The 57,413-nt window shown below is 42.7% G+C and carries 61 protein-coding genes, 1 riboswitch and 1 other annotated feature (2 of these 63 only partly in view); of the genes, 47 read left to right on the forward strand and 14 right to left on the reverse strand.

What is annotated here, in order from left to right; genetic code table 11:
- From alr to hag (MHB69_RS05865), 5 genes are all read left to right on the forward strand, one after another.
- A protein-coding gene (gene alr, locus MHB69_RS05845) for an alanine racemase (protein ID WP_342496073.1) crosses the window boundary here: on the forward strand, positions 1-639 show its 3' portion. The gene continues 543 nt to the left of window position 1, outside the view; only the last 639 of its 1,182 coding nucleotides appear in the window; its start codon lies off the left edge, out of view; it ends in the stop codon at positions 637-639.
- Between the two features lie 102 nt (positions 640-741).
- The gene (locus tag MHB69_RS05850) at positions 742-2,313 is read left to right on the forward strand and encodes a kelch repeat-containing protein (protein WP_342496074.1); all 1,572 of its coding nucleotides are present in this window, start codon (positions 742-744) and stop codon (positions 2,311-2,313) included.
- Between the two features lie 230 nt (positions 2,314-2,543).
- A complete protein-coding gene (hag, locus tag MHB69_RS05855; RefSeq protein WP_185854351.1) occupies positions 2,544-3,440 on the forward strand; it encodes a flagellin Hag in 897 nt (298 codons plus the stop codon).
- Positions 3,441-3,678: 238 nt separating this feature from the next.
- Positions 3,679-4,599, forward strand: coding sequence for a flagellin Hag (gene hag, locus MHB69_RS05860; RefSeq protein ID WP_342496075.1), 921 nt, complete (start codon positions 3,679-3,681; stop codon positions 4,597-4,599).
- Positions 4,600-4,887: 288 nt separating this feature from the next.
- Positions 4,888-5,787: a flagellin Hag gene (gene hag / locus MHB69_RS05865; protein ID WP_214755247.1), complete on the forward strand. Its 900-nt coding sequence runs from the start codon at positions 4,888-4,890 to the stop codon at positions 5,785-5,787.
- A 34-nt stretch (positions 5,788-5,821) separates the two neighbouring features.
- Here the strand turns inward: hag (MHB69_RS05865) and MHB69_RS05870 are convergent, their stop codons facing one another.
- On the reverse strand, positions 5,822-7,294 hold the full coding sequence (locus MHB69_RS05870; protein ID WP_144496587.1) for an FAD-dependent monooxygenase: 1,473 nt from the start codon (positions 7,292-7,294) through the stop codon (positions 5,822-5,824).
- 217 nt (positions 7,295-7,511) lie between these two features.
- Here MHB69_RS05870 and MHB69_RS05875 point away from each other — a divergent pair, with 217 nt between their 5' ends.
- Positions 7,512-8,336 carry a methyl-accepting chemotaxis protein gene (locus MHB69_RS05875; RefSeq protein WP_342496076.1) on the forward strand — a complete coding sequence of 275 codons (825 nt, stop codon included), beginning with the start codon at positions 7,512-7,514 and terminating at the stop codon, positions 8,334-8,336.
- Between the two features lie 36 nt (positions 8,337-8,372).
- Here the strand turns inward: MHB69_RS05875 and MHB69_RS05880 are convergent, their stop codons facing one another.
- The gene (locus tag MHB69_RS05880) at positions 8,373-8,744 is read right to left on the reverse strand and encodes a DUF5412 domain-containing protein (protein WP_024426772.1); all 372 of its coding nucleotides are present in this window, start codon (positions 8,742-8,744) and stop codon (positions 8,373-8,375) included.
- Positions 8,745-8,986: 242 nt separating this feature from the next.
- On the opposite strand from MHB69_RS05880, the gene MHB69_RS05885 reads away from it, so the two are divergent.
- Entirely contained in the window at positions 8,987-9,610 is a 624-nt protein-coding gene (locus MHB69_RS05885) for a poly-gamma-glutamate hydrolase family protein (RefSeq protein ID WP_024424964.1), read from the forward strand.
- A gap of 26 nt (positions 9,611-9,636) precedes the next feature.
- Here the strand turns inward: MHB69_RS05885 and MHB69_RS05890 are convergent, their stop codons facing one another.
- Positions 9,637-10,185 (reverse strand): ImmA/IrrE family metallo-endopeptidase, encoded by a 549-nt coding sequence (locus MHB69_RS05890; protein WP_070325736.1) that lies wholly within the window; start codon positions 10,183-10,185, stop codon positions 9,637-9,639.
- Between the two features lie 310 nt (positions 10,186-10,495).
- Here MHB69_RS05890 and MHB69_RS05895 point away from each other — a divergent pair, with 310 nt between their 5' ends.
- Positions 10,496-11,395 (forward strand): N-acetylmuramoyl-L-alanine amidase, encoded by a 900-nt coding sequence (locus tag MHB69_RS05895; protein WP_214755245.1) that lies wholly within the window; start codon positions 10,496-10,498, stop codon positions 11,393-11,395.
- Positions 11,396-11,613: 218 nt separating this feature from the next.
- Here the strand turns inward: MHB69_RS05895 and MHB69_RS05900 are convergent, their stop codons facing one another.
- From MHB69_RS05900 to MHB69_RS05920, 5 genes are all read right to left on the reverse strand, one after another.
- Positions 11,614-11,790, reverse strand: coding sequence for a type II toxin-antitoxin system SpoIISB family antitoxin (locus MHB69_RS05900; protein ID WP_080652934.1), 177 nt, complete (start codon positions 11,788-11,790; stop codon positions 11,614-11,616).
- Positions 11,759-12,529, reverse strand: coding sequence for a type II toxin-antitoxin system SpoIISA family toxin (locus tag MHB69_RS05905; protein WP_024424960.1), 771 nt, complete (start codon positions 12,527-12,529; stop codon positions 11,759-11,761). The genes MHB69_RS05900 and MHB69_RS05905 overlap by 32 nt, the downstream gene beginning before the upstream one ends.
- A 145-nt stretch (positions 12,530-12,674) precedes the next feature.
- Positions 12,675-13,673, reverse strand: coding sequence for an inorganic phosphate transporter (locus MHB69_RS05910; RefSeq protein ID WP_017359158.1), 999 nt, complete (start codon positions 13,671-13,673; stop codon positions 12,675-12,677).
- A gap of 15 nt (positions 13,674-13,688) precedes the next feature.
- Positions 13,689-14,306, reverse strand: a complete 618-nt coding sequence (locus MHB69_RS05915) for a DUF47 domain-containing protein (RefSeq protein ID WP_024426775.1) — start codon at positions 14,304-14,306, stop codon at positions 13,689-13,691.
- A gap of 206 nt (positions 14,307-14,512) precedes the next feature.
- Positions 14,513-14,971: an ASCH domain-containing protein gene (locus MHB69_RS05920; protein WP_024424958.1), complete on the reverse strand. Its 459-nt coding sequence runs from the start codon at positions 14,969-14,971 to the stop codon at positions 14,513-14,515.
- 227 nt (positions 14,972-15,198) lie between these two features.
- Here MHB69_RS05920 and ggt point away from each other — a divergent pair, with 227 nt between their 5' ends.
- The 18 genes from ggt to MHB69_RS06010 all read left to right on the forward strand — a co-directional run bounded on the left by ggt (position 15,199) and on the right by MHB69_RS06010 (position 32,537).
- On the forward strand, positions 15,199-16,947 hold the full coding sequence (gene ggt / locus MHB69_RS05925; protein WP_176967507.1) for a gamma-glutamyltransferase: 1,749 nt from the start codon (positions 15,199-15,201) through the stop codon (positions 16,945-16,947).
- Between the two features lie 260 nt (positions 16,948-17,207).
- Positions 17,208-18,242: a sulfate ABC transporter substrate-binding protein gene (locus MHB69_RS05930; protein WP_254001654.1), complete on the forward strand. Its 1,035-nt coding sequence runs from the start codon at positions 17,208-17,210 to the stop codon at positions 18,240-18,242.
- A gap of 11 nt (positions 18,243-18,253) precedes the next feature.
- Complete coding sequence (cysT, locus tag MHB69_RS05935; RefSeq protein ID WP_041116359.1) at positions 18,254-19,099, forward strand: sulfate ABC transporter permease subunit CysT; 846 nt, start codon at positions 18,254-18,256, stop codon at positions 19,097-19,099.
- 5 nt (positions 19,100-19,104) lie between these two features.
- Complete coding sequence (gene cysW / locus MHB69_RS05940; protein WP_120207218.1) at positions 19,105-19,974, forward strand: sulfate ABC transporter permease subunit CysW; 870 nt, start codon at positions 19,105-19,107, stop codon at positions 19,972-19,974.
- Between the two features lie 15 nt (positions 19,975-19,989).
- On the forward strand, positions 19,990-20,721 hold the full coding sequence (gene cysA / locus MHB69_RS05945; protein WP_342496077.1) for a sulfate ABC transporter ATP-binding protein: 732 nt from the start codon (positions 19,990-19,992) through the stop codon (positions 20,719-20,721).
- Positions 20,722-20,961: 240 nt separating this feature from the next.
- Positions 20,962-21,429, forward strand: coding sequence for a PTS sugar transporter subunit IIA (locus MHB69_RS05950; protein WP_041105930.1), 468 nt, complete (start codon positions 20,962-20,964; stop codon positions 21,427-21,429).
- 53 nt (positions 21,430-21,482) lie between these two features.
- On the forward strand, positions 21,483-22,856 hold the full coding sequence (locus MHB69_RS05955) for a PTS transporter subunit IIC (protein ID WP_034281477.1): 1,374 nt from the start codon (positions 21,483-21,485) through the stop codon (positions 22,854-22,856).
- Between the two features lie 19 nt (positions 22,857-22,875).
- Positions 22,876-23,154, forward strand: a complete 279-nt coding sequence (locus tag MHB69_RS05960) for a PTS sugar transporter subunit IIB (protein ID WP_003212259.1) — start codon at positions 22,876-22,878, stop codon at positions 23,152-23,154.
- 61 nt (positions 23,155-23,215) lie between these two features.
- Positions 23,216-23,662: a hypothetical protein gene (locus MHB69_RS05965; RefSeq protein WP_034281478.1), complete on the forward strand. Its 447-nt coding sequence runs from the start codon at positions 23,216-23,218 to the stop codon at positions 23,660-23,662.
- A complete protein-coding gene (locus tag MHB69_RS05970; protein WP_034281479.1) occupies positions 23,659-24,690 on the forward strand; it encodes an alcohol dehydrogenase catalytic domain-containing protein in 1,032 nt (343 codons plus the stop codon). Before MHB69_RS05965 ends, MHB69_RS05970 begins: the two co-directional genes overlap by 4 nt.
- A 180-nt stretch (positions 24,691-24,870) precedes the next feature.
- Positions 24,871-25,854 (forward strand): pyruvate dehydrogenase (acetyl-transferring) E1 component subunit alpha, encoded by a 984-nt coding sequence (gene pdhA, locus MHB69_RS05975; protein WP_024424949.1) that lies wholly within the window; start codon positions 24,871-24,873, stop codon positions 25,852-25,854.
- Positions 25,855-25,885: 31 nt separating this feature from the next.
- Entirely contained in the window at positions 25,886-26,866 is a 981-nt protein-coding gene (locus tag MHB69_RS05980) for an alpha-ketoacid dehydrogenase subunit beta (protein WP_034281944.1), read from the forward strand.
- Positions 26,867-26,883: 17 nt separating this feature from the next.
- Entirely contained in the window at positions 26,884-28,209 is a 1,326-nt protein-coding gene (locus MHB69_RS05985; protein WP_144496593.1) for a dihydrolipoamide acetyltransferase family protein, read from the forward strand.
- Positions 28,210-28,221: 12 nt separating this feature from the next.
- Positions 28,222-29,604 carry a dihydrolipoyl dehydrogenase gene (gene lpdA, locus MHB69_RS05990; RefSeq protein ID WP_070325743.1) on the forward strand — a complete coding sequence of 461 codons (1,383 nt, stop codon included), beginning with the start codon at positions 28,222-28,224 and terminating at the stop codon, positions 29,602-29,604.
- 25 nt (positions 29,605-29,629) lie between these two features.
- A complete protein-coding gene (locus tag MHB69_RS05995) occupies positions 29,630-30,331 on the forward strand; it encodes an SDR family NAD(P)-dependent oxidoreductase (RefSeq protein WP_254114490.1) in 702 nt (233 codons plus the stop codon).
- Positions 30,309-31,094, forward strand: coding sequence for an SDR family oxidoreductase (locus tag MHB69_RS06000; RefSeq protein WP_217008618.1), 786 nt, complete (start codon positions 30,309-30,311; stop codon positions 31,092-31,094). The genes MHB69_RS05995 and MHB69_RS06000 overlap by 23 nt, the downstream gene beginning before the upstream one ends.
- A 93-nt stretch (positions 31,095-31,187) precedes the next feature.
- On the forward strand, positions 31,188-32,144 hold the full coding sequence (locus MHB69_RS06005; RefSeq protein ID WP_176967503.1) for a sugar-binding transcriptional regulator: 957 nt from the start codon (positions 31,188-31,190) through the stop codon (positions 32,142-32,144).
- A gap of 63 nt (positions 32,145-32,207) precedes the next feature.
- Entirely contained in the window at positions 32,208-32,537 is a 330-nt protein-coding gene (locus MHB69_RS06010) for a bh protein (RefSeq protein ID WP_034281483.1), read from the forward strand.
- 129 nt (positions 32,538-32,666) lie between these two features.
- Here MHB69_RS06010 and MHB69_RS06015 read toward each other — a convergent pair whose 3' ends face one another.
- Positions 32,667-33,992, reverse strand: a complete 1,326-nt coding sequence (locus tag MHB69_RS06015; protein WP_041116373.1) for an amino acid permease — start codon at positions 33,990-33,992, stop codon at positions 32,667-32,669.
- Between the two features lie 329 nt (positions 33,993-34,321).
- Here MHB69_RS06015 and MHB69_RS06020 point away from each other — a divergent pair, with 329 nt between their 5' ends.
- Positions 34,322-35,278, forward strand: coding sequence for a ring-cleaving dioxygenase (locus MHB69_RS06020; protein ID WP_342496078.1), 957 nt, complete (start codon positions 34,322-34,324; stop codon positions 35,276-35,278).
- 32 nt (positions 35,279-35,310) lie between these two features.
- On the opposite strand, the gene MHB69_RS06025 is transcribed toward MHB69_RS06020, so the two are convergent.
- The gene (locus MHB69_RS06025; RefSeq protein WP_061109728.1) at positions 35,311-36,594 is read right to left on the reverse strand and encodes a trypsin-like peptidase domain-containing protein; all 1,284 of its coding nucleotides are present in this window, start codon (positions 36,592-36,594) and stop codon (positions 35,311-35,313) included.
- 168 nt (positions 36,595-36,762) lie between these two features.
- Here MHB69_RS06025 and proG point away from each other — a divergent pair, with 168 nt between their 5' ends.
- The 10 genes from proG (at position 36,763) to MHB69_RS06075 (ending at position 47,162) form a co-directional block, all read left to right on the forward strand.
- Complete coding sequence (proG, locus tag MHB69_RS06030) at positions 36,763-37,587, forward strand: pyrroline-5-carboxylate reductase ProG (protein WP_061109729.1); 825 nt, start codon at positions 36,763-36,765, stop codon at positions 37,585-37,587.
- 189 nt (positions 37,588-37,776) lie between these two features.
- Positions 37,777-38,601, forward strand: coding sequence for a M55 family metallopeptidase (locus tag MHB69_RS06035; protein WP_342496079.1), 825 nt, complete (start codon positions 37,777-37,779; stop codon positions 38,599-38,601).
- A gap of 18 nt (positions 38,602-38,619) precedes the next feature.
- Positions 38,620-39,555 carry an ABC transporter permease gene (locus MHB69_RS06040; RefSeq protein WP_034281489.1) on the forward strand — a complete coding sequence of 312 codons (936 nt, stop codon included), beginning with the start codon at positions 38,620-38,622 and terminating at the stop codon, positions 39,553-39,555.
- Entirely contained in the window at positions 39,552-40,514 is a 963-nt protein-coding gene (locus tag MHB69_RS06045; RefSeq protein ID WP_034281490.1) for an ABC transporter permease, read from the forward strand. The genes MHB69_RS06040 and MHB69_RS06045 overlap by 4 nt, the downstream gene beginning before the upstream one ends.
- 6 nt (positions 40,515-40,520) lie before the next feature.
- Positions 40,521-41,531, forward strand: coding sequence for an ABC transporter ATP-binding protein (locus tag MHB69_RS06050; protein ID WP_044331813.1), 1,011 nt, complete (start codon positions 40,521-40,523; stop codon positions 41,529-41,531).
- Entirely contained in the window at positions 41,531-43,153 is a 1,623-nt protein-coding gene (locus MHB69_RS06055; RefSeq protein WP_268480560.1) for a peptide ABC transporter substrate-binding protein, read from the forward strand. The genes MHB69_RS06050 and MHB69_RS06055 overlap by 1 nt, the downstream gene beginning before the upstream one ends.
- 116 nt (positions 43,154-43,269) lie before the next feature.
- On the forward strand, positions 43,270-44,211 hold the full coding sequence (locus tag MHB69_RS06060) for an LD-carboxypeptidase (RefSeq protein WP_034281493.1): 942 nt from the start codon (positions 43,270-43,272) through the stop codon (positions 44,209-44,211).
- Complete coding sequence (locus MHB69_RS06065; protein ID WP_081124296.1) at positions 44,208-45,287, forward strand: dipeptide epimerase; 1,080 nt, start codon at positions 44,208-44,210, stop codon at positions 45,285-45,287. Before MHB69_RS06060 ends, MHB69_RS06065 begins: the two co-directional genes overlap by 4 nt.
- Positions 45,287-46,204 (forward strand): NlpC/P60 family protein, encoded by a 918-nt coding sequence (locus MHB69_RS06070; protein WP_268480563.1) that lies wholly within the window; start codon positions 45,287-45,289, stop codon positions 46,202-46,204. The genes MHB69_RS06065 and MHB69_RS06070 overlap by 1 nt, the downstream gene beginning before the upstream one ends.
- On the forward strand, positions 46,194-47,162 hold the full coding sequence (locus tag MHB69_RS06075) for an oligopeptide/dipeptide ABC transporter ATP-binding protein (RefSeq protein WP_041116397.1): 969 nt from the start codon (positions 46,194-46,196) through the stop codon (positions 47,160-47,162). Before MHB69_RS06070 ends, MHB69_RS06075 begins: the two co-directional genes overlap by 11 nt.
- A gap of 39 nt (positions 47,163-47,201) precedes the next feature.
- Here the strand turns inward: MHB69_RS06075 and MHB69_RS06080 are convergent, their stop codons facing one another.
- On the reverse strand, positions 47,202-48,083 hold the full coding sequence (locus MHB69_RS06080) for a dimethylarginine dimethylaminohydrolase family protein (protein ID WP_144496600.1): 882 nt from the start codon (positions 48,081-48,083) through the stop codon (positions 47,202-47,204).
- A 179-nt stretch (positions 48,084-48,262) separates the two neighbouring features.
- On the opposite strand from MHB69_RS06080, the gene MHB69_RS06085 reads away from it, so the two are divergent.
- The 5 genes from MHB69_RS06085 to MHB69_RS06105 all read left to right on the forward strand — a co-directional run bounded on the left by MHB69_RS06085 (position 48,263) and on the right by MHB69_RS06105 (position 51,144).
- The gene (locus MHB69_RS06085) at positions 48,263-48,784 is read left to right on the forward strand and encodes an acyl-CoA thioesterase (RefSeq protein WP_008346212.1); all 522 of its coding nucleotides are present in this window, start codon (positions 48,263-48,265) and stop codon (positions 48,782-48,784) included.
- A 114-nt stretch (positions 48,785-48,898) separates the two neighbouring features.
- Positions 48,899-49,225, forward strand: coding sequence for a PadR family transcriptional regulator (locus tag MHB69_RS06090; protein ID WP_034281498.1), 327 nt, complete (start codon positions 48,899-48,901; stop codon positions 49,223-49,225).
- A gap of 4 nt (positions 49,226-49,229) precedes the next feature.
- On the forward strand, positions 49,230-49,982 hold the full coding sequence (locus tag MHB69_RS06095; RefSeq protein ID WP_342496080.1) for a hypothetical protein: 753 nt from the start codon (positions 49,230-49,232) through the stop codon (positions 49,980-49,982).
- A gap of 110 nt (positions 49,983-50,092) precedes the next feature.
- Positions 50,093-50,581, forward strand: a complete 489-nt coding sequence (locus MHB69_RS06100) for a small multi-drug export protein (protein ID WP_025092307.1) — start codon at positions 50,093-50,095, stop codon at positions 50,579-50,581.
- A 17-nt stretch (positions 50,582-50,598) separates the two neighbouring features.
- Entirely contained in the window at positions 50,599-51,144 is a 546-nt protein-coding gene (locus MHB69_RS06105) for a GNAT family N-acetyltransferase (protein ID WP_041116408.1), read from the forward strand.
- A 14-nt stretch (positions 51,145-51,158) separates the two neighbouring features.
- Here the strand turns inward: MHB69_RS06105 and MHB69_RS06110 are convergent, their stop codons facing one another.
- Both MHB69_RS06110 and MHB69_RS06115 read right to left on the reverse strand, forming a co-directional pair.
- On the reverse strand, positions 51,159-52,202 hold the full coding sequence (locus tag MHB69_RS06110; RefSeq protein ID WP_041116410.1) for a trifunctional transcriptional activator/DNA repair protein Ada/methylated-DNA--[protein]-cysteine S-methyltransferase: 1,044 nt from the start codon (positions 52,200-52,202) through the stop codon (positions 51,159-51,161).
- Positions 52,203-52,433: 231 nt separating this feature from the next.
- Positions 52,434-52,568 carry a YrzI family small protein gene (locus MHB69_RS06115; protein WP_073204910.1) on the reverse strand — a complete coding sequence of 45 codons (135 nt, stop codon included), beginning with the start codon at positions 52,566-52,568 and terminating at the stop codon, positions 52,434-52,436.
- 223 nt (positions 52,569-52,791) lie between these two features.
- Positions 52,792-52,901: riboswitch (guanidine-I (ykkC/yxkD leader) on the forward strand.
- Positions 52,902-52,967: 66 nt separating this feature from the next.
- Here MHB69_RS06115 and MHB69_RS06120 point away from each other — a divergent pair.
- Entirely contained in the window at positions 52,968-53,297 is a 330-nt protein-coding gene (locus MHB69_RS06120) for a multidrug efflux SMR transporter (protein ID WP_342496081.1), read from the forward strand.
- Positions 53,294-53,608, forward strand: coding sequence for a multidrug efflux SMR transporter (locus MHB69_RS06125; RefSeq protein ID WP_024424636.1), 315 nt, complete (start codon positions 53,294-53,296; stop codon positions 53,606-53,608). The genes MHB69_RS06120 and MHB69_RS06125 overlap by 4 nt, the downstream gene beginning before the upstream one ends.
- Positions 53,609-53,744: 136 nt before the next feature.
- On the opposite strand, the gene MHB69_RS06130 is transcribed toward MHB69_RS06125, so the two are convergent.
- The gene (locus MHB69_RS06130) at positions 53,745-53,930 is read right to left on the reverse strand and encodes a hypothetical protein (protein ID WP_034281503.1); all 186 of its coding nucleotides are present in this window, start codon (positions 53,928-53,930) and stop codon (positions 53,745-53,747) included.
- A 161-nt stretch (positions 53,931-54,091) separates the two neighbouring features.
- On the opposite strand from MHB69_RS06130, the gene purU reads away from it, so the two are divergent.
- From purU to MHB69_RS06145, 3 genes are all read left to right on the forward strand, one after another.
- Positions 54,092-54,994 carry a formyltetrahydrofolate deformylase gene (purU, locus tag MHB69_RS06135; RefSeq protein WP_120207186.1) on the forward strand — a complete coding sequence of 301 codons (903 nt, stop codon included), beginning with the start codon at positions 54,092-54,094 and terminating at the stop codon, positions 54,992-54,994.
- Between the two features lie 43 nt (positions 54,995-55,037).
- Positions 55,038-55,256: a binding site (T-box leader), on the forward strand.
- Between the two features lie 55 nt (positions 55,257-55,311).
- On the forward strand, positions 55,312-56,409 hold the full coding sequence (gene proB / locus MHB69_RS06140; protein ID WP_034281505.1) for a glutamate 5-kinase: 1,098 nt from the start codon (positions 55,312-55,314) through the stop codon (positions 56,407-56,409).
- A gap of 12 nt (positions 56,410-56,421) precedes the next feature.
- Positions 56,422-57,413, forward strand: the 5' portion of a protein-coding gene (locus MHB69_RS06145) for a glutamate-5-semialdehyde dehydrogenase (protein ID WP_342496082.1). The gene runs 256 nt beyond the window's last position; the window shows 992 of its 1,248 coding nt (coding positions 1-992); it begins with the start codon at positions 56,422-56,424; the stop codon falls past the right edge of the window.

Below are 57,413 nucleotides of genomic sequence, written 5' to 3' on the forward strand. Positions count from 1 at the left end.
CTAATGCAGCACAGCATTTTTATTGATTTTCTTCGTTTCTTAAAAAAAGAAGGCATTACTTTGCCCACTGTACATATGAACAATACAGCGGCTGCCATCGCATTTCCTGAATTTAGCGCAGATATGATACGGCTAGGCATCGGACTTTATGGACTGTATCCTTCGCAATACATTGAGAGTTTAGATGCTGTTAAGCTAGAGCCCGCTCTCAGTTTAAAAGCAAGGATTGCATTCGTGAAGGAAATGGTGACAAAGCCAAGGACCGTCAGCTATGGGGCAACCTATGTAGCAAAACCTGATGAAGTTATAGCAACCATACCAATCGGTTATGCAGATGGGTACTCACGAGCATTATCCAATCGAGGATTTATGCTTTTCCGCGGAAAACGAATGCCGATTGCTGGCCGCGTCACCATGGATATGACCATGATCAGTTTAGGAGAAATGAAAGCAAAGCAAGGCGAAGAAGTCGTCATATATGGTCGTCAAAAGGGCGGAGAAATTTCTGTCGATGAAATCGCCGAAATGCTCAATACGATCAACTACGAAGTCATCACCACCTTAAGCCGGCGCGTCCCAAGATTTTATCGTCGCGGCGGAAAGATTATTAAAATATCGACGCCGGTGATGTATGTGTGAGGTTTTCATCAAGAAAATTGATCAATAATAACCTTTAATGATAAAAAAAGTAAAAATAAGGACGATAAAAGGAGGGAATGTCATGAACTGGAGGAAGAAAAAATGAAAAAAAGATTTTTACTATTTATCTTGGTACTTCTTTTAATAAGTACCATTAGTCCATTCAAAGCGAATGCAGCTGAAAATTCAACTGGATGGACGAAACGAGCTGATTTACCAGAAGAACGTATTAATGCTGGTGTGGGAGTTGTTGATGGAAAGATTTATGTGTTTGGTGGAGCAAGTGAAAAAAATAAGTTAAATAATCAAACATTTATGTATGATCCTAAGAAAGATGTTTGGGAAGAAAAAGCTAGTATGCCAAGAAACAGAACAGGCGGTACATATGCTACAGTTGGTAAAAAAATCTATCTTATAGGTGGAATAAACGAAGAGACAAATGTAGCTTATAATACGATTGATATTTATGATGCAGAACTTGATCAGTGGGCTGAAGAACCGATTCAAATTCCAAGAGACCCTGTATTTTCAGCTTATAGCAAGGGAACTTTGTACGCAGTTGCAGTGAAAGAGAATATATATATTGTCTCTTCAAAAAACTCTTATAAAAATAATGTCTATCAATTCAATACTGCCACTGATGAATGGAAGAGCTTGGACTCATCGGCTTTACCATCTCGAAATGGGAGAGCCATTTCTGCAATTGACGGCAAAATATATGTTGCAGGTGGAGAAAATTCGATTGGGCATAGTAGAGAAAGATCTTTGTTCCAGTATGATATTTCAACAGATAAATGGAGTAAATTAAAAGATAGTGATTTAACTTCATATGTATTTGAACCAGCCTACGAAACATATAATGGGAAATTCTTCGTTATTGGTGGACAACGAACTGGTGATCGTTCAAGTGAAATGCTGAATAAAGTTCAAATTTTCAATCCGAAAGATGGTCAATTTAAAAATTCAGCGTATGATTTACCAGAAGGTAGAGTATCAGCTGTCGCAGCAATTGTTGAGGATCAATTGTATGTCATTGGCGGACGTGACTACTCATATTATATGGGGAATTTTTCTGCAAAAAGTGATTACAAATCAGTGATTTCTATTCCATTAAGTGACTTGCAAATAACTGAAGATGAAGCAAAGCCAGATGACGGTACAACAGAAGAACCGAAAGATCAGGACGGGACAAAGCCAGATGATGGTTCAACAGAAGAACCAAAGGATCAGGACGGAACAAAGCCAGATGATGGCACAACCGAAGAACCAAAAGATCAAGACGGAACAAAGCCAGGTGATGGCACAACAGAAGAACCGAAAGATCAGGACGGGACAAAGCCTGGTGATGGTTCAACAGAAGAACCAAAGGATCAAGACGGAACAAAACCTGGTGATGGTTCAACAGAAGAACCAAAGGATCAAGACGGAACAAAACCTGGCGAAGAAGCAACAAAAGGTATACTTTCAATTACGATGGTAAACGGGCTGCAAAAGGATTATTTACTTTCAATGAAAGAAATCAACGATTTTCTTAACTGGTATAAAGAAAGAAGCTTTGGAATTGGAATGAACTTCTATGAAATCAATGATGAACACAATAAAGGACCATTCACTAGTAAGAGAGATTACGTGGTGTATCAAAATATCTTAATGTTTGATATTAAGCAATACTGAAATTCATAAATTGTAAAGCTGCTGATAAGAGATCAGCAGCTTTTATTTTGATGAAATTGTTAAAATTAGGTTCAACGTCATGAAAAAATGTGATATCTTTTAAAAAATCTGCTAAACATCCTATAACCACGTCCGATAATAAAATTGTCAGGGTTGATAAGCCCTAGAATAAAGGACTTTTTTCAGACAGGGACGTCTGTCAGGTCCCACATACATGGAGGTAATAGGAAATGAGAATTAACCACAATATCGCAGCACTTAACACATTAAACCGTTTATCTGCAAACAACGGTGCTAGCCAAAAGAACATGGAGAAGCTTTCTTCTGGTCTTAAAATCAACCGTGCAGGAGATGACGCAGCAGGTCTAGCAATCTCTGAAAAAATGCGTGGACAAATCCGCGGATTAGAAATGGCATCTAAAAATGCACAAGACGGTATCTCTCTTATCCAAATCGCTGAAGGTGCATTAACTGAAACTCACTCAATCCTTCAACGTGTTCGTGAACTAGTTGTTCAAGCTGGAAACACTGGTACACAAGACGATACAGACCTTGGTGCAATTCAAGAAGAGATTGATGCTCTAGTACAAGAAATCGGAAATGGTACTGATAAAAACGGTATCTCTGATCGAACTGAGTTCAACGGTAAAAAGTTGTTAAATGGCGATTTTGCTAATGGAACAGCTACTTTAACTTTCCAAATCGGTGCTAACGGAACTCAACAATTATCAGTTAACATTGAAGCAATGTCTGCTGACAAACTTGGAACAGATCCAACTGATGCAACTAAAACAGTATCTGCGCTTAAAGTAACTGATTTCGCAACAACTGCTGCTAATGCTGCAGGTGGATTTGACGAGCAACTTCAAATCGTTGATGATGCAATCAAGCAAGTATCTACTCAACGTTCTAAACTTGGTGCAGTCCAAAACCGTCTAGAGCACACAATCAACAACCTTGGTGCTTCTGGTGAAAACTTAACAGCTGCTGAGTCTCGTATCCGTGACGTTGACATGGCGAAAGAGATGAGCGAGTTCACAAAGAACAACATTCTTTCTCAAGCGTCTCAAGCAATGCTTGCACAAGCGAACCAACAGCCACAAAACGTACTTCAATTACTACGTTAATGAAAAGCCCCTTAAGGGGCTTTTTTTCTTGATAACTTACTACTTAGATTGTATAAGTTAAACTAGATATAAAAGATTGGTAAATTAATAATAAAATTAAGATAAAAGATTGGAAAATGCTAAACTTTCTTTGAAATTATCCGATATTTTAAATGTATGGGCACTTAAGCCCTAGAATAAAGGACTTTTTTCAGACAAGGACGTCTGTCAGGTCCCACATACATGGAGGTAATAGGAAATGAGAATTAACCACAATATCGCAGCGCTTAACACATTAAACCGTTTGTCTGCAAACAACGGTGCGAGCCAAAAGAACATGGAGAAACTTTCTTCTGGTCTTAAAATCAACCGTGCAGGAGATGACGCAGCAGGTCTTGCAATCTCTGAAAAAATGCGTGGACAAATCCGCGGATTAGAAATGGCTACTAAAAACGCACAAGACGGTATCTCACTTATCCAAATCGCTGAAGGTGCATTGACTGAAACTCACTCAATCCTTCAACGTGTACGTGAACTTGTTGTTCAAGCTGGAAACACTGGTACACAAGACGATACAGACCTTGGTGCAATTCAAGATGAGATCAAGGCGCTTGTTGAAGAAATTGGCAATGGAGCAGACAAAAATGGTATTTCTGATCGTACAGAATTCAACGGAAAGAAACTACTTGACGGTACTTTCAGCGCAACTGGTGCTACACCAAAATCATTAACTTTCCAAATCGGTGCTAATGGCGCACAACAGTTATCAGTAAACATTGAAGCAATGTCTGCTGACAAACTTGGTGCAACTGCAGACGATGGTACTTTAGTAGCGAACCAAGCTGTTTCAAATATTGATGTTACAAAATTTGCAGCAAACGATGCTGATACAGCTGATGTTGGTTTTGATGCACAATTAGGAATTGTTGATGGAGCCATCAAACAAGTATCTACTCAACGTTCTAAACTTGGTGCGGTTCAAAACCGTCTAGAGCACACAATCAACAACCTTGGTGCTTCTGGTGAAAACTTAACGGCTGCTGAGTCTCGTATCCGTGACGTTGACATGGCTAAAGAAATGAGTGAGTTCACTAAGAACAACATTCTTTCTCAAGCTTCTCAAGCAATGCTTGCTCAAGCTAACCAACAACCACAAAACGTACTTCAATTACTACGTTAATGAAAGGCCCCTTTATGGGGCTTTTTTTTATGTGCATTTTTCTTCGAATTTTCTCCAGTCTTATGATTCTTAATTCCCTCTGTGAAAATATGAATAACGACCTTCAAAATTGGTGAACTCTAGCGAAACGATCATAATGAATAAGGCTTTTTCCTTATTTGTTCCTTTTTTGTTAAACATATTCCATTAAGGTTCGATAAATGGATTGTAAGGCTTACAAAAAAATTCTAATTTAGAACTTTTGGACAAGGATGTCTAATTGGTTCAAACACATGGAGGTCATTAAACATGAGAATTAACCACAATATCGCAGCACTTAACACATTGAACCGTTTGTCTGCCAACAATGGTGCAGGTCAAAAGAACATGGAAAAGCTTTCTTCTGGTCTTAAAATCAACCGTGCAGGAGATGACGCAGCAGGTCTAGCCATCTCTGAAAAAATGCGTGGACAAATCCGCGGATTAGAAATGGCGACGAAAAATGCACAAGACGGTATTTCTCTAATTCAAACCGCTGAAGGTGCATTGACTGAAACTCACTCAATTCTTCAACGTATACGTGAATTAGTGGTTCAAGCAGGAAACACGGGTACTCAGGATGATACAGATCTAGGTGCGATTCAAGAAGAAATCGATGCGCTAGTTCAAGAAATTGGTAACGGTACAGATAAGAACGGTATTTCTGACCGTACTGAATTCAATGGAAAGAAACTTCTTGACGGTACTTTTGCTGCTGAGCCTGAAGGTGGAGAAGCGAAGAAATTAACTTTCCAAATTGGAGCTAACGGTGCGCAGCAATTATCAGTTCATATTGAAGCAATGTCTGCTGATAAACTTGGCGTTGACGATAAAACAGTTTCTACTATTAAAGTAACTGATTTTGCCGAAATTGCAGCAGGTGAAGAAGGTGGATTTAACGACCAATTAGCAATTATTGATGGAGCCATCAAACAAGTTTCAGATCAGCGTTCTAAACTTGGTGCAGTCCAAAACCGTCTAGAGCACACAATCAACAACCTTGGTGCTTCTGCTGAAAACTTAACAGCAGCTGAGTCTCGTATTCGTGACGTTGACATGGCGAAAGAAATGAGTGAGTTCACAAAGAACAACATTCTTTCTCAAGCATCTCAAGCAATGTTAGCGCAAGCAAACCAGCAGCCGCAAAACGTACTTCAATTATTACGTTAATGAAAAAGCCCCTTTGAGAGGGGCTTTTTTTATTTCATTCAAATGACAGCAAGTGCTCTAGACGAAAGTCAGGAACTGCTTCATGGAAAAAAGCTCGGTTGCCTTCATCGTTCTTTTGATCCCATTGCTTCCACCATTCAGCGGTTTCTCCAGAGGTGTCAGCTTGAATCATGTTGTGCAGCTGTTCTAAGTTGATGATTTCTCTTGGTTCTAATAAAAAAGAATGCATCCGGTGATATGCCTCAAGACATTCAGGCTGTTTTGTCACAATGGCGAATTGTACGTAGCGATTTAAAAATTCCTGTACGAACGTCAAGTGGGGGATGGTTGCTTCTCCTTTTAACTCGACACCGTCCCACGCCATATCTGCAATCGCACAAAGCCACCAGCCAAGTTCACTCGCTTGCTGCATTTGTTGTAATGTGTCCTTTTCAAAAGACAGCCGCTCATTTTTTTGTGCTAGTTTGAGCATACGGTCAAGTGTTTCTGCTTCGAGGGCTGCCTTTGTCATGCCCTGTCCATGAATGGGATCTAACGTACACAAGGCATCGCCCATCACCAATAATCCACTTGGCCAATCCTGCATGTGTTCATAGTGATGTCTCACGCAAGAAGGAACTCTAAATCCTTTTGGTTTTGTAAAGGGCGTTAAATGGGTGATGGCTTCTGCTATCGCGGGGTGGGTCAGTGCAGCGGTTTCTGAATCAAATTGATCAGCATCCGTTGTTGGATAATGTGAACCGCCAGCTGCAGAAAGAAGAACAGCCACTAAATCATGATCTACCCGTTCAAACAGTCCTGTTGGGATTTGCTTGTCTGGCTGGCCAACTACGACCATTGATTGCAGGGGTGGGGCCCCTGATGGTATGTGATAATATCTTGTGCTGTAGCCTAGAAACACATGTAACTCATCAGTCTTTGGTAAGGTCCATCCAGCGTCTTTCAGCCATTTTGGCAATTTGGACATTCTTCCAGACGTATCGATCACTAAGTCTGCTTTCATTTTATGAATGCTTCCAGGTTTTACTTGCCGGTCTTTCACAATGAGCCCCATGACCTGATTTGTTCCCTCTTTAAACTGAAGAGAGATGGCTTCATGTTTTTCTAAAAACTGCACACGTTCCTCTTTTACTATTCTTTGCATCAGCACCCACTCTAGCATTGCACGTCTTGTGACGGCGGTTTCTTCTCTATCAGTGAGCGTTAATTCGCCATCTTTTGTGATAAATCGAGAGGTTTGATGCATGGTATTAAATCCGCCCATTGCCAGTAACTCTTTTGTATAACCAGGGAATAGACGTTCAACGACTTGCTTGCCAAGTGGCAGCATTCTATGTGGATGAAAGGCTTGAGGAGTGCCAAGACGATTCTCAGGAGCGTCCGGCAGTTCATCCTTTTCAATCATCAAAACTTGATGATAAAACGTTGATAAAACTTTTGCAGCGAGCATCCCAGTGATACCTCCGCCAATGACGATTGCCCGCTCATATTTCATGGGTTGTGTCACAACATGCGCCTCCAATAAATACACAAAATGGTTACATGACCATTTCATCATATGTTGATGGATTAATTATAGCAAATTTACGTTTGAATATAGAAAGGAAAAGTACTTCTTTTTACTCGTAAATATGAAGAATTTCTTCAATCATCATCATTATTTTTAAAAAGTAACTATTAATTTAAGAAGAACGACCGATAAACTATATAAGGGGGTAGAGAAATTGGATATACTACAGAGTATTGTGACAGCAGCACCTTATATAATGCAGATTTTAAAAAACGAAGTGACGATGGGTGTCATTGATCGAGAGAAATTCTTGCTGTATTTGCCATCGAAAGATGTTGATTTTCAAATTCGAGCTGGAGAACTCATTAAGCCAGATGATTTAAATATGAAAAAAGCGCTCAGAGGTGAGACATCAAGTATGTTTGTGCCTGAATCGGTTTACGGAATACCATTAAATGCAATGTGTCTGCCAATTTTTGATGAAAATCAACAAGTTATCGGCGCACTCGCTTTAGGTTTTCCACTTAAAAATCAATTAGAGCTTGAAGCATATATGGAGTCATTAAATGACATCATTCAAAGTATTCAAGAAAAGGTGCATGTGGTGGCGGCACATTCAGAAGAGCTTTCTGCGACAAGTGAGGAAATGACCTTACAAACGCAGCAAACACTTGAAAGCTCGAAAAAAACATCTGATATTACAAAAATGATTAAGGGCATTTCGAAACAAACAAGTTTGCTGGGATTGAATGCGTCAATCGAAGCAGCCAGGGCAGGAAAAGAGGGGGCTGGATTTAGTGTTGTAGCTAGTGAGGTTCAAAAGCTTTCAAGTGAAACTTCACGTGCAACAGAAAATATTGAAAGTTCACTGCAAGGGATTTCCTCTAATATACATACATTACTTGAGAGTATGGACCATATGAAAGGTTCATCATCAGAGCAGGCTTTACTTGTGACAGAGTTTAGTGAAATTGTGGAACGGCTGACGAGCGTAAGTAAAGAAATGAAAGAATTCATGCAGCATGTGATGTCAACGTAAAAAACGAATCCAAGAGGGATTCGTTTTTTTGATACGCTATTTTCTTTTGTTCCGGTCAAAGCGATAATCGTATGTTTCTCCCTTTACCACATTTAAAAATTCATGCCCAATTTGAACAAGCTGTCCATTTTTCCATTTGATGAGAGGGTCTTTATCAGGGTATTTCCAGTAAATCGTTTTCTTTCGGTGGGTGAGTTTGTTTTCAATTTCTGCTCTAACTGCGTTCTCCTTTAGTTTCCCTCCGCTATGTCGATAGGTGTTGATGATATATGTTCCGTCAGGTGATGTCATCGAGCGGATAAAGGTTCCGTGAGATACGCCTTGAAGAGAAAAGCATTTCCAGTAAATGATGCCAGCGAAGCTAAGGATTAAGATGACAAAGGTGATGGTGGTTTTCTTTTTTAACATGAATTCCTCCAGATGTAGATCACAATATTTCTAATTTATGAGAGAGAATACAAAAAGATTCATATAGTCCAAAAGTTCTATTCATTTCAATTATCGGTCATTTTTTCTCAAAATTCAACAGATAGCCGAAAAAATAAGGAAAATTTAAGGATGTATTAAGTCGATAGGTCATGCGAAATCCCTTTACAAAAGAATTTAAGATCAGTAGACTTATGCTCATATAGAGAAATGGGGAAGATGGAATGACGCAAATCATTGATACATATCAAAGTTATGAAGAGCTTTCCGCTCATGAAAGAGAGGGAATCGACTATCAAATTCTTCACGAGCGGAAAGGAGACCAGCTTTTGGTTTTGTCCCCTCATGCTGGGGGAATTGAATCTGGCGTGAGTGAGCTCATTCATGAAATCGCAAGTGATGATTCTATGTATTTATTTGAAGGCCTTAAAGTGAAAGGCAATCATGTGCTTCACATTACAAGCACACGTTTCAATGAGCCGGTCTGCCTTTCTCTAGTGCATGCCCATCATTACACGTTTGCGCTCCATGGCTACGGGGAAACGGAGGTGCTTCAAACATTAGTGGGCGGGACAGACAGAGAAAAAGCGGCAGAAACAGTGAAACGTTTAACGCTTAATGGATTCCCCGCAGTGCTGCTATCTGAATCTGATCGCTATTCTGGAACACATCCTCACAATATTAATAATCAATGTCTGACCGGAAAAAGTGTACAACTTGAAATCAGTCAGGCGCAAAGAAGAGCATTCTTTCAAGACTTCAGACGGCGCTATCGCCGTGAAACGCAAAATGAGCAATTTTATCGGTACACAAATGTACTCAAGCAAGTATTAAATCTTTATGGATAAACCCTGTCGCCCTATGCAGAAGAGGCTTACGTTTGATAAACAGCTTCTTTTTCCGCGACCTTCTCGGCTTTCATTAAATAAGATGTAAACTCTTGTTGGAAGCGAATGCCTGCTTTCCGCTGTTCGAACAAGGCCAGCCGCTTTTCAGCGAAAGCCCAGGTGACATGAAATGTTTGCGCAATGTGCAAAATGGCTTGCTGCCGAAGGTTTGGAAGCTTCAATTGCATCAGCATAAAGGTCGGCACACAAAAGTGATACATGAATTGTTTAGCTTGAAACTCTTGCAGTTCTCGAAAGAGTTTGTGCATCTTGAAATGATTGCCTGCATGCTTCAGCACATGACAAAGCTCGTGGGCAAAATCCTGCCATTGTTCCTCTGACGATAGAGATCTGTTTAATATAATACTGTAAAGACCTTGATGTTTGATCATCATGCTGCCAGTATCCTCATAGTGGACCCATACATGAAATTCAGAAGCGATCCTTTGCATGTCTCTATAAGCAGGACCGCTTATTTGTAATTTGGCATATAACCGCTTAATCTCTTCTTCTAAATGGGTTAAAAAACCAGTCATTTAAAAACCTCCAAGCAAACGTATGTTCTGTTTTTGGCGTAAAAGAAAAGTCCATATAGGACTAAATAGCTAATGAAGCTATTACTTATTTTTAATATCGGCTTATTTTTAACAATTTTAACATAAAATCAAGGAAAAATGGAATTAATTCCTGTTTTTTTCTTCTTTTTTGCGTTTTCCATTACTAAAAAGAGTGGTTTGAATTCAAATTTTACCATAGTCTTATCACTAAAACAAACCCAAGTTGTCTTACGAACGCCACCAATTGATGAGAAAGATCAATTCAATTTAGCAAAAGGGAGTGCAGAACATGGTAGAAATTTATCAAGATTTTATTCCAGTTGGAAACGGGAACCGCCCAGGATACGCCATGACACCGATGTATGTGACGGTGCATAACACAGCAAACACGTCAAAGGGAGCGGATGCAAAAAGTCATGCGGCATATGTGAAACGCCCAACGACAGCAGAAAGCTGGCACTTTACAGTGGATGATCATGAAATCTTTCAGCATCTGCCGTTAAATGAAAATGGCTGGCATGCAGGGGACGGACATGGAAATGGGAATAGAAAGTCGATCGGCATCGAAATTTGTGAAAATGAAGATGGGAATTTCCAGCAAGCGGTTAAACATGCGCAATGGCTCATCCAAAAGCTGCTGAAAGAGCATAATATTCCACTAGCGAATGTGGTCACACATCAGCACTGGTCTGGAAAAACATGTCCGCGTCTGCTTCTCGCTACATGGGATGAATTTAAAAAAGGAATTGAAACGGCAGGAGACCCTGAGACGGTCATCACGTATGTCGTCAAAAGCGGGGATACGTTAACGAGTATTGCCAAAGCTCATGACGTCACAGTTCAAGATCTTCAGAAGTGGAATAACATTAGCGACCCGAACAAGATTCAAATTGGACAGGTTCTCAAAATTTATCGAAACGATGGAAAAATGATGTATGAGCTGCCAGATGGGATTTTAAAGGTGACTTCGCCTCTAACGAAGGGAGAGCACGTACGCCTCGTCCAAAAAGCGCTTGCTGCTGTTTATTTTTATCCTGATAAATCGGCTGCAGATAAAGGCATCGATGGTGTTTACGGAGAAAAAACGGCGAATGCCGTAGCGCGCTTTCAGCTGGTGAACGGTCTGATAAGTGATGGGGTATACGGTCCTAAAACGAAGGAGAAGCTGCTTAAACTGTTAAATCAGTGAGTGTTTCTGTTTGTATGATTGGATGGCTGTTTCACTCTTTTCAATTAAACGCTTAGTATATGGGGACGGCCGAAATTCGGCAAACTGAACATATCTCAGTTGTTTGATTTTCTTTTTCATTTTGGCACCTCAATCGTTGCAGCGTATAGTGTATTGTATGCAAGTCTATGTGAAAATGGAAGCAGGACGCGGATTTCGTTCCGCGTCCTTTAGTGTAATCAAGCCTTTTTATTTTTATACTCATCCAGAAGCTGTTCATTCTTTTTAAAAATTCGCTCAGTATGGGGGCTTACCTTATAATCGGCCATACTGATATGGCGTTTTTTCTTTAAAATCTTAAAAGGGTTTTTCTTAGGATTGTTGTTATCCCCTTGAAGTGCGTGGTCCATCTTCATCACCTTCCTCTTCGTCAGGCAAGATTAGGTCATAAATTGTTGTAAGTGATGTCATTAATAAATAGTCGAACTCCGTGACAATCTCATCGGAGGTGAGCTTAATGACAAAATGAGCATCTGCTACAGAAAATGGGATGAGCACCAAATGACCGAAATCATCGTAATATACTTCCTGCCTGTCTAGCTTCGCCTGAATAAGAGCCCGCTGGTCAAGTGTCCGAAGCAGGTCGTCTTTTTGTTCCTGCATATCGTATGGACAAAGCACCGCTTGAATATTCATCTTGTCAGCAAAAGAATAAATCAGCCGCTCAATTCCCTCTATATATGCCTCTACACTTCCATAATATACATGGATCGGTTCATTTTTCAATAGGTATTGGTACGTTTTTAGTTTATTGAGGTAAGAATGAAGCAGATCGTTATTTTGTTCAAGGAGTTGATGGGTGTCGGTTTCCAGCTCATGATTTCCGAGTTTTTTAATATAGGAGCTAAGAAAGATGAAAGCATCAGTTAATGCGAAAAATACGGCAATGATCAAGTAGTGCATCCAATCAGTGAAGATAGAAGAGGGGTCATTTGTCCAGTACACAACAGCACCCGCTACATAAATCCAATACCACGTTTTACGAATGGCAAACATCTTTTCTTTTACTTTTTGTTCAAAGCGCCAAACCGCGAATACATACACAGCAAGAGCACCTAGCAATAACCATACAGTCAATTGAAAAAATAATAGCATGTTCTTCTCTCCCATAGACAGATGAATACTTGTTTATTTCTATGGATATGATTGGAAACCCTGCTTCATGAAAAAATGTCCTGCAGAAGAAGGGTTTTAAGTGTGCGGGCAAATAAAAAAAGACCTGTCAGACAGGTCTTTGATATTAGAGAATCGCATTTAACACAAAGTATATAAGAGCTCCTAGAGTTCCTGAAATCGGTAATGTAATCACCCAAGTGACAAGCATACGTTTTGCTGTACCCCAGTTAACCCCTTTGACTCTGTGTGCAGAACCTACACCTAGAATAGAAGATGAGATAACGTGAGTCGTACTAACAGGTAAGTGAATAAACGTCGCACCGAAGATAATAGCTGCACCCGTTAAGTCGGCAGATACTCCGTTTACTGGACGAATTTTCATAATTTTACCGCCGACTGTTTTGATAATCTTCCAGCCTCCGATAGAAGTACCGAGTCCCATTGCAAGCGCACAAGAGAATTGTACCCAGAAAGGAATGTCGTCTGTTGTATGCAAATTACCTGCAATTAAAGCCATCGTAATAATTCCCATCGCTTTTTGCGCATCGTTTGTCCCATGGGTATACGATTGCAGTGCAGCCGTTAAAATTTGAACACGTCGGAATTGTTTATTTGTTTTTGCGAGATTGTTGTTTCTAAATATAATTTTGATAATGGTATACACGATATATCCCAATACGAAAGCTAGGATAGGTGAAAGCAAAAGTGCTTGAATGATTTTAATGAATCCCGAATAGTTTAAAGCGCCAAAACCGGCAGAAGCAATAACCGCACCTGCAATTGAACCGATTAATGCATGTGAAGAACTACTCGGAATCCCGTAATACCAAGTAAGCAAGTTCCATGTGATGGCCGCAATTAAAGCAGCCAAGATCACAACAGAGCCGTTTTGAAGCGTAAATGGATCTGCAATATCTTTTGTAATGGATTTTGCCACACCTGTAAATGTCATTGCTCCTAAGAAGTTCATGAACGCTGCCATGATGATCGCATGTCTAGGCTTTAAAGCCTTCGTTGAAACTGAAGTCGCAATGGCATTTGCTGTATCGTGGAACCCGTTAATGAAATCAAAAGCAAGTGCACAAATGACAATAAGTATGGTAAGGATGAGTAATGTGTCCATGTTTAACTAACCCCGTTACGCATTCTTCATAATGATTGTTTCTAGATTGTTGGCAACACTTTGACAGGAATCAGCAATTTCTTCAAGTGTTTCGTAAATTTCTTTGTATTGAATCACTTTAATTGGATCTGTTTCTTTTCCAAACAAGTTCTTTAATGATTTACGATGAAGATTGTCACAATTATGTTCAATCTCTTTGATCTTGATTGCGTGCGGATGAATATCTTTCAAGCGATTTTCAGCTAGTAGATCAATTGTGATTAAAATTTCTTTCGCACACTCTCTGATGTAGTGGCTGAATTTGTCGATATGTTCGTCAGAGCTTGTGATTGAGTAAATTTCTAATGTTGCGGAAAAATGCTCAATTCCATCTAAAACATCATCGAGGCTATTCGTCAATTGAAGAATGTCTTCACGTTCAATCGGTGTAATAAAGGCTTTGTTCAGCTCTTTAATCATGGTATGAACATGATTATCACCTTTTGTCTCATATTCCTTCAATGTGTCAGAAAATTCTTTCAGAGTGGTTTGATTTGTTACTTTATAGCTAACAAAATACTCAGCAGTTTCATCTAAATTTTTAGCAATTTCCGTTAACAAGACGGAAAACTTGTCTTTTTTCCTTTTTAACATGTAAAAACCCTCCATTGTATAAATGAGACAATGCACACATCAAATAATTATATATTCTTTTGTCGAAAAAAAACAGGTGTAGTCGAAAATTTCTTCACTTTTTCTATTTGATCTTATTCTGACCTAAAGATGTGATCTCAACACACCTTTTTCTAAAAGGGGAAAAGCCACGAAAAAAGCGGGCCATATTTGGCGCCGCTTAAAGGCTAAGAAGCTGAATGAATCAGCTTAAACCGTTCACAAACAAGAAGCATATCCTCTTTGAATTCTAAACCGTATGATTGGAGTGCTTCTGTGAAAAATTCTTTATGTTCTCTGTACCAATAGTCATAAGATAAGTCGCCTTCACCCTCTGCTTGTGCAAATGATACGGGAACTTCATTCATTGGCATGACATCTACATGTGTAATTTCAATGATGGCTTTTGGCTCTTCTTGGCTATCCAAAATGACCGCATATTGTCCGGGTTGTGGAAGCGGCTCCTGTTCCTTTTCATAAAAAAGGTGTCCAGAACAAGTGGCTGTTTTTTTTCCTTGCTTTACAAGATCAAGCAAATGATCAGGATCTGAGCCGAATGCCCACGCCGAAACAAACGCGTCAGCAGGTGCTTTTTCTGATTTCTCTTTCCAATAGTCTTCCCAAAATAATCTGCATTTGTTGTTCAATGCTTTTCCCCCTCTTTGTTGTGTTTATTATACCTTGAAGCTGAATCGTTGGAAATGATGTGTCTTTATTCCTAATGAGTGAGTGCGTCATATGTTTTGAAAAACAATGTTTGATTTGGGAAATGTAGGATGATAGGATGAAAATTTTTGAAATTTTAGAATAATCTATTGTATTCTGGTCAAGAAGTCGGTAAGGTCAAAGTAAGAATATGGAAGGGGTGTTGTTCATGAAACGCATTTCTCTAACTGTTTTGTCCATATGTCTGTTTGTTTTCTCGTTTTTTCTGCCTGTCAGCCAAGTCAATGCGAACGAATCTCATGGGAGTAAAGTAGCTGTTGGTAAAGATGGCATGGTGGCTACTGCTCACCCGCTGGCATCAGAAGTAGGTGCTGATGTATTGAAGAAAGGTGGAAACGCAGTGGATGCTGCTGTTGCCATCCAGTACGCACTGAATGTGACAGAGCCAATGATGTCTGGAATTGGCGGCGGTGGTTTTATGATGGTTTATGATGGAAAGACAAAAGAAACATCCATCATCAATAGTAGAGAACGAGCACCACAGGGCGCAACACCTGACATGTTTTTAACGGATGAGGGAAAAGTCATCCCATTTGCTGAGCGGTCCACACACGGTAATGCGGTTGGTGTCCCAGGGACAGTAAAAGGTCTCGAGGCAGCATTAGATAAGTGGGGAACCCGTTCGATGAAGGAATTGATTGAGCCTTCCATTCAGCTTGCAGAGGATGGATTTGAAATCGATTCTGTTCTGGCAAAAGCCATTGAAGATCATCAAGAAAAGCTGAAAAAAACGGCCGCAGCGCCAATCTTTCTTCCAGATGATCAGCCGCTCAAAGAAGGCGATCTGCTTGTACAGCCAGGTCTTGCGAAAACATTTAAGCTCATTGCAAAAGGAAGCAAAGCATTTTATGAAGGAAAAGTAGCAAAAGCACTTGCAAAGACAGTCCAAGATTTTGGCGGAACGATGACAACTGATGACCTTGGTCGTTATGAGGTCAAGACTGACAAGCCTATCTGGGGGGACTATAAAGGATACCAGCTTGCAAGTATGCCTCCACCAAGCTCAGGCGGTGTGTTTATGCTGCAAATACTCAAAATACTAGATCACTTCAATCTATCACAATATGACCCCAAATCATTCGAAAAATATCAGCTGCTAGCTGAAACAATGCATCTCTCCTATGCTGACCGTGCTGCATATGCAGGCGACCCCGAATTCGTAGATGTTCCACTAAAAGGACTACTAGACGATGATTACATTTCAAAAAGAGCTTCTCTCATTCAATTAGATCAAATGAACAAAAACCCGAAAGAAGGAGATCCATGGGCGTATGAGGATGAAAAAAATCCATCCCCAATTGTCCCGCAGCCAGAAGATAAAACCATTGGCGAGACCACTCATTTTACTGTTGCCGATCAGTGGGGAAATGTCGTGTCATTCACAACAACCATTGAACAGTTATTTGGTACAGGAATTCTTGTTCCGGAATATGGCTTTTTCTTAAATAACGAACTAACAGATTTTGACGCAAGACCAGGCGGAGCAAATGAAGTCCAGCCAAACAAACGTCCATTATCCAGTATGACCCCGACCATCATATTCAAAGATAACGAGCCGGTCATGACTGTGGGCTCACCTGGAGGAACGACCATTATTGCTTCTGTTTCACAAACGATCCTAAACTTGCTTGAATACGACATGGAGCTGCAAGATGCGGTGGAAGAGCCGCGGATTTATACAAACAGTCCAACTTCTTACCGTTACGAAGTAGGTGTTCCCCTTGATGTGAGAACGAAGCTAAATGACATGGGTCACCGTTTTGGCAGTTCACCTATTGATATAGGAAATGTGCAAGCCTTACTCATTGATCGGAAAGCAGGGACATTTACAGGAGTAGCTGACTCCTCAAGAAATGGAACCGCTGTTGGTGTCAATTTAAAGCTATCTGCCGATTAAGACCATTTCCCGGGAAAAGAAGCGCCTCTTCAAGATGGCGTTTCTTTTTTTGTTTAAATGAAAAAACAGAGTTGACACCTGTGAATAGTTTGAATAATATATAGACTAACATCAATCATACATAGCTGATCGGACAACCGAAGGCTCTTGGCAATTTGAAGTACAGAACTGTGATGTATTTCAGGTGGCTAAGGGTCTTTTTTGCGTGTGAAACGGCAAGGTTGGTGTCACTATTATTTGATAACGGGGAGCGGGATAACATGAAAAAGTGGAAATGGGTCTCTATCGTGACCATATTAGTCTTGGCTGTGACGAGTACTGCATGCTCAAACGCAAACGAAGCTTCAAAGCAAAAGGGAAAGGTTGAGCTGTTAAATGTTTCGTATGATCCTACACGTGAATTGTATCAGGAATACAATCAAGCCTTTCAGACGTATTGGAAAGACAAAACTGGTGAGGATGTCACGATCAAGCAGTCTCACGGTGGATCAGGAAAGCAGGGAAGATCGATTATTGATGGACTCGAGGCAGATGTGGCAACACTGGCTTTAGGGTATGACATTGATGCAATTGCAGATCGCGGACTGCTTTCAAAAGATTGGCAAAAAGAATTTCCAAATCAGTCCACACCGTATACATCGACCATTGTGTTTCTTGTGAAGAAAGGGAATCCCAAAAACATTAAAGATTGGGACGATTTGACTCGGCCAGGTGTGTCCATCATTACGCCAAATCCGAAAACGTCCGGCGGTGCGAGATGGAATTACTTAGCTGCATGGGCCTACGCCGATAAAACATTTCATGGGAATGAAGAAAAAACAAAGGATTTTGTCAAAAAGCTATATGAACATGTCGAAGTCCTTGATTCAGGTGCACGCGGAGCCACAACGACCTTTGTTGAACGCGGGCTTGGGGATGTGTTAATTGCATGGGAAAATGAAGCCTATTTAACGCAGCACGAACTAGGCAAAGACAAATTTGAGATTGTCACCCCATCAATTAGTATTCTAGCGGAGCCGCCTGTTGCGGTTGTTGATCAAAATGTGAAACGTAAAGGAACAGAGAAAGTGGCGAAGGCTTATTTAGATTATTTATATTCTAAAAAAGGGCAGGAAATTGCGGCGGAAAACTATTATCGCCCTAGAAATCAAGAAGTCTTAAATAAATATAAAGACCAGTTTAAAGAGATTGATATGGTGACGATTGATCAAGCGTTTGGCGGGTGGAGAAAAGCGCAGAAAAGATTTTTTGATGATGGCGGCTTATTTGATCAAATATACAGCGGACAAAAATAGGAGGCGATGTGATGAAGAAAGCACATGCAGCCGCCAATAAAAGAAAACGTATATTGCCTGGATTTGGTCTGAGCCTTGGGGTGACGCTCGTTTATGTGAGTGCGATTGTCGTCATTCCTTTATCCATGGTATTTATTTGGACGGCTTCATTAGGAGCAGAGGGGATTTGGAAGGTTTTTACCGATGCAAGAGTATTGAAGTCGCTTCAGCTGACCGTGACGACTTCCTTTGCAGCAGCTCTCATCAATGCAGGGTTTGGTGTACTGATTGCCTGGGTTCTCGCCAGGTACACATTTCCTGGAAAGAAAATCTTAGATGCTCTCATTGATTTGCCTTTTGCTCTCCCAACCGCTGTTGCGGGTATTGCCCTCACCACCCTTTATTCTCCTAATGGATGGATTGGTCAATTTCTGCATATAAAGGTGGCGTACACACCGATTGGGATTATTTTGGCACTGATTTTTATTGGCATTCCATTCGTTATCCGAACCGTTCAGCCTGTGATAGAGGGGCTGCAGCAGGAAGTGGAAGAGGCTGCGGCGATTCTTGGTGCGACAAGGAGACAGACCTTTTTTCACATACTGCTGCCGGCCTTGTTTCCTGCGGTGATGACTGGATTTTCACTTGCGTTTGCAAGAGCGCTAGGTGAATATGGCTCTGTTGTGTTTATTGCTGGAAATATTCCGTTTAAAACAGAAATTACACCGCTGATGATCATGTCCAAGCTTGAACAATATGATTATCATGGTGCAGCAGCAATTGCATGCTTGATGCTGCTTCTTTCATTTTTCATTCTGTTATTGATTCACGGCATTCAGTGGTATGTTGAGCGGAAAAAACAAGTATACGTGAGGTGAAACCATTGGAGAGAGAGTTTAGTCATCAGCACCATGTTCGGTATAAAAGTCCTGTAACCGAATCTAAAGCAGTGAAAATCCTATTGATTACGGTCGTGTATGCTTTTTTGATTTTATTTTTACTTATACCGCTGATCACCGTTTTTTCAAAGGCATTTGAGAAAGGGTGGAGTTCATACCTTCTGGCCATCTCACATCCAGATACACTAGCGGCGATCAAATTGACCGTTTTCATTGTCGTCGTCACCTTGCCGCTTCAAATGATCTTTGGGGTGAGTGCTGCATGGCTTATCACAAAATTTAACTTCCGCGGAAAACGTTTGTTAACGACTGTGATGGACCTCCCGTTTGCCGTTTCGCCTGTGATTGCTGGACTTGTATTTGTGCTTTTATTTGGTTCAAACGGGCTTTTAGGACCTTGGCTTATGGCGAATGGATGGAAAGTCATTTATTCTGTACCAGGCATGATCCTAGCAACCATATTCGTTACATTTCCATTTATCGCTAGAGAATTAATCCCGTTTATGCAGCATGAAGGCATTCAGGAGGAGGAAGCATCGCTCACACTGGGTGCAAACGGATGGAAGACTTTTTTCTTTGTGACACTGCCGAATATCAAATGGGCTCTTTTTTACGGTGTCATCTTGGCCGGGGCAAGAGCGATTGGTGAATTTGGTGCCGTGTCGGTTGTATCAGGTCATATTCGAGGCATGACCAATACGATGCCGCTTCATATCGAAATTTTATACAATGAGTACCAATTTCAAGCCGCTTTTGCTGTGGCGTCTCTCATGGCGTTTGTGGCAGTCATTACTTTAATCATTAAGCAAATCATTCAGCAGAGGGATCACCGGCTTGGCAAGCGGTCAACATAAATGGAGGGATGTGCCTTGGGGATTACAGCAAAACAAATATCAAAACAATTTGGCCAGACAAAGGTTTTGCAAAACGTGGATTTATCGATAAGAAATGGTGAATTGATCTCTTTATTAGGACCGTCTGGCTCTGGGAAGACGACGTTATTAAGAATCATTGCAGGTCTTGATTACGCCAATAACGGGCAGATTTTATTCGGAGATCAGGATTACACACACATTCCAGTACGAAAACGGCAGATCGGTTTTGTGTTTCAGCAATATGCGCTTTTTCGAAATATGACGGTTTTTGATAATGTGGCATATGGACTGAAAATGAAATCTAGAGGAGAAAGACTGCCTAAAAAAGACATCAAAGAGCGGGTACATGAGCTTTTAGAGGTTGTTCAGCTTACGCAGTTTGAGCAGCGGTATCCAGAACAGCTGTCAGGCGGGCAAAAGCAGCGTGTAGCACTGGCGCGCGCACTTGCCGTTCAGCCCAAGGCACTCCTGCTGGATGAACCCTTTGGCGCACTTGATACAAAGGTGAGGAAAGAATTAAGGCATTGGCTGAAAAAAGTTCATCGTGACTTTCAAATGACCACCATTTTTGTGACACATGATCAAGAAGAAGCATTTGATATTGCTGATCGTGTTGTGGTGATGAATGAAGGAAGAATCGAAAAAATTGGCACAAAGGAAGAAATGGCAGTGCAGACAGACAATCTATTTGTATCTGAATTTTTAGATATAGGAAGCCACATTTAACAAGCAGTATAGAAGATTAGAAGGAAGAGACGCGGTGATGACTGCGTCTTTTTTTATTTAAATTTCCCTAGGGACATTGACTTATAATTTTGAATATTATAATATCTTTACAAAGGTAACAGTATTGAACATTTTTTAGAAGGTATAATTGTAAGCGCTTTATAAAAGGTTCTATTCTAAAAATGTTCTTTCTTTTTGTTACATGTGTTCATATTTATACCAAATGAAAGGGGTGGTTGTTTGAACAGCTTGTTTGAGTTAGATGAACAACTGATTAAGCTGCAGTTCGAAGCATCTTCGAGAGAGGAGGTGACCACATATTTAGCAGGGCGGTTAGAAGCTGGAGGGTACATTAAATCGAGCTTTTTACCAGCAGTGCTTGAAAGAGAAAAAACATATCCTACAGGCCTTCCACTTGCAGCCTTTGGGGTAGCGATTCCGCATACAGATCCTGAGCATGTGAACAAACCAGCGATTAGTGTAGCTACTTTAAAGGAACCTGTCATTTTTCATAAGATGGGAAGCCCTGATGAAACAGTGCAAGCCAAAATTGTGTTTGTCCTAGCAATCTCTGAGCCTAGCAAACAGCTTGTGATGCTGGAGAAGCTGATGACACTTTTTAGAAAAGAAGAAGTGATGACGAAGCTCTCTTATATGACATCTTATGAAGAAGCGGTTGACGTGCTTCAGCAAGAACTAAACCAATAGTCACTCACGAAATTATGTAAGCGCTTTATCTGAAAAATTCAGGAGGTGGATGTATGATCAAGCAAGCCGTCGATTTTATATTAGACCTTGGACCAACTATTATGCTCCCGATTATTATGACGCTTTTCGGTATGATTTTAAGGCAGGGCTTTAAGAAATCCTTCAGGGCCGGTATTACGATCGGAATTGGATTTGTTGGTGTCAATCTTGTCATTAATTTGCTCGTGAGCGGACTTGGGCCAGCAGCAAAAGCCATGGTTAATTCCCTTGGGCTAAAGCTCGATATTTTGGATGTTGGATGGCCGATTGGAGCTGCCATATCCTTTGGTACACCCGTTGCCCCGCTCATGATTCCTCTTGTGCTTTTATTAAATGTCATCTTATTGTCTGTAAACTTTACGAAAACGCTGAATGTGGATATTTGGAACTTCTGGCATTTGATTTTCGCAGCCTCTGTTACTTACTACGCTTATCATAATATGTTCTTGGCTCTTGCTGTTGGCTTGATCGTCTCTGCGATCACGTTAAAGTTAGCCGATTGGACGGCGCCGACAATCGAACACCATTTCGGATTAAAAGGCGTATCGATGGCTCATGCGGAAACGGTCAACTTCGCCCCGCTCATGTATGCGTCCAACCGCGTCATTGATAAGATTCCTGGTTTAAACAAAATTCATGCTGATCCAGAAACATTGAAGAAACGCTTTGGCATTTTTGGCGAACCGCTTGTGATGGGTCTCATACTTGGTATCATTATTGGTCTTCTCGGCGGCTATGATGCAAAAGGCGTGATGACGCTCGGTATTCAAATGGCGGCAGTTCTTGTCTTAATGCCAAGAATGGTTGCTTTATTAATGGAAGGGCTCATTCCAATCTCTGAGGGCGCTCGTTCTTATATTCAAAAGCGTTTCCCAGGGAAAAATGTCTATATTGGTTTAGATACAGCGATTGTGATTGGTCATCCAGCGAATATGGCGGTAGCCCTTTTAATGGTGCCGATTACGATTTTGCTCGCAGTTGTTCTGCCTTACAATGGCATGCTCCCGTTTGCTGACTTATCGGTTCTGCCATTTACAGTTGTCTGGGCAGTAGCAGCCGCTCGTGGAAATATTATTCGCGGCCTTATTAACAGTATTTTTACATTAATGATTGTCTTCTTTATCGCAACGAACCTTGCTCCGCTTGCGACAACCATGGGGAAAGCAGTCGGCTTTGATTTCCCAGAAGGGGCAAACATGATTTCAGGTATTGATCTTGGTTCTCACGTCATTCCTTGGATCATGGTGAGACTTCTTGATCCGAGCAACCCTTACTTTATTGCAGCCATCATCTGTGCTCTGGCTTATGGGCTTCTATGGTACTGGGTGCGAAATGATATTAAAAAGCAGTATGCAAAAGAAATGGGCTTAGATCAGAAAGAACAATAAATGAGCTGGAGGGATTCTAATGGCGAAGAAAATATTAGTATCATGCGGAACGGCAGTTGCAACATCAACGGTTGTCGCTAAAAAGGTAGAAGAGACGTTAAAGGAAAAAGGATATGATGTCGTGGTGGAACAGTGTAAGGCATCTGAAGTCCCGCAAAAAGCGGAAGGCGCCGATTTAATTGTGACAACAACGCCTGTAAGTGATACAAAAGGGACACCTGTGATTCAAACATTATCCTTTTTAACTGGATTTGGTATTGAAGATGATATCGAGAAAATCATTGATCATATCAAGTAGAGGGCTATTTTCTGAAGGAGCTTTTCCGGCTCCTTCTAGTGATTTGAAAGGAGGAAGTCTTATGCAACATCATGCTTATAGCCGAACGTCTGCAGTGTTGTCTATTTTTCTTCCGGCTGTGCTCATCTGTCTGTTTTTTCTCTGGTCTCTTTATACGTTATGGTCAGCAGGACCTGACCCGTTAGCTGTGTTAGGCGTTTATACGCTGCCTATTCTCATGCTCTCTAGTATTACAGGACTGAACCAGCCGACAAGCGTCATCATTAGTGAAGATCAACTGAAGATAGGCGCTTTTGGCAGATGGCACACATATGCAGTTTCTGATATTAAAGGAAAGCTTTTTTTAAAGCCTTATCCTCATATCGGGAAAGTCTATGTCAGGGTGGGTCCATCTCGTATATTCGGAGGGCGTTACTGGATATCCAGTGAGATGAGTGAGTACAAGCAGCTTGTTCAAACGTTGCAGGATTTTGCGAAGGGTGATGAAAAGGAGGATGCCGCTACATGAAATCAGCTGTCTTTTATTCTTCAGAGGACATTCGGTATGAGGAGCGGAACCGGCCAGTCATCGGTGATGATGAAGTTTTGTTAAAGCTGCGAGCCTGCGGCTTATGTGGAACGGATATTTACAAAGCAACACATGAGACAGTACCTCCTGGGACAGTGCTGGGGCATGAAATCGCTGGTGATATTGTCGAGACCGGCAAGCACGTGACAAATGTCCAAACGGGAGACAGGGTCTATGTGGCACATCATGTGCCTTGTTTCACCTGTGACTTTTGTCAAAAGGGTTTTTATACGATGTGTCCGCAGTTTACAGCCACAAATGTAGAGCCGGGCGGGTTTTCAGAATATATCCGTGTACCTGCTTTGCATGTCAAGCACACGATGGGCAAGCTTCCAAAAGACGTATCGTATGAGCAAGGGGCGATGGTAGAACCGGTTGCTTGCTGCCTGCACGGGTTTGAACGAGCTCCTGTTCACCCAGGAGATTCCGTTTTGATCCTTGGAGCGGGGCAAATTGGCTGTATTCAATTGCAGCTCGCCAAATATTATTTGGCTGGGAAAGTGATGATAACAGACGTGAATGAGAACAGGCTGCTGCAAGCGAGGAGTTTAGGTGCAGACGTCTCCTTTCATCCAGCAGCCGAGCCGGTGGAAAACCGGGTGATGAAAGAAACAGATGGAAAGGGAGCAGACCTCGTCATTATTTCTGTTGGGAGCAGTGCGCTTTTAAAAGAGGCGTTTCAGGCTGTAGCGCGAGGCGGGACGATTTTGGTGTTTGCTCATTTTCCAAAGGGAGATGTGGCCATTCCTGCTGAACGATTTTTCAATGATGAAGTGAAGGTAGTAGGAGCCTATTCCTCGCATCCATATCATTATCGTGAAGCTCTTGAGCTTTTGAAAGCAAAAGTGGTCAACACTGAAAAGATGGTGACGCATCGTTATCCGTTAAGCCAGCTGCTTCAGGCGATAGAATGTGCGAGGCATCCTGAGGGTGAGAGCGTCAAAATCATGATGTATCCAGATGAATGAGTGTCTGAGATTAAAAGAGAAAGAGAAGTTCTTTGGAAAAGGGCTTTCCCTTTCTCTTTTTTTCTGATAAAAGATGAAAACGCTTAAAAATGAGAGAGAAATGCTTGACTTCGATGACACTTATACGTATGATGATTACAAATGTAACATATAAGAACAAATGTAAAGGGGAGAGAAGAAATGCAAAAACAAATCACTTTGCCTGAACAGATTAGCCATGAGAAATTAGCAGATTTATATAAACAAATGTGGTTAGTGAGATATTTTGATGAAAAAGTCGACCAATTTTTTGCAAAAGGACTTATCCATGGCACCACTCATTTATGTGTTGGACAGGAAGCGTCAGCTGTTGGATCGATTGCCGTATTAGAAGATAAAGATAAGATCGTCAGCACACACAGGGGACACGGTCACTGTATTGCAAAAGGGGCCGAGGTTAATAAAATGATGGCTGAATTGTTTGGACGTGAAACCGGCTATTGTAAAGGAAAAGGCGGCTCGATGCATATTGCGGATTTAGAAAAAGGAAATCTTGGGGCAAATGGAATCGTTGGCGGCGGTATCCCGCTGGCAACAGGTGCAGCGCTCACATCTAAAATGAAGCAGGAAGGCTTTGTTGTTCTTTGTTTCTTCGGAGATGGTGCCACAAATGAAGGCAGCTTCCATGAAGCATTAAACCTTGCGTCTATTTGGGATTTACCGGTTGTGTTTATTTGTGAAAACAACCAGTACGGCATGTCTGGCCCTGTGAAAGAAATGATCAACATTGAAGACATTTCAACAAGAGCAGAAAGCTACGGAATGCCAGGAAAAACGGTTGATGGAAATGACATGGTCGAAATTATGAACACAGTAGATGAAGCAGTCAGCCGTGCGAGAGCGGGAGAAGGCCCATCACTCATTGAAATGAAAACGTACCGCTGGAAGGGTCACTCTAAGAGTGATGCGAAAAAATACCGTACACGTGAAGAAGAGACAGAGTGGAGACAAAAAGACGGAATCAAACGCTTTAAGTCTCTCTTGATTGAACTGAATGTTTTAACAGAAGAGCAGGCAGCAAGCTTACAGGAAGAAGCGAAGCAGGAAATTGAAGCGTCTGTAGAATTCGCCAAAAACAGTAAAGAACCGTCAATTGACACACTATTAGAGGATGTATACGCCTAATTAGGAGGGAAATCACGTGACAAAAACAACAGTGAGAGAGATTTCATATTTAGAAGCCGTTCGAGAGGCTATGAGTCAGGAAATGAGAGAAAACCAAGATGTCTTCATTTTAGGTGAAGATATCGGCGTATATGGAGGTGCTTTTGGGGTCACGCGCGGCATGATTGAAGAATTCGGTCCAGAGCGCGTTCGCAATACACCTATCTCAGAGGCTGCCATCGCAGGTGGGGCAGTCGGAGCGGCTTTAACTGGTATGCGGCCGATTTTAGAACTTCAATTCTCTGACTTTATAACAATCGCAATGGATCAGCTTGTGAACCAAGCAGCCAAAACACGATACATGTTTGGCGGAAAAGGAAAGGTGCCGCTTGTCGTAAGAACACCAGCAGGATCAGGAACGGGTGCAGCGGCGCAGCACTCACAAAGCTTAGAAGCGTGGATGGCGCATATTCCAGGACTTAAAGTGGTTCAGCCTTCAACAGCCTATGATGCAAAAGGACTTTTAAAAGCGGCGATGGATGATGACAACCCTGTCATTTTCTACGAGCACAAGCTTTTATATAAAACAATCGGTGAAGTGCCTGAAGAGCAATATTCCATTCCTCTAGGGAAAGCAGATGTGAAAAGAAGCGGGAAAGACGTCACGATTGTAGCAACAGCGATTATGGTACACAAAGCGTTAGAAGCGGCGAAGGAACTAGAAGCAGAGGGAATTGATGTTGAAATCATTGACCCAAGAACACTTGTCCCATTAGATGAAGAAACGATTATCGAATCTGTGAAGAAAACAGGTAAATGTATCGTGGTTCATGAAGCAGTAAAACGAGGCGGCTATGGCGGAGAGATTGCAAGTATGATAGCGGAAAGTGAAGCCTTTGACTACTTAGATGCTCCAATTAAACGACTTGGCGGTCTTGCGGTCCCAATACCATACAACCCGACGCTGGAAAAAGCGGTCATTCCACAAGTGCCAGATATTATTGAAGCAGCAAAAGAGCTTGTGCGCTCTTAAGTAAAGGGGAGAAGATCATGCCAAAAGAGATATTTATGCCGAAGCTGAGCAGTACGATGGAAGTCGGCACCTTGCTTCAATGGTTTAAAGAAGAAGGAGATTCGGTTGAAATCGGTGAGCCTCTTTTTGAAATTATGACAGACAAGATCAATATTGAGGTGGAAGCCTATGATGATGGTATTTTTCTAAAGAAATATTATGAAGCCGATGATCAAATTCCAGTCAATGCTGTCATTGGATACATCGGAGAGGCAAATGAACAGGTGCCAAGCGAACCGCCAGCACAATCAGATGAAGATTCACCAGGCAGCAGCGAATCGTCTTCATCAGACGCGGCTTCATCCAGTTCTGCTGAAGCCCCAAAAACACTTAATGAAAAAGTACGTGCCACACCTGCGGCGAGAAAAACGGCAAAGGATCATCATGTAGCGATTCATGAGGTATCTGGCACAGGACCTAAAGGCAGAGTTCAAAAGCGGGACGTCGAGGCGGCCGTCCACTCTAGTGAGAAAGATCAGCGCGTGTCACCGCTTGCAGAAAAAGTGGCTGCTCGTGAAGGAATTGATTTAGCGAATGTTGCTGGATCTGGTGCACACGGTAAAATTATGAAGAGTGATGTAACGGCAGCAGCTGCAAAAACAGTAGAGTCTTCTCCAGCGAAAACACAAAAACTAGCTGGTATGAGAAAAGTGATCGCTGACCGCATGTCACAAAGTGCCTTTACAGCACCGCACGTGACATTAACAAGTGAAATCGATATGACAAAAGCGAAAGAAATACGCAAACAGCTATTGCCAGCGATTGAAAAAGAGACAGGCTACAGACTGTCGTTCACAGAAATTATCATTCATGCGGTCAGCAACGTACTCACGCGCCACCCGCAGATCAATATGACATTTGAACAAAATGAGCTCCATTTCCATGATGATGTGCACATTGGTCTCGCTGTCGCTGTAAAAGATGGCTTAATGGTTCCAGTCATTTCTCATGCGAACCAAAAAGGGTTAAAACAGCTGACAAAAGAGGCAAAAGAAATCGGCCGAAACGCACGTGACCAAAAACTGCTGCCAGACCAGCTGAAAGGGTCCACTTTTACCATTAGTAACTTAGGGATGTATGCCATTGATACCTTTACCCCGATTATTAATCAGCCGGAAGTGGCGATCTTAGGGGTTGGGCGCATTCAAGAAAAACCTGTTGTAGTAGATGGAGAAATTCAGGTGCGGCCGATGATGGGTGTTAGTTTATCGTTTGATCACCGAGTGGTAGATGGCGCACCAGCGGCTGCCTTTTTAACAGACCTTAAAAAAGTGCTTGAACAACCATTTGAATTGCTAATGTAGGAGATGAATCGGATGACGAAAACGTATGATCTGACAGTCATTGGCGGAGGGCCTGGCGGGTATACTGCCGCCCTTCAAGCAGCTGAGCGTGGACGGAAGGTCGCATTGATTGAAGAGGATTTTCTAGGTGGTACTTGTTTAAATCGGGGCTGTATTCCTTCCAAGACACTGCTCAAACATGCAGAAGTCATTGAATCAATTGAGAAGGCGAAAAGCTGGGGAATTGAAACAGGTGATTTGGTCCTTTCCTTCGATAAAATGAGAAAGCGCAAAGATGACGTCATTGAAAAGCTCAGAGGCGGAATTGCCTTTTTATTAAAGCAAGGAAAGATTGATGTATATAACGGCAGAGGTACAGCTGTTACAAAGCACCGGATTGAGATTGAAAAGCAAGATGGTTCAGAATCGATTGAAACGAAAGAGCTCATCATTGCCACTGGATCTTCACCTGCCATTCCGCCAATACCGGGCCTTAAAGACATTCAATTTGACACAAGTGATACGATCTTTGACATCCCAGATATTCCGGCTTCTGTCGTCATCATTGGCGGCGGTGTCATTGGACTTGAGCTGGCTTGTATCTTCCAGAGTCTTCAATCAAAAGTCACGATTATCGAAGCGGCTCCGTCTATTATTCCACAAGAGGATGAGGAAGCATCTAAGCTGCTAGAAAGAGAATTAAAGAAAAAAGGCATCCATATCGCGAAAAAAACCACTGTGACAGAGGTGACGGAAAGCGAAGGAGTCAAAGCGGTTCATGCATCAGACGATAAAGGAGAGACGCATATCTTTACGGCTGAAAGACTGCTTGTTTGTGTAGGAAGAAGACCTAGCGTTTCTGCTGTCAGCCAGCTTGACCTTCAGCTGGATGGTCCTTTTATCAAGGTGAATGACAAGATGCAGACAAGTGTGGAAGGTGTCTATGCAGTTGGGGATGTTGCTGGCGGCTATCAGCTGGCTCACGCAGCGATGGCAGAGGCCGCTGTTGCGGTCAGTAATATTTGCGGTGTGCCTGAAAAAATGAATGCTGATATCATGCCTAGATGTATTTATACATTACCAGAGGTAGCGAGTGTTGGTCTGACTGAGAAAGAGGCAAAAGCCAAAGGACTTAACGTGCGGGCAGAACGATTTGATTTAGCGGCAAGCGGTAAAGCACTAGCGGCAGGTGATCAAACAGGCTTTATTAAATTGGTATACGATACAGCCTATGGTGAAGTGATTGGCGCGACGATGGTTGGCCCGCACGTCACAGAGATGATTTCAGAAGCTTCCTCCTTTATGTATTTAGAAGGAACAGCAGAAGAGATGGCGAAAATGATTCATCCGCATCCGACCATCTCAGAAGGTTTTTATGAAGCAGCACTTGATATCGTGAGTAAGCTGAGAAAATAATGGCCAAACAAGGGATAGGGAGGAGATGCATGTGCACGTCCAGCTTCATCAGAAAGCGGCACTTGTGACAGGTAGCACAGATGGATTTGGAGAAGCCATCTGCCTGGCTTTAGCCCGGGCAGGTGCACATGTTTTTTTACACACGTTTCATGATGAATCAAAGGCTAAAACCATTCGTGAAGACATTCAAAAAATGGGCGGTCAAGCGAGTATCATTCAGAACCCGCTGGAAACACCGCGTGATGCCGCGCGAATGCTGAGGCAAGTGATTGATACATGCGGTAAACTGGATATTTTGGTCAATCAAGCAGAGCAAGGAGCGGACGCGAAGCTTGATGACGTGGGCCCTGATGAGTGGGTGGATGAAGTGGAATCGGCTGTGAATACCGTCTTTCTTTCCAGTCAGGCTGCTGTATGGCATATGGTTGATCAGAGGCAAGGCTGCATCATTAATATATCGTCATCAGGCAGTATTACAGGTGATGGCGGGATCTCGCATGCTACTTCGAATTCTATGCTGAATGCCATGACAAAAGGGTTAGCGAGAGAATTTAAAGGCAAAGGCATCCGGGTGCTTGCGCTGCTGCCGCCTCCTCTCCATTTGGTTCCTGATACAGAGCAAATCAAGGAGACTGTGGCCCATATGACGGTGTTTCTCAGTACATCCTATGGTGCATTTACAGATGGCGTGGCGATTATGCTTGATGGGGGTGAGAGTGCTGGCTAATGTTCAAAAACCAGTTCTCATCGTTGGCGGAGCCCAAGGGATCGGAAAAGAAATTGCTGAGCGTTTTTTAAAAGAAGGGCACCAAGTCGCCGTGTCAGATATAGATGAAAAGGGACTTTCGCTCTTAAAGACACAGTATCCTCAGCTGCTGATATTTCAAGCTGACGTTTCATCGTGGGAAAGTGTTCAGCAAATGATATCAGCAGCTGAAAGGGAGCTGGGCGGTATTGCTCACCTTGTGTATTCAGCAGGAATGACTAAATCACTGCCTTTTTTAGAAGTCGATTTTTCACTTTGGAAAAAGACACTGGCTGTGAACTTATATGGTCTTTACTATTGCATCAAAGCGTTGGCACCCTATATGTGTGAGCGGCAGGAAGGCAGTGTTGTCATTATTGGATCGGGATCTGCAATCACCGGCTCAGGCGGCGGTATTCAATATTATGCATCAAAAGCAGGTGCTTTTGGATTGATGCGTTCGCTCGTAAAGGAACTAGGCTCGCATCAAATACGCATCAATGTGATTGCCCCCCGCGTCATTGAATCTCAAATGCTTGATACGCTCTATCCTACTGTAGAGGAGAAACGGCAGCTGCAATCACTCATTCCCATCGGAAGATTAGGAAAGCCTGAGGATATCGCAGGGCTCACTCTATTTCTTACACGTGGCGAGGGGAGCTATTTGCACGGACAGATTATCCTGTTAGACGGAGGGAGAACGTATCAGCCAAAATATACTGAGGGAAAAAGAGCGGAGAGTTAATCGCTCTTTTTGTCATTTTCATAACAATTGTTCCAATTGGAAACGAATGTTTGGTATACTGGTAATCATAGTATATTAAAAGGATGATGTCACATGCTGAATTGGGAAGAAAGACGACAGCTCGTCAAAGTTGCTCATCTTTATTATACAGACGGGTGGACGCAGCAGGAAATTGCAAAAAAGCTCAATGTCTCAAGACCAGTCATCTCAAAGCTCTTACAAAAAGCAAAAGATGTGGGAATTGTTGAAGTGTACATTAAAGACGAAAGCATTCATACGGTGGAACTTGAAAAGCAGCTAGAAACAACCTTTCAATTAACAGATGCGGTCGTTGTCCCAAGTGTCGGGACAATGTCTGAGATGGTGAAGCGGGCAGTCGGTCAAGCAGGCGCCTATTATTTGTCTAAAAACATGAAAAATGCGGAGAAAATCGGCATTTCATGGGGGACGACGCTTGCGGAGCTTGTAAAAGAATATCCGTTTGAACGAAGAAACGATGTGAAGGTCATTCCTTTAGAGGGCGGAATGGGCAGGCAGGCGGTCGACATTCATGCCAATCAGCTGGCATATGAGCTGGCAAAGAAAATGAACGGCACGTGTTCCTATTTATATGCCCCTGCGATTTTAGAAACAGAAGAATTAAAAGAACGGCTTATGGCGATGCAGGACATAGAAGCAGTGCTTGAAGAAGGCAGAAATGTGGATATTGCTCTCATCGGTATTGGCAACCCGCATAAAGGGTCAACTTTAAAAACAGTCGGTTATTTAAAAGAAGAGGACTTATCTGGTTTAAGGCAATCAGGGGCTGTCGGTGATATTGGCTTTCGTTTCTTTGATGGAGAAGGAAAACCTGTCCAAGATGAACTGAATCAAAAGGTCATTGGCTTATCGCTGGAACAATTAAAGAGCGTCAAAACGGTCATCGCTGTTGTAGAAGGAACCCATAAAGCTGAGAGTATTTTAGGGGCTTTAAATGGCGGCTTCATTCAAGTACTGGTGACAGACGAACTAACGGCGGCAGCCATTTTAAAGGAAGCATTCGTCCAATAAAAGGCTGGCAGCGTTCGAATGGTATAACAAGAGCAACATCAAACGAGAAAGGAGCTGTGTATCTTGAAGCAAACCGAAATGGAAGCAAACCTACACTGTACTCGGTGCCAAGAAGAGACCCTCCACAGCATCGTTTATGTGAATGATCAGATGAAAAGCGTTGAGTGTACAGAGTGTCATCAAAAGATCAGTGTGCAAGTCGACATCATGAAGGAATTTTACAAGGAAGTATACGAGAAAATAGCGACAAAGCCAAAGCGGATCACGCAGGAATATAAGTCGAACCTGAATGGATTTATCTCAAGACTCCCAATCCGTGTGCTTAGTAAGCCATACCGGCTCATGAGATATTTAAACGAATCATACAAAGTGATCAAACAATATAAAAAATGAAGCAGAGACCGTTTAGCACTCTGCTCCAGCCTGTAGGCAAGTCAGTCCTCCGCTCCGATACTCGTCTTTCCTAGACTGCAAAGGTTTTCTATTTTACGCTGAGAAGAAGGAAAAAAAGCAGAGCACTGTTTAGTGCTCTGCTTTTTTTTGTGTTTTTTTCATATAATAATAAATAGGCAGTCCAGCCATCCCGATCAGCATGGAGATCAGGCAGCTTTTCCAATCGGTGATCATGGTGCTGATTAAAACGAATAATGAACCGATAATCGCAATGATCGGTGTCAGCGGATAAAGTGGTACACTGTAAGCACGCTTCATTCCGCTGTTTTGTTTTCTCAGCTTAAAGACGGCGAAAAAGGCCATCACATAAAAGATGTAGATCATGAAAATCGAGACCTCAGACAGCTTCTCTGGATTACTGACGATCATAAACACAATGGCGATCAAAATTTGCACAAATACAGCGATCCAAGGTGTTTTAAATGTTGGGTGAATCCGCGAAATTGCGTTGGCGAAAGGAATCTGCTTTCGTTCTGCCATCGCAAAAATCACACGTGGGAATGAAAGAACCTTTCCGTTCAAACAGCCAAAGATGCTGATGATGATCCCAATACTAATGATTTTCCCGCCAATTGGCCCAAAGAGCATGGTAGCGGCAGTGCTTGTTGCATTTTCACCTAACTGGACAATTTGATCAGCTGGCAGCACGTGCAAAAGTGCGACATTAATAAAGAGATAACAAGCCGTCACGATTAAAATTCCGCCTGCCATTGCACGAGGAAGCAGTTTCTCAGGGTTTTTCATTTCACCCCCAAGCGCCGCAAGTAAAATCCAGCCATCATAAGCAAACAGCGTAGCCAAAATCGCTGCTCCGAAGTTCATTTGAGCGATACTATCGTTGACGGCCATCAAGATGTTTTCGTTACCTTTCCATATGCCAAACACAATAATCGCAGCAATTGGGACAAGCTTTCCGATAGTGGTCAGCCCCTGAACAAATCCGCCGTATTTTGTTCCCATGATGTTGATGATACATAAAAATAAAACGGTGATAATGCCGATCGTTGTAGACCATAAAGTCGAAAGAGAAAATAGATTGGCTAATAATGAACCAAAATAAAGACCAAGTGCACCAATGATGGCGGGTCCGTAAATAATAATCTGCACCCAGCCGCATAAGTAGCCCCAAAATTCACCATACACTTCTTCAAGATAGGCGTACAACCCGCCGGTTCTCGGGATTTGTGTACCAATTTCAGCGACAGTCAGTCCGCCTGCAAGGGTTAAGATGCCACCTAGCAGCCAAGCGAATAAGGCGATGTCTGAGCTTCCTGAATAGGAAAGGACGTTGCCTGGCTTCATAAAGACGCCTGACCCGATAATGGTCCCGATGACAAGAGATAGGGCGAAAAATAAGCCGATGTCTTGTTTTAACGCTGGTTGTTCTTTGTTCATTACACACGACCTCCTGCATCACTTTCGTACGTTACTGTGACATGTATTTTGTTCATTGTAATACGATTTTAGGAAAACAAGAATTAAAAAAATTTTCTGATTTTCGTATTTGTATTTGAAAGTGTTCGTTTATTGGAGATATTAGGGTGAATGTTGTGTTAAAAACGAACAATGAAAGTTTATTTTTGATTTAATGTTAATTTAATGACCGGAAACCGAACATCCAGTAAACGTGCAGCCAAATGGTTGACTTTTCTTGAAAAATGAACTATTTTATTCATAAGAATATTATCTCGAATTCGAGATAATTTAAAATAGGAGTGAAAATAATGAAAATCAATGGGATTCACCACGTATCTGCGTTAACAGCCAATGCTCAGAAAAATGTTGATTTCTACCGCCAAATCCTTGGCTTGAAACTTGTAAAGAAAACAGTCAATCAGGATGACCCGTCTATGTATCATTTGTTTTATGGAGATGAGGTCGCTTCACCAGGAACAGAGCTTACATTCTTTGAAATTCCAATGCTTGCCCGCCGTTTGGAAGGGACGAATGCGATCACAAGCACAGGTCTTCTCGTTTCTTCTGAAGAGGCACTCACGTTTTGGGGAAAGCGGTTTGAAGATAAAGGCGTGCAGCAAGAAACAGCTTCTTTGAGAGGCGGAAGACCTGCTTTGCGTTTTAAAGACTCAGAAGGGCAGCAGCTGTTTTTAACAGTAGAACCGAATACGCAAGAGGCAGGCTCACCGCCAGTGCATGACGATATTCCGGCAGAGTTTGCGATTAGAGGTTTAGGTCCAGTTGAATTAACCGTTGCAGAAGCTGACAAGACGATCCGTGTTTTAACGGACATCCTTGGTTTCACTGAAAGAGCACGTGAACAATCAAATGATGGTGAGATCGTGACCATTTTTGAGTCAGGAAATGGGGGTGCTGGAACAGAAATTCATGTGATCGAAAAAACAGAAGGGCCTTCTGAACGTTCCGGCAGAGGAAGTGTGCATCACGTCGCATTTCGTGTGAAAGACGCAGAGGAGCTTGAAAAATGGTATGAAAAAATCTCAAAAGCAGGCTTCACGAACTCTGGTGTTGTAGAACGTTTTTACTTTAAAGCTCTTTACTTTAGAGAGCCAAATGGTATTTTATTTGAAATTTCAACAGATGGCCCTGGATTTACAGTCGATGAAGGGGTGGATGAGCTTGGCGATCAATTAGCCCTTCCGCCGTTCCTAGAGCATAAACGAGCAGAAATTGAACAAAGATTAACGCCAATTCAGTCGTCATAAAAAAACAGCTCATCAACTGAGCTGTTTTTTTATTAGGAACTGACCTGCTTAGATTCAGATTGTGTTAATGTGACCTGCTTTGTTTCTTGTTTTCCGTTTCGAATGAGGGTGATGCTCACGGTGTCTCCTACTTTTGCATTCGTGTATAGCTCATGACGTAATTCACTGCCAGTTTTGATTTGTTTCCCATTGATGCCGGTAATGACATCCTCTGACTTTAAGCCAGCTTTGGCGGCAGGTGAACCTGCGGCGATATCTTTGACATACACGCCTTGATTGAGCTGACTGCTTTTAAGTCCGAGAGTTTCTTTTTGATACACATTTGGAACTTGTTCGAGATCCAGCATGCTGATGCCGATATATGGACGTTCAATTTTTCCTTTTGCGAGAAGCTGATCAGCGATTGGTTTGACATCATTGATTGGCAGTGCGAACCCAATGCCTTCAACACCTGTTTCAGAGATTTTCATACTCGTGATCCCCACAACCTTTCCGTCTGTCGTCAGAAGCGGGCCTCCGCTGTTACCTGGGTTAATGGCTGCATCTGTTTGAATAACATTAATGCTGCTTTCGCCTGCTGATGTGTTCATAGAGACTGTTCGGTCGACACCGCTGACAATTCCTTGTGTCACCGTTCTTGAAAGATCTTCACCAAGCGGGTTTCCGATCGCAATGACGGTTTCTCCAGCACGCAGTGAGGAGGAATTGCCTAATGCCGCAACCTTCGTCACATGACTGCTGCTAATTTCCACAACGGCTAAGTCAGTGAGCGGATCAGCTCCAACCAGTTTTCCTTCAATGGTTTTGCCATCGTGTAAGGATACGGTTAGTTTATTTGCCCCTTCAATGACGTGGTTGTTTGTTAAGACATAGGCTTTATTGCCTGATTTTTTGAAAATCACTCCTGAGCCTGTACCGGTTTCTTCCTCTTGACTGCTTTTGTTTTGCTGTGATTCATCGAAAGGCGTATTGAAATCGCCAAAGCTCGTGTCTGTTTGCGTTTGGTAGTTTGTAATGCCGACAATAGCTGGTGATACATTTTCGACCATACTGGAGATGCTGCTTGATGAATTTGATGTTTGGACGGCTGTTGTTTTTGACGAATTCGTGTGATTTGTCGATACTGCTTCAGTTTTCGCTGCCGAATCATTTGCAGTGCTGTCTGATGAATGCTGAGCATATGGCGTAAGAACGTAGACACCTAACGCTAATGTACCGCCTACAACACCGCTGACAAATGGCTTAAACCAGCCGTTTGGCTTTTTCTGTTTTTGAGGTTGTTCAATTGTTTGTTTGTCATCTTTGTGCTGTGTCATTTCAATCACTCTCTTTCAATGATTTTTTCATGTATGTGTTTGGGTGTTTTACCGTATGTGGTGGGGACTGACTTTATCGTATGAAAAAAGTGTGGGATAAAAATGAAAACATTGTGGGAAATTGTTAAAATAAGTAGTGAATCTAAGCAAGATAGAGGAGATTAAACTGTGGAGACAATTGGAATCATTGGATATGGAAGTATGGCTGATATGATGGTGCAAAAGTGGCTGGAAAATGGGGTGCTGGATGCTCATCAAATCATGATCCATACAAGAAGTGAAACGGAGCGCCTTCATCAGCTCAAAGAAAAGCACCAAGAAGTCAACATTTGTTCATTAGACGAACTTTCTGCGTCATGTGATATATTGTTTGTCTGCGTGCCGCCGCTTGCAGTACTTGATGTTCTGGATCAGCTGCCTTCTCGAGCGAGAGCGGTACATATTGTGTCAGTAGCAGCAGCTGTGACATTAGAAAAGTTACAGGCGCATACAACACAGCCAGTGTCTAGATACATCCCAACACTCACGTCAGCTGTTGGGACGGGCGTATCACTTGTTGCGCATGGTGCAGCAGCAGGAAGCGAGGAAAAGGAGCGTTTGCACCGTCTGCTTTCAGCTTTTAGCATCGTCAGGGAAGTAGGGGAAGACCGGTTTGATGCGGCGAGCAATTTGACAAGCTCATCTCCTGGTTTTATCGCTGCTCTTTTTGAAGAAATGGCGAAAGCGGCTGTGAGAAATAGTGATCTTTCCTTAGAGGAAGCGAATGAATTTTTAACGTATGCCCTTTTAGGTACTGGCCAGATCCTCGTAGAGCGAGGCCTAACCTTTGCTGAAACTGTCGATAGAGTGGCGACAAAAGGGGGAATTACAGGAGAAGGTGCTGAGGTCATTCAACAGCAGGCACCTCAGATGTTTGATGATTTATTTACACAAACCATGAAGAAATATGAACAGCTGAAATCTCAGATCAACGAAGCGGATAAACACCACTAAAGACATAGTTAGTGGTGTTTTATTTGTTAAAAAAATCCTTTCTAAAAAAGCCTTTTGACCTGTATTATCTGAGTCTAAACTCCTTATTTTCGGACATTGTATTGAAAAATCAATCAAGTTCTCATATAATTTTTTAGAAAATTTAGAAAAATATACACAAATTTTATGTTTAATTAAAGGGGGATGGGAATGAAGCTCTATGTATCTGTCGATATGGAGGGGATTACTGGTCTAGCTGATCATACATTTGTTGATTCGCGCCAGCATAACTATGAGCGGGGCAGACGTATTATGACTGGTGAAGTGAATACTTGTGTAGAAGCGCTTCTTCAGCATGGTGCCACCGACATTTTGGTGAATGACAGTCATTCTAAAATGAATAATCTTTTGATCGAAGAACTGCATGAAGAGGCAGTTCTCATATCAGGTGACGTAAAGCCTTATTCAATGGTGCAAGGATTGGATCAAACCTATGATGCAGCTGTTTTCTTAGGCTATCATGCAAGGGCATCAATGAAAGGTGTGATGTCGCACAGTATGATTTTTGGTGTCAGACATTTTTACATAAATGATCATCCAATTGGGGAAATGGGCTTTAATGCGTATGTTGCAGGCTACTATGGTGTGCCGGTGATTCTTGTTTGCGGGGATGATCAAGCAGCACGTGAGGCAGAAAAGCTGATGCCTGGTGTGAAAACAGTGGCAGTGAAAGAAACCATCTCAAGATCTGCTGTGAAATGCTTACCTCCTGCCAAAGTCAATAAACAAATCTCGCAGCAAGTGGAAGCCGCGATGAAACAGATTGATCAAATGAAGCCGCTGACGCCTCCTGATCAGCCGCTGCTTAAGATTGAGTTTGCCAATTATGGACAAGCTGAATGGGCAAATTTAATGCCGGGTACTGCCATCATAGAAGGAACAACGACGGTGACGTACCAAGCAGACAATATATTAGAAGCCTATCAAGCGATGCTTGTCATGACAGAGCTTGCCGCACGTACAACATTTTGTTAAGTGAGGGGGAGACAGCAGATGGCCAGCTTTTTGTTCAAGCGTTTTATTGCGATGATTGCTACGATCTTAACGATTACGACTTTAACGTTTATTTTAATGAAGGTCATCCCAGGATCGCCTTTCAATGAAGAACGAAATACAAACGAAACCGTCCAGCGAAACCTCGAAAGCTACTATCACTTAGACGAACCACTCTATGTTCAATATGTCATCTATTTAAAATCCATTGTTACCTTTGATTTTGGTCCTTCCATTAAAAAGCCTTCTGAAAGTGTCAATGATCTATTGGCGAGAGGCTTCCCAGTCTCATTAGAACTTGGTCTTATCTCGATATTGATTGCTGTCATCTCTGGCATCCTGCTAGGGGTCATGGCTGCCCTCCGGCATAATGGTTTGATTGATTACATCGCCATGACCATTGCAGTTTTCGGTATATCCATTCCAAACTTTATCTTTGCTACCCTATTAATTCAGCAGCTTGCTGTCAATTTGAAGCTCTTTCCTACAGCGATGTGGACAAGTCCAATGCATATGGTGCTGCCTACAATCGCCCTTGCTGTCGGCCCAATGGCGATTATCGCCAGGTTAACGAGATCGAGCATGATTGAAGTGCTGTCGCAAGACTATATCCGTACGGCCAAAGCAAAAGGGCTTTCTCCCTTTAAAATTGTATTTAAGCATGCGCTTCGGAATGCACTTTTACCCGTTGTGACCATTCTTGGAACACTTGTCGCAAGTATTTTAACAGGAAGTTTTGTCATTGAAAAAATATTCGCCATTCCTGGGATGGGAAAATACTTTGTCGAGAGTATTAACAACCGTGATTATCCTGTCATCATGGGAACCACAGTTTTTTACAGCATTATTTTAATCACACTTCTCTTCATTGTCGATGTGGCGTATCGTCTCCTTGATCCGAGGATTCAGCTGCATCAGAAAGGAGGAAAGGCATGAGTATACACCTTCAGCATGATCCACCGAACAGGCATCCTGAAGTGCCAGACGAATGGTTTTCTCCACGAGAGCAAAAGAAAACAGAAGCCCATGCCATTAAAAGACCCTCTCTTTCCTATTGGGCAGATACATGGAGGCGGCTGAAGCAAAATAAGCTTGCGATGTTTAGCCTATCGGTCTTGATTTTTCTTTTTGTCATGGCAGTCTTAGGCCCATTGCTTGCGCCAAATAGTGTGACAGAGCAACGTCTTTCGATGCAAAATCTGCCGCCCTCGGCTGCTCACTGGTTTGGAACAGATGAGCTTGGACGAGATGTATTCACACGTACTTGGTACGGAGCACGCATTTCGTTATTTGTGGGCGTCATGGCAGCCCTGATTGATTTTGCCATCGGTGTGATTTATGGGGGCATAGCCGGCTATAAGGGAGGCAAATACGACCATGTCATGATGAGAATTGTCGAGGTGCTCTACGGACTTCCTTATTTACTCGTCGTCATTTTATTGATGGTGCTCATGGGGCCAGGGCTTGTCACCATTATTGTAGCGCTCACTGTCACCGGATGGATTGGAATGGCAAGAATTGTGAGAGGTCAGGTTCTTCAGCTGAAAAGCCAGGAATATGTCCTTGCCTCAAAAACCTTTGGTGCCAAAAGCCTGCGGATCATTCGCCGCAACCTGCTGCCGAATACGATGGGGCCGATTATCGTCCAAATGACCCTGACTGTACCGACCGCGATATTTGCTGAAGCGTTCCTAAGCTTTCTCGGTTTAGGTATTCAAGCGCCGTTTGCAAGCTGGGGCGTGATGGCTAATGACGCTTTGCCGACTGTGCTGTCAGATAATGGACATTGGTGGCGTTTATTTTTCCCGGCATTTTTTATTTCACTCACGATGTTTTGCTTTAACAATTTAGGTGATGGCTTGCAAGATGCGCTTGATCCAAAGATGAAGAGGTGAAGCGCTTTGAAAAAAGTTCTACAAATTATCGATCTGCACGTCAGTTTTCGGACATACGGCGGTTCAGTTCAAGCAGTACGCGGAGTGAATGTCGATGTATATGAAAAAGAAACCCTCGCCATTGTGGGAGAATCAGGCTGCGGAAAAAGTGTGACATCACAAAGCATTATGAGGCTTCTGCCTGCATACAGCGCGCAAGTCGATCAGGGAGAAATCTGGTTTCAAGACCGCAACTTGCTGTCATTATCTGAAAAAGAAATGCGCGCCATACGAGGCGTGGATATTTCGATGATCTTCCAAGATCCGATGACAGCACTCAACCCAACCTTGACAATAGGAGATCAGCTGATGGAGGCGGCGAAGGAGCATCAAAAGCTGACGAAAAAAGAAGTGAAAGAAGCCGCCATACAAATGCTTGATTTGGTTGGTATTCCGCAGCCAAAGGAGAGACTAAAGCAATATCCGCACCAATTCAGCGGGGGAATGAGGCAGCGGCTCATGATTGCCATGGCACTGATTTGTGAGCCAAAGGTGCTGATCGCAGATGAACCGACGACCGCGCTGGATGTGACCATACAGGCACAAATTTTAGAGCTGTTTAAAGAGATTCAGAGGAAAACAGGGGTTACCATTATCTTAATCACACACGACTTAGGGGTCGTAGCCCAAGTTGCCGACCGGGTAGCGGTCATGTACGGAGGGAAAATGGTTGAAACCGGAACAAGGCAGGATATTTTTTACAGTCCGCAGCATCCTTATACAAAAGGGCTCCTGCAATCCGTTCCAAGACTTGATATGAAAGATGAACTGATTCCGATTGAAGGAAGCCCGCCTGATTTATTTGCACCGCCAAAGGGCTGTCCGTATACCGATCGCTGCCCGGCTGCCATGAAAGTGTGTGATCATATCATGCCGCACGAAACGCAGCGGTCACCTACTCATACAGTGCATTGCTGGCTTCAGGATGAGCGAGCGAACCAAGCGATGTTATCTTCAACACAAAGGGGGAGTTTTTGATGAGGAAAAAAGGGTGGATCATCAGTATTTGTTTGTTTATCATCATACTGCTCGCTGGATGTACAGCCAATGAGCAAGCAGGTAAAGGCTCATCAAGCAATAAGGATGAAAAGAAAGTATTAACCTTAAATAACGAAAACGAACCGACGTCATTTGACCCGCCGATTGGTTTTAATAATGTATCGTGGCAAGGTCTGAATAACTTAATGGAGGGATTAACAAGACTGAACGAAAAGCACGAACCATCTCCTGCAATGGCGGAAAAATGGGAGATTTCAGAGGATGGCAAAACGTACACGTTTCATTTAAGAGACGGCATCAAGTGGTCGAATGGTGACCCAGTGAAAGCGAGTGACTTTGAATATGCGTGGAAGCGTCTGCTCGATCCGAAAACAGGCTCATCTGCATCGTTCTTAGCATACATGATTGAAGGCGGAGAGGCATTTAACAGCGGAAAGGGAAAGAAAGAGGACGTAAAAGTCAGTGCTGAAAATGACAAAACGCTAAAGGTCACACTGGCATACCCGCAGAAATCGTTCTTAAATATGACCGCAAACCCTGCCTTTTTCCCTGTCAATGAGAAGGTAGCAGAGAAGGATCCAAACTGGGCAAAGGATGCCAAAACCTTTGTTGGGAATGGACCGTTTCAGCTGACAGAATGGAAGCATGATGAGAGCTTCACTATGGAAAAAAGTGAGACGTATTGGGACAAAAAATCAGTCAAGCTGGATCAGGTAAAGTGGCTGATGATCAGCGATCGAAACACTGATTATCAAATGTATCAATCGGGAGATTTAGATACTGCCTTCGTTCCAGCAGAACAAAGTGAAAATTTGCTGAAAAATAAAGATGTGCAAATTGAAGATCAGGCCGGACTGTTCTTTTATCGTCTGAATGTGAACATGGAACCTTTTCAAAATAAGAACATTCGCAAAGCCTTTCAAATGGCGATCAATCCGCAAGATATCGTGGATTATGTAACGAAAAATAAAGAGAAGCCAGCCCGCGCCTTCGTTTCACCGGGGATTCTAGATTCAAAGGGTGATGATTTCAGAGAAGCTGGCGGCGATCTTGTCAAACAAGATACGAGTGAAGCTGCGAAGCTATTAGAAAAAGGGCTGAAAGAAGAAAACTATTCAAAGCTGCCGCCCGTCACATTAACATATAGCACAAAGCCTGAGAATAAGAAAAAAGCTGAAGCCATCCAGCAGCAATTAAAAGAAGCGCTGGGTGTGGACGTGAAGCTTGCAAACATGGAAGCCAATGTATTTGCAGAGGATCAAAAGGCGCTGAAATTCCAATTCTCGCAAAGTTCATTTTTAGCAGACTATGCAGATCCGATCAATTTCCTAGAGAGCTTCCAAACAGGGAATGCGATGAACCGGACTGGATGGTCAAACGACACCTATGATCAGCTCATTAAAAAGGCGAGCCAGGAAGCAGATGAACAAAAAAGAAACAGCATCCTTCATGATGCAGAGGCACTTCTCATTGAAGAAGCACCGATCATTCCAATTCATTTTTATAACCAAGTGCATTTGCAAAAAGAGGGCGTGAAGGGAATTGTCCGCCACCCTGTTGGGTATATCGATTTGAAATGGGCACAAGTAGATGGAGAGTAATTGAAGGAAAAGAGGAACACGGACGCTTTGAACAAAAGCGTCTGTTCCTTTATTTGTTCATGTTATGGAGAAGATGCCCATAGATTGTAAGAAATAAAGAGAAAGAGGGGATTGGCATGAACCAGCTGCCAGCGGCGCTTCAAACAGGGGATACGGTGGGGGTTATCGCACCAGCAAGCCCGCCTGATGAATTGAAATTAGCAAAAGGGATTGCCTTTTTAGAAAGCCTCGGGCTGAAGGTGAAAAAAGGGAAGTATCTTGATTCCCGGTACGGATATTTAGCAGGTCGTGATCATGAAAGAGTGGAAGATCTTCATGGCATGTTTCAAGATCCAGAAGTCAAAGCGGTTATTTGTGCCTGCGGAGGGTACGGAACTGGAAGACTTGCAGAAGTCATTGACTATGATCTCATTCGCCGGAATCCAAAAATCTTTTGGGGTTATAGTGACATTACGTTTTTACATACGGCCATCCAGCAGCAGACGGGTCTTGTGACTTTTCATGGTCCAATGCTTTCCTCTGATGTGGGACTTGAAGAGGTCCATCCGTATACGAAGGATACCTTTTTGCAGCTGTTCACGCCGAAGGCCTTTACGTATTCGCATCACTTGTCACCTCTTCATACCTTCTACCCCGGCACCGCTTCAGGGGACATCATAGGAGGGAATCTTGCCCTCATCGTGACAACACTTGGCACACCTTTTGAAATTGATACGAAGGGAAAGCTGTTGTTCATTGAAGATATTGACGAAGAGCCTTATAAAATCGATCGCATGATGCAGCACCTCACCTCTGCTGGAAAATTGGATGATGCGGCTGGATTCATCATTGGCGATTTTCATCAATGTGAACCAAAAAAGAAAGACCAGTCCTTAACGTTGGAACAGCTGTGGGAAACCTATATTGTGCCGCAAAAGAAACCTGCACTTGGCGGCTTTCGGATCGGTCATTCATCACCCAACTTTGCCATTCCGATGGGCGTGCAGGCTGCACTAGATGCGGCAGGGAAGAAACTGCACATTTCTCCAGGCGTTGCAGCGAAAGAGGCGATTAAATGAACATTGTGGATGTTCGTACATGCAGAACGAGTGTACCGCTAAAAAAGCCTTTCAAAACCGCTTTAAGAACGGTGTATGACGCAGCATCTCTGATCGTCATCATCACATATGATCAAGGTGACGTCAGCTACGGAGAGGCAGTTCCCACATCGGTGATTACAGGAGAAACGCTGGAAAGCATCGACTATGCCATCTGTGAAGTGATCAGACCCATTTTGCTAGGGGCTTCCTTGGCAGAGTATGAACAAATCTTTTCTGCTATGAACCGCGTGCTCGCAAGCAACACAAGCGCAAAGGCTGCAATCGATATGGCCATTTATGATGGCTTAGCAAAGCAGGCAGGACTTCCGCTTTATCAATACCTTGGCGGATATCGTCATCAGCTCGAAACCGACTATACGGTCAGTGTAAACCGGCCGCTTGAGATGGCGGAAGATGCGAAGCAATACGCAGCCGAAGGCTTTCAGACGTTAAAGGTTAAAGTAGGAAAAGATGATATACACACGGATATTCAGCGGATCAAGCGGATTCGAGAAAAAGTCGGTCCGGATATTCAGATCAGGCTCGACGCCAATCAGGGCTGGACGTGGAAGGAAGCGATCACAGCCATTCGAAAAATGGAAGCGCTGAATATTGAACTAGTAGAACAGCCAGTGCCGAAAGAAGATATTGAAGGTCTGCGCCGTGTGACAGAAGCAACTGAAACACTGATTATGGCAGACGAAAGCATTTTCAGTTTTCATGATGCCATTAGGGTGCTTGAAACGAGAAGCTGCGATCTGATCAATTTAAAATTAATGAAATCAGGCGGCATAAAAGAAGCATTAAAAATCAATGCCCTAGCCGAAGCATACGGTGTTCAGTGCATGGTTGGCAGTATGATTGAGTCAAAGCTTGGCATTACAGCTGCGGCACATTTCGCCGCAAGCCAGCCGAATATCACCCGCTGCGATTTTGATGCCCCGCTTATGCTGAAAGAGGACATGATAGACGGAGGAATCGTGTACAAAGGAAAAGATATATTTTTACCGCTGCATCATGGGTTAGGCATTCAAGGGGTGAAAGGAGTCTCATGATGATATACGAATCAAAGGTTCCAGTCGCTAACGTATGGACAGCGCCGCATTCGCCGAGAGAAATCGATCAGAAGGTACTTCAGGACTCCATCAACATCAAAGAGTGGATTGACCAGCAAACATATGAAGAAAAGCTGGCTTTATGTGAAGAGAATTTGATTCAATCTCAAGTACTGCTCGGCGGACGAGTGATTGGATTAGAAGAGACAGATGGCTGGATAAAAGTCGTCATACCGCAGCAGGCCAGCCGGAAACATCCAGAAGGCTATCCAGGCTATATACCTGCTGAGCAATTAACGCAAGTAACAGAGGGAAGTGCGTCAGCTGTATCTCTTATCGTTTGTCAGAAAAAAGCCACGCTATATCAAAACGGGGAACCAGATATGGAGATTAGTTTTTTAACAGAGCTGGCAGCAGCCAAAGAAACTGATGATCAATTTCATGTTGTCACCCCAGTAGGAATAAGAGAAATCAACAAAGCGGATGTACGCCCAGGCTCACATGCTTTCTCTATGACAGGCAAAGATGTCGTAGACGCAGGAAAACAATTTATAGGCCTTTCGTATTTATGGGGAGGCATGAGCAGCTTTGGCTATGATTGTTCAGGCTTTGCTTACAGCATGTACAAAGCGTGCGGATATCTTTTGCCGAGAGATGCAAGTGACCAAGCTGTTCAAGGAACGCCGGTTACATCAAGCCATTTAGAACAAGGCGACTTGCTGTTTTTTGCAAATGAAAACGGAAAGGGAGCGGTCCGCCATGTAGGGATCTACGCTGGGGACGGGATGATGCTTCATTCGCCTAAAACCGGCAGACAAATAGAGCTTCTCTCCCTTTCTGGCACTTCATATGAAAAGGAATGGGCAGGTGCAAGGCGGTATTTACCAAGCGAGAGGAGGAGCGATCATGACAGTTGAACCACTCTTACAAGTAAACAACCTTAAAAAACATTTTCATCTATCGAAAGGGAGAACCTTAAAAGCGCTGGATGGTGTCTCTTTTCAGCTGAAACAAGGTGAAACCTTTGGTCTCGTTGGTGAGTCTGGCTGCGGCAAATCCACACTTGGAAAAGTGCTCATGCGTCTTTATGAACCTACAGATGGTGAAGCCTTATATGAAGGAAAAAGTCTTCACCACCTTTCTAAAAAAGAATCATTTGATTTCAACCGGCAAATGCAAATGGTCTTTCAAGATCCGTATTCCTCGTTAAATCCAAGACTGTCAGTAAAAGATATTATGCTGGAGCCAATGGAGATTCATCAGCTTTATGGCAGTCAAAAGAAAAGGATTGCCCGTGTGAAAGAACTGCTTGAAGCGGTAGGATTAAGCTATGATTTTGCCACCCGTTATCCGCACGAATTTAGCGGGGGACAGAGGCAGAGAATCGGCATTGCAAGAGCACTTGCCTTAGCGCCAAAATTTATTGTGGCAGATGAGCCGATTTCTGCACTAGACGTCTCCGTCCAAGCGCAGGTCGTGAACCTGCTGAAAAAACTGCAAAAAGAGGAAGGATTAACTTTTCTTTTTATTGCACATGACTTGTCCATGGTGAAATATATTAGTGACCGGATCGGTGTCATGTATTTAGGTCATCTCGTCGAATTGACGACGAGTGATGCATTATATCAAACACCGCTTCACCCATATACACAAGCCTTGCTGTCTGCCATCCCCATTCCAGATCCTGACGTAGAGGACAAGCGCAAAAGGTTTATTTTAAAAGGAGAAATTCCAAGTCCAGTGAACCCGCCAAGCGGCTGTGTATTTCGAACACGATGTCCTGCCGCGATGGATGTGTGTGCTGAAAAAAAGCCGACATTACAAGCGGTGGAAGAAGGACATGAAGTCGCCTGTCATTTATACAATAGAAAATAGGACAAGCCCGATAAAAAGCCAGCAAGTAGACAAACTGTTCTACATGCTGGCTTTTTTAGTGGATGAACGCCGAATAGGCAATGTACAGCATCTGAAAGAGCCGCCAGATTTAATAATTTCCGAAAAGTCCACTTTAATAACGGTGTACCCGTGAGCGGTTAATAAAGCATTTGTTTCTTGGTTGCTGGGCAGACTGATCACTTTTTTCTGCCCAATGGATAAAACATTTGGTCCAAGTGTGAATTGCTCTTGTTCGCTGATTTCAATCAAATCATAATACGTTTTGAGCAGCTGGAGATCCTTTTGCTTGAACGCGTCAGGATAAATGATTATCTCGTCATGAGACAGAATATTCATCACACAATCAAGATGCAAAATGTGAGGAGGAAGGTGAATCGGAATGATGTCATGATCCGGCAGTTCCTTTTTTAGCTGGTAGATAGCGGCTGAACTAGTTCTTTTGCTCGTGCCAACAAACACACGCTTCTGATCCACAAGCACATCGCCGCCTTCAATCGTTCCGTCTGTCAAAGTGACAGCTGACCACCCTTTTGCGTGTGCCCATTCTTTTAGGTATTGTTCTTCCCCTTGCCGAACCGGAGCGGCCATACTTGAAACAAACAGTGTATGTCCAATCGTAAACCCAATATCCCGAGTGAAGACTTGCTCAGGGAAGCGTTCATTCGCCGGGAGCAGGATAGGCCGTACTTGATGATCTTTAAGGGTTTGGATCAATTGCTTATGCTGAGCGACTGCTTTCATTTGAGAAATATTTTCTTTCGCAAAATGTTTCTGGGTTTCGTTAATAATTTGTTTGATTTCCATATAAATAGGACTGCATAAAAGAACTTCTTCTAAATCGTCGTATTCATTCATGCATTGCGGCATTTTGTATAATTGCTCTGCTCTCATAGAATCCATCAAATGGCCTCCTTGTTCATTCATAGTTCTATTATTCCTTCTTCTAGCCATGGTTGAAACATTTCCGAAAGAAAATCTCTCACATAAGACTAAAGCAAAAAGTTTAGACAAACCTAAAAGAATAGTGTTTAATAAAAGTCGTTCCGCATCCACGAAAACAGCAAGAAGGAGCTATGATGATGAGTGAAGAAAATTTCAAATACTGCAAGGAATCAAAAGTTGTTAAAACCAGCAGGGTATTCCCTCTCGATACGAATAACCACCAAACGTTATTTGGCGGGAAATTAATGAGTTATATAGATGACATTGCCTCCATCTCGGCAGCAAGACACAGCCGCAGTGAAACGGTCACAGCTTCAATGGATTCTGTTGACTTTTTAGAGCCGATTGGACAAAAGGAGTCAGTATGCTTGGAATCCTATGTCACATGGGTGGGTACGTCTTCTATGGAAGTGTTCGTCAAAGTCATTAAAGAAAACTTGATGTCTGGAGAGCGCAGACTCGCAGCGACTTCATTTCTGACATTTGTCTCATTAGATGAAAACGGAAAGCCTAAACGAGTCCCGCAGGTGATGCCGGAAACAGAGGAAGAAATCATGCTTCATCAAACAGCGAAGCAGCGGGCAGAGGAAAGAAAAAGCCGCCGAAAGCATAGTAAGGCGCTTGCTGACGCACTTGGGACAGATAAGCCTTGGGCGTAAAAATCACCCTTTAAGCGGTGATTTTTTTCTGTGCCAGTATCTTGCATGGCAAGATAGTGTATGATAAGATAAAGCTATCTTGTGATGCAAGGTACTGGAATCGGAGGAACAATCATGACAACATCCACACAAATGCTAAAAGGAATTTTAGAAGGCTGTCTGCTGTCGATTATTTCTGAGGGCGAAATTTATGGGTATGAAATGACGAAGAAGCTCGCGCATTATGGGTTTGATCAAATTAGTGAAGGCAGTATCTATCCGATTTTGCTGCGTATGCAAAAGGAACAGCTGGTGACCACCGTAACAAAAGCGTCAGCGAGCGGTCCGAAAAGGAAATACTATACGCTCACACAAGCGGGAGAACAAGCGCTCACAGAGTTTATTGACCGCTGGAATGAGCTTTCAAAAAATGTAAACCGCTTATTACAAAAAGGGAAGTGAGATTATGGTATCAAAAGAAACAAGACACATTCTACTAGAGCTGCAACTTTATCTCATATCAAAGGGAAAAAATCAGGATGAAATCGATGAGCTGATGGACGAACTGACAGCACATGCGGTTGAGGCTGAAAAAGACGGCAAAACAGGTGAGGATGTGTTCGGAGGAGATCCGCGGAGCTATGCTGATGAACTGGCAAAAGAGCTGTCAGGAAACCATAAAGACTGGGTGCCATTCGTCAGTGCTTTCTTAATTGGATCGCTTTTTTATATGATGTTAGCAGATGCCATCAGTCAAAGTTTATCGTATTCTTGGTATGCACTCATTGGTTATCCTCTGATTATAGTGTCCAATGTGATCATGACCATTGTGATGTTTAGAGCTTCAGTCTTTCAAACAAGCAGGAGGGCATTCTTTTACTTTTGGATATTAGGTGTTTTTCAGATGACAGCCTTGATAACAGTGAAATTATTGGATCAAAAACTTGGTACACCTTTACTTGTGCTGACCTCGAGCCAAAGATGGGGCGTCATTCTTCTTTTGCTGCTGTGTATTGTCTTATTAAATGCCATATTAAAGGCGAATATGGTGTCGCTCATTCCCCTGATCTTCTTCGGACCGCAGCTCCTATTCGAATGGCTTGGATGGACATCGCCTCTGATGCTTCTTTTCACAAGTCTGCTATCCATTGTCATTTTAGTCTTGCTCACGATTGTTTTTTTACGGAAAACAAACAAGAAAAATGAACACTCAATATAATTAGAGCACATCTCTTGCGATGTGCTTTTCTTTTTCTAAAAAAATGTAGAAATGGAATTGTGTTTTTCATTACAATGGGGAGAGGACAAAAATGAAAAGGGGTTCTGTTTTTGGATATCGTATGGGGATATGTACTCGTCTTTGTATTGGCTGCTTTGCCTTTTTTTGAAGTGATTGGTGTCGTTCCATTCGCAATCTTAAGTGGGCTGCACCCTGTGACAACGGCTGTAATTGGATTCATCGGCAACTTTCTCACAGTTTTGCTTCTCATTGTGTTTGTGGACCGGTTTAAAGCATGGTGGTTAAAGAGAAAAGAAGAGAAAGGTGATGAGAAAGGAGAGAAAAAGCAGCTGCGGGCGAGAAAAATTTGGGAACGATACGGTCTGCCTGGATTAGCGCTCATTGGTCCTTTTATCATCGGCAGTCATTTAGCGGCCTTGATGTGCATGAGCTTTGGAACGAAAAGAAAGCAAGTCGCGGTGTGGATGACCGTCAGTTTAATGATGTGGACAGCGCTGGCTGCAAGTTTAACCGGTGCGGGCTTCCATTACTTTGCCCCAGATTCAAATGGGTTGTTCGGAGATATTTTTAGCAAGTAAAAAAGGGGGGATCATCAATGACAGTTCAAACAAGAACAGTACTAGAAACAGAGCGCCTGAAACTGAGAACGATGAATGAACATGATGCGTCATTTTTATATGAGGAGTTGTTCCAGGATGAAGAAGTGATGAAGTATTATCCTTCTTTGAAGGATGAACAGCAGACAAAAGAGTGGATTGCATGGAATCAAAAAAATGACCGCATGTACCACACCTCGCTATGGATCATTGAAGATAAAGAAACAAATGAACGTCTTGGACAAAGCGGAATTGTTCTGCAAAATATCGAAGGACAAACGGAGCTTGAGATAGGATATATGCTAAAGAAAGCGGCGTGGGGGAATGGCTATGCTGCTGAGGCTGCAAAAGGCTGCCTTACCTATGGATTTGAAGAAATGAAGGTCAGACGGATGGTCAGCCTAATTCGTCCTGAGAATGAAGCGTCGGTGAAGGTCGCTTTAAAAATGGGCATGAAAAAAGAAAAAACCATTTCAAAATGGGACCAAATCATTGATGTATACAGCATTACCCGTAACGGAGAAAACGGCTCGCTTACCGATTAAGCAGAGCCGTTTTTTTATGCACGCTGTTCTAACTGAAGCAAATATTTCTTCCGTTCAATCCCCCCGCCATAGCCTCCAAGCTCACCACTTGTTTGAATCACGCGGTGGCAGGGAATGATAATCGCCAATTGATTCGCACCATTTGCATTACCAACGGCACGAACCAAATGCGGATCGCCCAGTTTCGCGGCTAGATCACGATAGGATCTCGTTTCGCCTGCTGGAATGAGTGAAAGCTGCTCCCACACCTTCATTTGAAAAGGGGTGCCATGTAAGGAAAGCGGTACAGTAAACTTGGTCAGCTTTTTCTCAAAATATAAAGCCAATTCCTTTGCTAATTGCTGATGGACGTTTGTTTCTCCAACTAAAATGCGGGCATGATGTTTCTTTCTTAATGTTTCAATTTCTTTTTCGAGTCCCCGCCTGTCCATAAACTCCAGTAAATACACATGTGTGGCATCTGTCACACTCATCATGCGCCCGATCGGTGTGGAAATAAAATTAGCATAAAGAATGTGAATCTGCGCTTTTTTAGGGGGATTTCCCATGATTTTCGTAAATGCATCATTGAAGGCGCTTGAAGATTCATAGCCGAAAGTGACCTGCTGATCGATTACTTTTTTTCCGTTCAAAATTTCTTTAAAGGCAAGTCCCATTCGGCGTGATCTTGCATATTGAACAAAGGTCATGCCGTAAATGTCTTTAAATTTTCTTCGAGCTGTGGCAGAGTGAATCCCTAATTGGCGGAAGTCCTCTTCCTTCCAGCGTTTCTCAGGATTTTTTTCTACTGCTGAAACGAGTGTTTTGACTTCTTCAGGAATGCTGTTCGGGTATGTTAATGGTGTGCAGCGCTTGCACGGGCGATACCCTGCCAGCAGTGCTTCCTCCGCTGTAAAGAAAAACTCACAGTTTTCAAATTTTGGTTTTCTGGCCGTACATGTGGCATGACAGAAGATGCCGGTTGTCTTAATACAGGCAAAGAATGTGCCGTCATATTGCGGATTCTTGTCAACAAGTGCTTGATAAAATTCATGTTTTTGTTCATCGGTCATCATCATATGAATCCACCTCTTGATTTTTTATAAAATGTTTTTCAGCATTATTTGGAGTACAACGGATGATCTGTAAATGCATCATCCTAAAGTTGAACGTTCATCACATCAATCTGATTTTATTATATCAGCGGTGTGATCGTTGCTGTACCCGGAATAGATCCTTCTCCCTCGTATAACAAATCAAGCATCATAAACGTGTCAATCTCCTTCTTTTCTCATTTTTCACTTAATGTTTTAGTTCATATATTTTAGCTGCTTCTGTTTCATTTCTTCATAAAATGCTTCAACTTCTTGTTCGTAAAGTACGGTCTCCATGTCCTTGTATTTACGCTTGATCGTCAATGTCATAAAAAATAAATGGATTGTCATATTACGCTCGTTTCCCTTCAGTTCGCAGCACGCGAAACAGCCCGCAGATCTTCTTTATCAGTTGACCTGTTTCTAACCCTTAGTATACGGAGGTCCCATAAAATTTCTTTCGAAAAATGAACAAGTATATTTGCGTGTGGCAAGTAAAGCGGTAGACCGGTATTTCGGGGTGTGATACAATTTTGACACACAGAATCTGCTTTAAGTCAGATCTGCTTATTAAGAATTGGTTTTCTAGGGTTCCGTGCGGGTGGCGCAGTCTGGACCGAGAGAAAACACATAAGGTCTACACAATAGACCGTATGTACACGGAGGGATAAAAGCCCGGGAGATTTGATCAAACGATCGATTTCCGGGCTTTTTTTGTTGGTTGGAATCGTTCAGAAAGGAAGGGATTAGATGAAATGGGGAAATGTCTTTATTGCGGCGATCTTTGAAGTCGGCTGGGTGATGGGGTTGAAATATGCTGACTCTTCATTGGAGTGGGCCGCAACCATCGTTTGTATTGTCGTCAGCTTTTATTTACTCCTGAAAGCCACGACTGTACTGCCAGTTGGCACACTTTACGCCGTTTTCACCGGACTTGGGACAGCAGGTACTGTCATAGTAGGTATGGTAATGGGTGAGCCGGTACAGCTAGTGAAATTACTTTTAATCATGGTGCTTTTAAGCGGTGTATTAGGGCTCAAACTGACCACGGGTGAAAAGAAAGGGGAGACTGAATCATGAGCTGGCTTTTACTTATTGGTGCAGGCATTTTAGAAATGCTTTGTGTCACCATGATGAATCAATTCCAGAAAGACCGGCATGTCAAATGGATTTTATTCATTGCAGCTGGATTTTCGCTGTCCTTTCTCATGCTCTCTCTTGCGATGAATACAATTCCGATGGGAACGGCATACGCCATTTGGACTGGCATTGGAGCTGCTGGAGGAGCCATTGTCGGCATGCTGTTTTACGGTGAGTCGAAGGACGCAAAACGTATTTTCTTTATCGCACTGATTTTATCTGCGGCGGTCGGGTTAAAAATCATTGAATAAGAAAAGGGTGGCATCTGTCTGCCAGCCTCTCGATGTAGACAAACCCTCGCATTCTTTGTCAGGGCTGCAAAGGTTTTCTATCACGCGTTAAAAGTAGAAAAAGGGCTCAAATAAAAATCATTTGAGCCCTTTTTTGTTACATCGAATGATGATTGGAATCGTTTTCATTTTTGCGGTAAAGCTGACTCACTAGAAGAAAACAGACACCAAATGTGAGTAAAGGAATGAGTCTCTCACCGGCTATAAAAAGATAAATACCTGTGATCAGACATACGATGCCGAGCCAAAAGCTCACTTTACCAAACAAAGTCATGCTTTTCATCTCCATCACTCCTTTTGTGATAAAAGGTCTACTCATATTATATCACGCTAGGTGCGAAATTGAATGAATATTCAATAAAAAATGGACTCTTCATTGCTTTTTCTCTTTCCAGTCCAGTATAATATTTCATTAGAATGAAAACGTAAATGAGGTCATGATACATGAGAACATTGATTACAGAGAAACTTGAATTACACAGACAAAAGCACGAGCAAAAAGGCAGATTACTTGTCAGCTGCCCGGATCAGCCTGGTATTGTATCAGCTGTTTCTTCCTTTTTATTTGAGCACGGAGCGAACATCATTGAATCGAGCCAATACACAACCGATCATGAAAGCGGCCGGTTCTTTTTAAGAATTGAATTTGATTGGAAAGACATCTCGGCGAATATGGATCAATTGAAAAATAGCTTTGAGCCAATCGCAGCATCATTTCAAATGACGTGGAGCATGTCGCGTGCAAGTGAGCTGAAAAAGCTGGCAATCTTTGTCTCAAAAGAGCTTCATTGTCTGCATGAGCTTCTATGGGAATGGCAAAGCGGAAATTTAATGGCTGAAATCGCAGTTGTGATCAGCAATCATGAAACGGCAAAAGATACAGTAGAATCGCTTGGAATCCCATTCCATTTTGTAAAGGCGAACAAAGACATTCGCAAAGAAGCTGAAAAAGAGCAGCTCGCCTTATTAGAAAAGTACGACATTGATGCGGTTGTGCTTGCCAGATACATGCAAATTTTAACGCCTGGATTCATTGAAGAGCATCCGAACAAAATCATTAATATTCATCATTCCTTCCTGCCAGCATTTATTGGTGCAAACCCCTACAAGCGGGCATATGAGCGGGGAGTCAAATTAATTGGTGCGACTTCTCATTATGTCACCAATGATTTAGATGAAGGACCGATCATTGAACAGGATATTGAGCGTGTAGATCACCGGGATGATGCGGAAGCCCTGAAAAATATTGGCCGGACAATTGAGCGCAGTGTGCTTGCACGTGCTGTCAAATGGCACCTTGAAGATCGCATTATTGTTCATGAGAATAAAACGATTGTCTTTAATTGACCGCTTGACTTTTCTTTAGCAATTGGTGATAATATAAAAAAATTAACGAGCGTTGAAAAGGAATAGTAAGCAGGAACTGGTGCGTAAAGAGAGCAAATGATGTGCTGAAACATTTGCCGCAGACAGCTGCTGAACCTGCCCTTTGAGCCTTAGAGGAAAAATCTAAGCGCGTGCCTGGCGTTACAGGAGTTGAGTGGAATAAGCAGATCGCATGCTTATTCAATGAAGGTGGTACCACGGAAAATCCCTTTTCGTCCTTTACATAAGGAGAAAAAGGGATTTTTTTGTGCCTAAAGGTATAGCGGAGGGAATCAAGGATGAAAAAGCAAAGGATCGTCATAAAAATTGGCAGCAGTTCATTAACAGAGCAAAAAGGAGCCATTGATGAACAAAAGATGCGGGATCATGTAAGAGCCATCGCAAAGCTCAAAGAAGCAGGTCATGAAATCATTTTAATTTCGTCAGGAGCCGTTGCAGCAGGATTTGGCAGCTTAGGCTATCCATCAAGACCTGTGACCTTAAAGGGGAAACAGGCAGCTGCCGCCGTTGGTCAGGGCTTGTTAATGCAGAAATATACAGAGCTTTTTTCACAGTTTCACATGACACCTGCTCAAATGCTTTTAACACGTAATGACTTTTCAGATCGAACAAGATATCGAAATGCTTACGCAACGATGATGGAGCTGCTGGAAAGAAAGATTTTGCCGATCATAAATGAAAATGATTCAGTCTCCATCGAGGAGCTTACCTTTGGGGATAATGACATGCTGTCAGCTCTTGTCAGTGGATTAATCCATGCAGACCAATTGATTATATTAACAGACATCAATGGCATTTATGATGCAAATCCAAATGAGCATCCTGAGGCGAAGCGGTTTGATGTCCTGACCCACATTTCAGAAGAATTGTTTTCATATGCAAAGAGCACCGGTTCAAAGGTTGGAACAGGCGGAATGAAATCGAAGCTGTCTGCTGCACAAACGGCACTTTCACTTGGCGTGAAAGTCTTCATTGGCACAGGCACTGGGGAAGACAAACTGCTTCGCATTCTTGCGGGGCAAGGCGATGGAACGTATATCGGTGAACAGGATTTATCAGCCGTGAACAACCGTCGTCAATGGATTCAATTCCACTCACCGGTCTCTGGAAAGATCATGATTGATGCAGGAGCAGAAGCGGCGATTTTGCATAATGGCAGAAGCCTTCTTCCGGCAGGAGTCATTGATGTCGCTGGTGACTTTTCTAAAGGAGAAGTCGTAGAAGTCGTCGGTCCAAACGGATTAGTTGGTAAGGGACAAACCTTGTACGCCTCCGATGAGCTTCTCGGCATTAAAGGAATGCGAAGTGACGAGCTTTCAAAAGAGAAGCCTGAGGTCATACACCGAGATCACTGGGTACAGCATGTACAAAACTGAGGAGGGAATACGATGAATGAAGTTCTTGAAAAAGCAAAAAAAGCAAGTGCAGCCAAAGATCAGCTGCTTCTAAAAACGACGGAACAAAAAAATGCTGCCCTGCACGCCATCGCGAGTGCACTAAAAGCATCTTCAGCTTATTTAATAGAGGAGAACCTAAAGGATGTTCAGGCTGCTGAGGAAAAGCAGTTCACGCCATCTGTCATTGACCGGATCACACTCACGGAAGAGAGAATTGAAGCCATTGCAGACGCGACCCTTCAACTCATTCAGCTAAAAGACCCAATTGGTGAAACGTTAGAAACCATTCAAAAAGAAAACGGCCTGCTCATCGAAAAGGTCCGTGTACCGCTTGGAACGGTTGGAATGATTTATGAAGCAAGACCAAACGTGACGGTCGATGCTGCGACCCTTTGCTTGAAAACTGGGAATGCTGTGATTCTGCGCGGAAGCTCATCTGCTATTCATAGTAATAAGGCAATTGTAAAGGTGATTCATGAAGCGCTTCATACGACGGATATTCCAGTAGACAGTGTGCAATTGATTGAAGATACTGGCCGTGAAACGGCGAAAACGCTGTTCACCTTAAATGAATACCTGGATGTCCTCATTCCGCGCGGCGGGAAGAATTTAATTGATCTTGTCGTGAGAGAGTCAACTGTGCCGGTGCTTGAGACAGGTGCAGGAAATTGTCATATCTATATTGATGAAACAGCAAAAAACGAAATGGCTGAGCGGATTGTGCTGAATGCCAAAACCCAGAGACCATCTGTTTGTAATGCGATCGAGAGCATTGTCATTCATGAAACATGGGCAAAAACATACGGTGCTTCGTTATTTGAAGCCCTTCAATCAAATGGGGTAGAAATACGCGGTGATGAAGCCGTTTGCGCGCTTGCTCCTAGTGCTGCATTAGCGGCAGCAGAGGACTATGCAACGGAGTTTTTAGCACCGATCGTCAGTATTAAAATTGTAGAAAACATAGAACAAGCGATTCAGCATAT

This window comes from Bacillus sp. FSL K6-0994 (assembly GCF_038630815.1).
Lineage (GTDB): Bacteria > Bacillota > Bacilli > Bacillales > Bacillaceae > Bacillus > Bacillus safensis.

Bases quoted from the DNA above. Each gene is read 5' to 3' on its own strand.
- hag (WP_185854351.1), top strand. From the start codon at position 2,544: ATGAGAATTAACCACAATATCGCAGCACTTAACACATTAAACCGTTTA.
- lpdA (WP_070325743.1), top strand. From the start codon at position 28,222: ATGACGAAAACGTATGATCTGACAGTCATTGGCGGAGGGCCTGGCGGG.
- MHB69_RS06120 (WP_342496081.1), top strand. From the start codon at position 52,968: ATGAAATGGGGAAATGTCTTTATTGCGGCGATCTTTGAAGTCGGCTGG.
- MHB69_RS06080 (WP_144496600.1), bottom strand. From the start codon at position 48,083: ATGGATTCTATGAGAGCAGAGCAATTATACAAAATGCCGCAATGCATG.
- MHB69_RS06045 (WP_034281490.1), top strand. From the start codon at position 39,552: ATGAGTATACACCTTCAGCATGATCCACCGAACAGGCATCCTGAAGTG.
- MHB69_RS05880 (WP_024426772.1), bottom strand. From the start codon at position 8,744: ATGTTAAAAAAGAAAACCACCATCACCTTTGTCATCTTAATCCTTAGC.
- MHB69_RS05900 (WP_080652934.1), bottom strand. From the start codon at position 11,790: ATGAAGATGGACCACGCACTTCAAGGGGATAACAACAATCCTAAGAAA.
- hag (WP_342496075.1), top strand. From the start codon at position 3,679: ATGAGAATTAACCACAATATCGCAGCGCTTAACACATTAAACCGTTTG.
- MHB69_RS05915 (WP_024426775.1), bottom strand. From the start codon at position 14,306: ATGTTAAAAAGGAAAAAAGACAAGTTTTCCGTCTTGTTAACGGAAATT.
- MHB69_RS05930 (WP_254001654.1), top strand. From the start codon at position 17,208: ATGAAAAAGTGGAAATGGGTCTCTATCGTGACCATATTAGTCTTGGCT.
- MHB69_RS06130 (WP_034281503.1), bottom strand. From the start codon at position 53,930: ATGAAAAGCATGACTTTGTTTGGTAAAGTGAGCTTTTGGCTCGGCATC.
- MHB69_RS05965 (WP_034281478.1), top strand. From the start codon at position 23,216: ATGCAACATCATGCTTATAGCCGAACGTCTGCAGTGTTGTCTATTTTT.
- MHB69_RS05905 (WP_024424960.1), bottom strand. From the start codon at position 12,529: ATGCTATTATTTTTTCAATTGACTGTATGGTTATTGCTAGGTGCTCTT.
- MHB69_RS05995 (WP_254114490.1), top strand. From the start codon at position 29,630: ATGCATGTGCACGTCCAGCTTCATCAGAAAGCGGCACTTGTGACAGGT.
- MHB69_RS06025 (WP_061109728.1), bottom strand. From the start codon at position 36,594: ATGACACAGCACAAAGATGACAAACAAACAATTGAACAACCTCAAAAA.
- MHB69_RS06060 (WP_034281493.1), top strand. From the start codon at position 43,270: ATGAACCAGCTGCCAGCGGCGCTTCAAACAGGGGATACGGTGGGGGTT.
- MHB69_RS05970 (WP_034281479.1), top strand. From the start codon at position 23,659: ATGAAATCAGCTGTCTTTTATTCTTCAGAGGACATTCGGTATGAGGAG.
- MHB69_RS06020 (WP_342496078.1), top strand. From the start codon at position 34,322: ATGAAAATCAATGGGATTCACCACGTATCTGCGTTAACAGCCAATGCT.
- MHB69_RS06090 (WP_034281498.1), top strand. From the start codon at position 48,899: ATGACAACATCCACACAAATGCTAAAAGGAATTTTAGAAGGCTGTCTG.
- MHB69_RS05955 (WP_034281477.1), top strand. From the start codon at position 21,483: ATGATCAAGCAAGCCGTCGATTTTATATTAGACCTTGGACCAACTATT.
- MHB69_RS05850 (WP_342496074.1), top strand. From the start codon at position 742: ATGAAAAAAAGATTTTTACTATTTATCTTGGTACTTCTTTTAATAAGT.
- MHB69_RS05885 (WP_024424964.1), top strand. From the start codon at position 8,987: ATGACGCAAATCATTGATACATATCAAAGTTATGAAGAGCTTTCCGCT.
- MHB69_RS06125 (WP_024424636.1), top strand. From the start codon at position 53,294: ATGAGCTGGCTTTTACTTATTGGTGCAGGCATTTTAGAAATGCTTTGT.
- MHB69_RS06065 (WP_081124296.1), top strand. From the start codon at position 44,208: ATGAACATTGTGGATGTTCGTACATGCAGAACGAGTGTACCGCTAAAA.
- MHB69_RS06105 (WP_041116408.1), top strand. From the start codon at position 50,599: ATGACAGTTCAAACAAGAACAGTACTAGAAACAGAGCGCCTGAAACTG.
- MHB69_RS06070 (WP_268480563.1), top strand. From the start codon at position 45,287: ATGATATACGAATCAAAGGTTCCAGTCGCTAACGTATGGACAGCGCCG.
- MHB69_RS06075 (WP_041116397.1), top strand. From the start codon at position 46,194: ATGACAGTTGAACCACTCTTACAAGTAAACAACCTTAAAAAACATTTT.
- MHB69_RS05985 (WP_144496593.1), top strand. From the start codon at position 26,884: ATGCCAAAAGAGATATTTATGCCGAAGCTGAGCAGTACGATGGAAGTC.
- MHB69_RS06005 (WP_176967503.1), top strand. From the start codon at position 31,188: ATGCTGAATTGGGAAGAAAGACGACAGCTCGTCAAAGTTGCTCATCTT.
- MHB69_RS05890 (WP_070325736.1), bottom strand. From the start codon at position 10,185: ATGACTGGTTTTTTAACCCATTTAGAAGAAGAGATTAAGCGGTTATAT.
- MHB69_RS05910 (WP_017359158.1), bottom strand. From the start codon at position 13,673: ATGGACACATTACTCATCCTTACCATACTTATTGTCATTTGTGCACTT.
- hag (WP_214755247.1), top strand. From the start codon at position 4,888: ATGAGAATTAACCACAATATCGCAGCACTTAACACATTGAACCGTTTG.
- MHB69_RS06000 (WP_217008618.1), top strand. From the start codon at position 30,309: ATGGGGGTGAGAGTGCTGGCTAATGTTCAAAAACCAGTTCTCATCGTT.
- purU (WP_120207186.1), top strand. From the start codon at position 54,092: ATGAGAACATTGATTACAGAGAAACTTGAATTACACAGACAAAAGCAC.
- cysT (WP_041116359.1), top strand. From the start codon at position 18,254: ATGAAGAAAGCACATGCAGCCGCCAATAAAAGAAAACGTATATTGCCT.
- ggt (WP_176967507.1), top strand. From the start codon at position 15,199: ATGAAACGCATTTCTCTAACTGTTTTGTCCATATGTCTGTTTGTTTTC.
- MHB69_RS05960 (WP_003212259.1), top strand. From the start codon at position 22,876: ATGGCGAAGAAAATATTAGTATCATGCGGAACGGCAGTTGCAACATCA.
- proB (WP_034281505.1), top strand. From the start codon at position 55,312: ATGAAAAAGCAAAGGATCGTCATAAAAATTGGCAGCAGTTCATTAACA.
- pdhA (WP_024424949.1), top strand. From the start codon at position 24,871: ATGCAAAAACAAATCACTTTGCCTGAACAGATTAGCCATGAGAAATTA.
- MHB69_RS06040 (WP_034281489.1), top strand. From the start codon at position 38,620: ATGGCCAGCTTTTTGTTCAAGCGTTTTATTGCGATGATTGCTACGATC.
- MHB69_RS06110 (WP_041116410.1), bottom strand. From the start codon at position 52,202: ATGATGATGACCGATGAACAAAAACATGAATTTTATCAAGCACTTGTT.
- MHB69_RS06055 (WP_268480560.1), top strand. From the start codon at position 41,531: ATGAGGAAAAAAGGGTGGATCATCAGTATTTGTTTGTTTATCATCATA.
- MHB69_RS06015 (WP_041116373.1), bottom strand. From the start codon at position 33,992: ATGAACAAAGAACAACCAGCGTTAAAACAAGACATCGGCTTATTTTTC.
- MHB69_RS06035 (WP_342496079.1), top strand. From the start codon at position 37,777: ATGAAGCTCTATGTATCTGTCGATATGGAGGGGATTACTGGTCTAGCT.
- MHB69_RS06095 (WP_342496080.1), top strand. From the start codon at position 49,230: ATGGTATCAAAAGAAACAAGACACATTCTACTAGAGCTGCAACTTTAT.
- MHB69_RS06085 (WP_008346212.1), top strand. From the start codon at position 48,263: ATGAGTGAAGAAAATTTCAAATACTGCAAGGAATCAAAAGTTGTTAAA.
- MHB69_RS06115 (WP_073204910.1), bottom strand. From the start codon at position 52,568: ATGACAATCCATTTATTTTTTATGACATTGACGATCAAGCGTAAATAC.
- MHB69_RS05895 (WP_214755245.1), top strand. From the start codon at position 10,496: ATGGTAGAAATTTATCAAGATTTTATTCCAGTTGGAAACGGGAACCGC.